Annotated in this window: 49 protein-coding genes (1 of these 49 cut by a window edge); 20 read left to right on the top strand and 29 right to left on the bottom strand. The window is 68.2% G+C overall.

The genetic code is table 11. The features are described from left to right. The 8 genes from I7X12_RS03085 to I7X12_RS03120 form a co-directional block, all read right to left on the bottom strand. On the bottom strand, positions 1-23 hold the 5' portion of the coding sequence (locus I7X12_RS03085) for a M61 family metallopeptidase (RefSeq protein WP_198062418.1). It extends 2,251 nt beyond the left edge of the window; the window shows 23 of its 2,274 coding nt (coding positions 1-23); it begins with the start codon at positions 21-23; its stop codon lies off the left edge, out of view. Between the two features lie 126 nt (positions 24-149). Beyond that, positions 150-2,873 carry a 5'-nucleotidase C-terminal domain-containing protein gene (locus tag I7X12_RS03090; protein WP_198062419.1) on the bottom strand — a complete coding sequence of 908 codons (2,724 nt, stop codon included), beginning with the start codon at positions 2,871-2,873 and terminating at the stop codon, positions 150-152. A gap of 246 nt (positions 2,874-3,119) precedes the next feature. After that, entirely contained in the window at positions 3,120-5,054 is a 1,935-nt protein-coding gene (locus I7X12_RS03095; protein WP_198062420.1) for a carboxypeptidase regulatory-like domain-containing protein, read from the bottom strand. Positions 5,055-5,198: 144 nt separating this feature from the next. Further along, complete coding sequence (locus I7X12_RS03100) at positions 5,199-7,502, bottom strand: pre-peptidase C-terminal domain-containing protein (protein ID WP_198062421.1); 2,304 nt, start codon at positions 7,500-7,502, stop codon at positions 5,199-5,201. Positions 7,503-7,813: 311 nt separating this feature from the next. Beyond that, on the bottom strand, positions 7,814-11,572 hold the full coding sequence (locus I7X12_RS03105; protein WP_198062422.1) for a right-handed parallel beta-helix repeat-containing protein: 3,759 nt from the start codon (positions 11,570-11,572) through the stop codon (positions 7,814-7,816). 507 nt (positions 11,573-12,079) lie between these two features. After that, positions 12,080-12,832, bottom strand: a complete 753-nt coding sequence (locus tag I7X12_RS03110) for a VOC family protein (RefSeq protein ID WP_198062423.1) — start codon at positions 12,830-12,832, stop codon at positions 12,080-12,082. A gap of 49 nt (positions 12,833-12,881) precedes the next feature. Beyond that, a complete protein-coding gene (locus I7X12_RS03115; RefSeq protein ID WP_198062424.1) occupies positions 12,882-13,319 on the bottom strand; it encodes a TIGR04206 family protein in 438 nt (145 codons plus the stop codon). Beyond that, entirely contained in the window at positions 13,316-14,425 is a 1,110-nt protein-coding gene (locus tag I7X12_RS03120; RefSeq protein ID WP_198062425.1) for an OBG GTPase family GTP-binding protein, read from the bottom strand. Before I7X12_RS03120 ends, I7X12_RS03115 begins: the two co-directional genes overlap by 4 nt. A gap of 201 nt (positions 14,426-14,626) precedes the next feature. Between I7X12_RS03120 and I7X12_RS03125 the strand changes: the two genes are divergently transcribed. After that, complete coding sequence (locus I7X12_RS03125; RefSeq protein ID WP_198062426.1) at positions 14,627-14,827, top strand: VNG_1110C family protein; 201 nt, start codon at positions 14,627-14,629, stop codon at positions 14,825-14,827. A gap of 37 nt (positions 14,828-14,864) precedes the next feature. On the opposite strand, the gene I7X12_RS03130 is transcribed toward I7X12_RS03125, so the two are convergent. Both I7X12_RS03130 and I7X12_RS03135 read right to left on the bottom strand, forming a co-directional pair. Next, positions 14,865-15,722 (bottom strand): TrmB family transcriptional regulator, encoded by an 858-nt coding sequence (locus I7X12_RS03130; RefSeq protein ID WP_232343015.1) that lies wholly within the window; start codon positions 15,720-15,722, stop codon positions 14,865-14,867. 119 nt (positions 15,723-15,841) lie between these two features. Beyond that, positions 15,842-16,837: a transcription initiation factor IIB gene (locus I7X12_RS03135; protein ID WP_232343017.1), complete on the bottom strand. Its 996-nt coding sequence runs from the start codon at positions 16,835-16,837 to the stop codon at positions 15,842-15,844. A gap of 292 nt (positions 16,838-17,129) precedes the next feature. Between I7X12_RS03135 and I7X12_RS03140 the strand changes: the two genes are divergently transcribed. The 3 genes from I7X12_RS03140 to I7X12_RS03150 all read left to right on the top strand — a co-directional run bounded on the left by I7X12_RS03140 (position 17,130) and on the right by I7X12_RS03150 (position 19,404). Beyond that, positions 17,130-17,618, top strand: a complete 489-nt coding sequence (locus tag I7X12_RS03140) for a 50S ribosomal protein L11 (protein WP_198062427.1) — start codon at positions 17,130-17,132, stop codon at positions 17,616-17,618. Between the two features lie 162 nt (positions 17,619-17,780). After that, positions 17,781-18,461 carry a deoxyribose-phosphate aldolase gene (gene deoC, locus I7X12_RS03145; protein WP_198062428.1) on the top strand — a complete coding sequence of 227 codons (681 nt, stop codon included), beginning with the start codon at positions 17,781-17,783 and terminating at the stop codon, positions 18,459-18,461. Continuing rightward, positions 18,448-19,404 carry a ribokinase gene (locus tag I7X12_RS03150; RefSeq protein ID WP_198062429.1) on the top strand — a complete coding sequence of 319 codons (957 nt, stop codon included), beginning with the start codon at positions 18,448-18,450 and terminating at the stop codon, positions 19,402-19,404. The genes deoC and I7X12_RS03150 overlap by 14 nt, the downstream gene beginning before the upstream one ends. Before the next feature lie 44 nt (positions 19,405-19,448). Here the strand turns inward: I7X12_RS03150 and rbsD are convergent, their stop codons facing one another. The 4 genes from rbsD to I7X12_RS03170 all read right to left on the bottom strand — a co-directional run bounded on the left by rbsD (position 19,449) and on the right by I7X12_RS03170 (position 23,068). Next, positions 19,449-19,937, bottom strand: a complete 489-nt coding sequence (rbsD, locus tag I7X12_RS03155; protein ID WP_198062430.1) for a D-ribose pyranase — start codon at positions 19,935-19,937, stop codon at positions 19,449-19,451. Between the two features lie 70 nt (positions 19,938-20,007). Further along, a complete protein-coding gene (locus I7X12_RS03160; RefSeq protein WP_198062431.1) occupies positions 20,008-21,093 on the bottom strand; it encodes an ABC transporter permease in 1,086 nt (361 codons plus the stop codon). After that, positions 21,090-21,905, bottom strand: a complete 816-nt coding sequence (locus tag I7X12_RS03165) for an ATP-binding cassette domain-containing protein (RefSeq protein ID WP_198062432.1) — start codon at positions 21,903-21,905, stop codon at positions 21,090-21,092. Before I7X12_RS03165 ends, I7X12_RS03160 begins: the two co-directional genes overlap by 4 nt. 35 nt (positions 21,906-21,940) lie before the next feature. After that, complete coding sequence (locus tag I7X12_RS03170; RefSeq protein WP_198062433.1) at positions 21,941-23,068, bottom strand: sugar ABC transporter substrate-binding protein; 1,128 nt, start codon at positions 23,066-23,068, stop codon at positions 21,941-21,943. A 347-nt stretch (positions 23,069-23,415) separates the two neighbouring features. On the opposite strand from I7X12_RS03170, the gene I7X12_RS03175 reads away from it, so the two are divergent. The 7 genes from I7X12_RS03175 to mvaD all read left to right on the top strand — a co-directional run bounded on the left by I7X12_RS03175 (position 23,416) and on the right by mvaD (position 28,956). Then, entirely contained in the window at positions 23,416-24,300 is an 885-nt protein-coding gene (locus I7X12_RS03175) for a GAF domain-containing protein (RefSeq protein ID WP_198062434.1), read from the top strand. Next, complete coding sequence (locus I7X12_RS03180) at positions 24,297-24,971, top strand: DUF7504 family protein (RefSeq protein ID WP_198062435.1); 675 nt, start codon at positions 24,297-24,299, stop codon at positions 24,969-24,971. The genes I7X12_RS03175 and I7X12_RS03180 overlap by 4 nt, the downstream gene beginning before the upstream one ends. A 107-nt stretch (positions 24,972-25,078) precedes the next feature. Beyond that, positions 25,079-25,717, top strand: a complete 639-nt coding sequence (locus I7X12_RS03185; protein WP_179917977.1) for a 50S ribosomal protein L1 — start codon at positions 25,079-25,081, stop codon at positions 25,715-25,717. A 1-nt stretch (position 25,718) separates the two neighbouring features. Then, complete coding sequence (locus I7X12_RS03190) at positions 25,719-26,765, top strand: 50S ribosomal protein L10 (RefSeq protein WP_198062436.1); 1,047 nt, start codon at positions 25,719-25,721, stop codon at positions 26,763-26,765. A 2-nt stretch (positions 26,766-26,767) separates the two neighbouring features. Then, on the top strand, positions 26,768-27,115 hold the full coding sequence (rpl12p, locus tag I7X12_RS03195; protein WP_198062437.1) for a 50S ribosomal protein P1: 348 nt from the start codon (positions 26,768-26,770) through the stop codon (positions 27,113-27,115). Between the two features lie 210 nt (positions 27,116-27,325). Next, complete coding sequence (locus I7X12_RS03200) at positions 27,326-27,892, top strand: thioredoxin family protein (RefSeq protein ID WP_198062438.1); 567 nt, start codon at positions 27,326-27,328, stop codon at positions 27,890-27,892. 86 nt (positions 27,893-27,978) lie between these two features. Then, positions 27,979-28,956, top strand: a complete 978-nt coding sequence (gene mvaD, locus I7X12_RS03205; RefSeq protein ID WP_198062439.1) for a phosphomevalonate decarboxylase MvaD — start codon at positions 27,979-27,981, stop codon at positions 28,954-28,956. A 15-nt stretch (positions 28,957-28,971) separates the two neighbouring features. On the opposite strand, the gene I7X12_RS03210 is transcribed toward mvaD, so the two are convergent. From I7X12_RS03210 to I7X12_RS03220, 3 genes are all read right to left on the bottom strand, one after another. Then, entirely contained in the window at positions 28,972-29,898 is a 927-nt protein-coding gene (locus I7X12_RS03210; RefSeq protein WP_198062440.1) for a universal stress protein, read from the bottom strand. Positions 29,899-29,977: 79 nt separating this feature from the next. Beyond that, entirely contained in the window at positions 29,978-30,406 is a 429-nt protein-coding gene (locus I7X12_RS03215) for a hypothetical protein (RefSeq protein ID WP_198062441.1), read from the bottom strand. Between the two features lie 72 nt (positions 30,407-30,478). Next, the gene (locus I7X12_RS03220; protein WP_198062442.1) at positions 30,479-31,366 is read right to left on the bottom strand and encodes a universal stress protein; all 888 of its coding nucleotides are present in this window, start codon (positions 31,364-31,366) and stop codon (positions 30,479-30,481) included. 115 nt (positions 31,367-31,481) lie between these two features. On the opposite strand from I7X12_RS03220, the gene I7X12_RS03225 reads away from it, so the two are divergent. Next, positions 31,482-32,687 carry an NAD(P)/FAD-dependent oxidoreductase gene (locus I7X12_RS03225; protein ID WP_198062443.1) on the top strand — a complete coding sequence of 402 codons (1,206 nt, stop codon included), beginning with the start codon at positions 31,482-31,484 and terminating at the stop codon, positions 32,685-32,687. On the opposite strand, the gene I7X12_RS03230 is transcribed toward I7X12_RS03225, so the two are convergent. Both I7X12_RS03230 and I7X12_RS03235 read right to left on the bottom strand, forming a co-directional pair. Further along, on the bottom strand, positions 32,688-33,683 hold the full coding sequence (locus I7X12_RS03230; protein ID WP_198062444.1) for a chemotaxis protein CheW: 996 nt from the start codon (positions 33,681-33,683) through the stop codon (positions 32,688-32,690). After that, the gene (locus tag I7X12_RS03235) at positions 33,680-34,576 is read right to left on the bottom strand and encodes a ParA family protein (protein WP_198062445.1); all 897 of its coding nucleotides are present in this window, start codon (positions 34,574-34,576) and stop codon (positions 33,680-33,682) included. The genes I7X12_RS03230 and I7X12_RS03235 overlap by 4 nt, the downstream gene beginning before the upstream one ends. A gap of 227 nt (positions 34,577-34,803) precedes the next feature. On the opposite strand from I7X12_RS03235, the gene I7X12_RS03240 reads away from it, so the two are divergent. Further along, positions 34,804-35,325 carry a FlaD/FlaE family flagellar protein gene (locus I7X12_RS03240; RefSeq protein WP_198062446.1) on the top strand — a complete coding sequence of 174 codons (522 nt, stop codon included), beginning with the start codon at positions 34,804-34,806 and terminating at the stop codon, positions 35,323-35,325. Between the two features lie 60 nt (positions 35,326-35,385). On the opposite strand, the gene I7X12_RS03245 is transcribed toward I7X12_RS03240, so the two are convergent. Then, positions 35,386-36,168 (bottom strand): TrmB family transcriptional regulator, encoded by a 783-nt coding sequence (locus I7X12_RS03245; protein ID WP_198062447.1) that lies wholly within the window; start codon positions 36,166-36,168, stop codon positions 35,386-35,388. Further along, a complete protein-coding gene (locus I7X12_RS03250; protein ID WP_198062448.1) occupies positions 36,161-39,979 on the bottom strand; it encodes an MMPL family transporter in 3,819 nt (1,272 codons plus the stop codon). The genes I7X12_RS03245 and I7X12_RS03250 overlap by 8 nt, the downstream gene beginning before the upstream one ends. A gap of 290 nt (positions 39,980-40,269) precedes the next feature. Here I7X12_RS03250 and I7X12_RS03255 point away from each other — a divergent pair, with 290 nt between their 5' ends. Beyond that, on the top strand, positions 40,270-41,304 hold the full coding sequence (locus I7X12_RS03255; protein WP_198062449.1) for a hypothetical protein: 1,035 nt from the start codon (positions 40,270-40,272) through the stop codon (positions 41,302-41,304). A gap of 96 nt (positions 41,305-41,400) precedes the next feature. Here the strand turns inward: I7X12_RS03255 and I7X12_RS03260 are convergent, their stop codons facing one another. Then, entirely contained in the window at positions 41,401-41,592 is a 192-nt protein-coding gene (locus I7X12_RS03260; RefSeq protein ID WP_198062450.1) for a hypothetical protein, read from the bottom strand. Between the two features lie 203 nt (positions 41,593-41,795). Here I7X12_RS03260 and I7X12_RS03265 point away from each other — a divergent pair, with 203 nt between their 5' ends. Beyond that, entirely contained in the window at positions 41,796-43,157 is a 1,362-nt protein-coding gene (locus tag I7X12_RS03265) for a hypothetical protein (protein WP_198062451.1), read from the top strand. A gap of 112 nt (positions 43,158-43,269) precedes the next feature. Further along, positions 43,270-43,440 carry a hypothetical protein gene (locus I7X12_RS03270; protein WP_198063950.1) on the top strand — a complete coding sequence of 57 codons (171 nt, stop codon included), beginning with the start codon at positions 43,270-43,272 and terminating at the stop codon, positions 43,438-43,440. A 105-nt stretch (positions 43,441-43,545) separates the two neighbouring features. On the opposite strand, the gene I7X12_RS03275 is transcribed toward I7X12_RS03270, so the two are convergent. Further along, positions 43,546-44,637: a M24 family metallopeptidase gene (locus I7X12_RS03275; protein WP_198062452.1), complete on the bottom strand. Its 1,092-nt coding sequence runs from the start codon at positions 44,635-44,637 to the stop codon at positions 43,546-43,548. Positions 44,638-44,761: 124 nt separating this feature from the next. Next, a complete protein-coding gene (locus tag I7X12_RS03280) occupies positions 44,762-46,228 on the bottom strand; it encodes a methyl-accepting chemotaxis protein (RefSeq protein ID WP_198062453.1) in 1,467 nt (488 codons plus the stop codon). Between the two features lie 173 nt (positions 46,229-46,401). Between I7X12_RS03280 and trpD the strand changes: the two genes are divergently transcribed. Genes trpD through trpG form a run of 4 tightly spaced genes read left to right on the top strand, consistent with a single transcriptional unit; the run spans position 46,402 to position 50,430 of the window. Beyond that, a complete protein-coding gene (gene trpD, locus I7X12_RS03285) occupies positions 46,402-47,427 on the top strand; it encodes an anthranilate phosphoribosyltransferase (protein ID WP_198062454.1) in 1,026 nt (341 codons plus the stop codon). Next, entirely contained in the window at positions 47,424-48,119 is a 696-nt protein-coding gene (locus tag I7X12_RS03290) for a phosphoribosylanthranilate isomerase (protein ID WP_198062455.1), read from the top strand. The genes trpD and I7X12_RS03290 overlap by 4 nt, the downstream gene beginning before the upstream one ends. Then, entirely contained in the window at positions 48,116-49,810 is a 1,695-nt protein-coding gene (gene trpE, locus I7X12_RS03295; RefSeq protein ID WP_198062456.1) for an anthranilate synthase component I, read from the top strand. Before I7X12_RS03290 ends, trpE begins: the two co-directional genes overlap by 4 nt. Continuing rightward, positions 49,807-50,430 carry an anthranilate synthase component II gene (trpG, locus tag I7X12_RS03300; RefSeq protein WP_198062457.1) on the top strand — a complete coding sequence of 208 codons (624 nt, stop codon included), beginning with the start codon at positions 49,807-49,809 and terminating at the stop codon, positions 50,428-50,430. The genes trpE and trpG overlap by 4 nt, the downstream gene beginning before the upstream one ends. 56 nt (positions 50,431-50,486) lie before the next feature. On the opposite strand, the gene I7X12_RS03305 is transcribed toward trpG, so the two are convergent. The 5 genes from I7X12_RS03305 to I7X12_RS03325 form a co-directional block, all read right to left on the bottom strand. Next, positions 50,487-50,852, bottom strand: coding sequence for a DUF5658 family protein (locus I7X12_RS03305; protein WP_198062458.1), 366 nt, complete (start codon positions 50,850-50,852; stop codon positions 50,487-50,489). Between the two features lie 72 nt (positions 50,853-50,924). Beyond that, complete coding sequence (locus I7X12_RS03310) at positions 50,925-51,119, bottom strand: hypothetical protein (RefSeq protein WP_198062459.1); 195 nt, start codon at positions 51,117-51,119, stop codon at positions 50,925-50,927. Between the two features lie 148 nt (positions 51,120-51,267). Then, positions 51,268-52,335 (bottom strand): Gfo/Idh/MocA family protein, encoded by a 1,068-nt coding sequence (locus I7X12_RS03315; protein WP_198062460.1) that lies wholly within the window; start codon positions 52,333-52,335, stop codon positions 51,268-51,270. Between the two features lie 75 nt (positions 52,336-52,410). Then, positions 52,411-53,091, bottom strand: a complete 681-nt coding sequence (locus I7X12_RS03320; RefSeq protein WP_198062461.1) for a rhomboid family intramembrane serine protease — start codon at positions 53,089-53,091, stop codon at positions 52,411-52,413. A gap of 5 nt (positions 53,092-53,096) precedes the next feature. After that, complete coding sequence (locus I7X12_RS03325; RefSeq protein WP_198062462.1) at positions 53,097-57,386, bottom strand: LAGLIDADG family homing endonuclease; 4,290 nt, start codon at positions 57,384-57,386, stop codon at positions 53,097-53,099. Positions 57,387-57,671 lie beyond the last annotated feature (285 nt).

Here is a 57,671-nt window from a genome sequence, read left to right on the forward strand (position 1 = left end):
CAGACAGACCGGAGTGTATCCATGCCCTGGGATCCGGGTCCACCCGTAAGTAAGTTTCCGCTACCGTGGGGATCACGCGGTAACGAGTGGTTACTCCGGTGACGGGTCGGATCCGAGAAGCGGGGGTCGGCCCGCCGCGAGCCGGGTCGTCAGCTCGCCGCGAAGGCGTCTGCGACCGTGGCGAGGTCGGCGATCGAGAGGTCGCCCGCCGCGTACGCGTTGGCGGCGTCCGACAGCTCGGTGATGCTGATCCGACCGTCTCGGTCGTTGTCGTCGAACTCGGCCGCAGCGGTTCCCGGGGAGTAGACTGCCCCGGGCGGAACCGTCGCGTTACTGTCGACTGTCGCTTCGACGTTCAGAACCGAATACTCCTTCGCGCCGCCGGTCACGTCGCGTAGCTGTGCGGTGTACTCGCTGTCGTAGTACTCCCCGTAGACCTGCGCGGTCCCGGAGTCGACCGTCGCCTCCCAGTCGGACCGGTCGAACGTGACCGTCAGCGTCGACCCGTCGTAACTCACGCCGGTCGCGTTGACCCGACCGGCACTGGCGTTTCGCAGATAGAACTCGTCGGTGACGTCGACGGTCGCCGACGGGGCCTGGGCCGTGACGGTGACCGTCCCGTCGGCGGTCGTCACGTCCGACGTGTCGACGATCCGGTCGACCATCCGCATGTTACCCTGGACGACGGGGTCGACCATCTCGCGTTCGACCGTCCCCGTCTCGTCGAGCCACTCGATGACCGCCTGGGCCATCGTGGCGTTGTACTCGTGGGTCCACATCGACTCGCTCATCGGGTAGTCCGAGGCCCCGGTTCCGATGTAGCTGTTCGTCGCGAGTGTGTACGTGGCGTCCCTATCCAGCGGTTCACCGTCCACGTGGACGTCTTCGAGTCGTCCGAAGCCCTCGTCCAGAGCCGTGTCTGGGATGTCGGTCTCGTTGTGGGGGACCCACTCGAACGTCGTGCCGCTGGACTGCAGCCCGATGCTCGGGCCACCGTCGTTCTGGTAGACGAACATCTGACTCTCCAGGATCGCGTACAGCTCCTGGCCGGTCACGTTCATCGTGACCACCTGGTTCCCGAACGACAGCGTCGACCGAATGTGACTGGCCGTGATGTTCGGGCCGTAGGTCGCCGACCCGCGGATGCCGCCCGAGTTCGTCAGCGCCACGTCCGCGTCGGTGTAGTTGCGGACCCCCTCGGCGATGGCGTTCCCCATCGCGGTCTCGTCGGTGTAGGGGTCGACCGCCGTCGAAAGCGGGATCTCCGTCTGCGCGATAACGGCGTCGAGCCCGTATTCGGCGCGGACGCCGTCGATGTACTGCGCCCACGTGCTGTTCCGTGAAAGATCGTCGGTAACGTCGTAGGTCTGGCCACCGACGGGGGTCACCGAGCCGTTCCGGACGGTCAGCTTGAGCTCTGCGACGCCCTGTGCGCCGCCCGGCGGGTGGGTTACGACCGCGCCGCCGACGACCTCGGGTTCGAACGATCCGTCGCGGTCGCCCGTGACGATCGCGTCGACGTACTGCGTGTCGTTCGCGAGGTCGCGAGCGAGTTCGTTGCCGATCGGCGCCAGCGCGACGACCACGTCTACGTTCGCCTCGGTTTTCAAGTAGCTGGCCTCGCGCTGTGCGGCCGCGGTGTAGTTCTCGACCGCGTACCCGTTACGGCTCAGGACGTTGCCGGCCTTGCTGTCGATCGCGCCGTCGGCGACCGAGACGATCCCGATCCGCTGGTCGCCCCGCTGGACGACTGTGTGATTCTCCGTGCCCGGGAGCTCCTGGCTGGCGCTTCGGACGTTCGCGTTGACCCAGGGGAACGCGGAGCCGTTCGACGCCGCCTCGAAGATCGAGAAATCCCCGGTCTCGGCGGACTCGTCGTAGTCCAGTTCGTGGTTCTGCACCGCCTCCGCGGCGGGGTCGATGATGTTGAGCGCGCGGATCGGCGGTTCCCAGCCTGGCGAGACCCGTCCCCGCAACGCGTGGGGGCTGATCTCGTCGCCGTTGCCCACGACTGCGACGGGACCGCCCACGGCCGCGCGACGGTCGTTGACGAGGGAGATGAACCGCCCCATCGTCCCGTCACCGGCCGCTTCCGAGCCGATATCGGTGTACGCCAGCACCGTCACCGTGGTACCGGTAGCCGCCGACTCGACTGCCTTCGGCTGGATCTTGTACGCACCGAACGTGTAGCTCAGCGGGCCGACGATGCTCTCGAACTGCTCGTCCGCACGTGCGGGCACCGTGTCGGTGCCCGTCTGTACGTCGTCGATAGCGAGCGTCCCGCTGCCGTCGTCGACGCTCCATTCGCCGTCGCTGTCGGGCGGTGACGTCGTGGTGGCGTCGGTCACTTCGACGAGGACGCCCTCGTAGGCTTCCCTACTCGCGTTTCCGGTAGCGAGCGTCACCGGTTCGGGAACGGCTGTCGTCCCCGTGACGGTCGCCGATACGGCCCCCGAGGCCTGGACCTCCGTGAGACCGTAGTACTCCGTAATCGGTGCCGTGATCTCGACCCTATCCCCGACCGAGACGGAAACGGATCCGCCCGTGTAGACGTACACTCCGGAGTAGGCGCCGGTCCCGTTCTGGATGTAGTACCCGTCGCCGTCGTCCCGCACTGCCGTCACGACGCCGCTGGTAGTGACGGTTTCGCCAGCGTACGGCGAGACGTCGGTCGACTCGTTCGGTGGTTCCTGTATCTCTCGGATCGATACCTGTGGCGCGTCGGACGACTGATTCGCGAGCGAGTCGCTCGCCGTAGTCGCCACGTCGGCACCGGACTCGTCTGCATCGGGTGCCGTCACGGCCAGTGCGGGTGTGGCTCCGGCCAGCATCGCACTCGCGGTGACGAGTAACACGACCAGTGTTCGTCGCATGCACCCGATCGTTGGATAGGAGTGGTTTAACTCGCGCTAAGAGGTGTGTATTCGGCTATAAAACGGTGGTAATCGATATATATCACGCTGGGAGCGCTCTCCACCGCTGCGGAACACCGGGTCGATTGCTCCGCCCGCCGCCCGGGTATCGGCCCAAGCGTGTGAGCGAACCAGCGACCCGCAGGGGGTCGAGGGACGGGGACTACCCGCTCGACAGTTCGTACGGAGGAGACGCTCTCACTTCGATCAGCTCGCCGCGTAGGCTTCGGCGACGTCACCGAGCCCAGTGATGTCGAGGTCGCCGCTCGCGTACGTTTCCGCGGCGGTTCCGAGTTCCCCGATCCCGATCCGTCCGTCTAGATCCGCGTCGAACTCCGCAGCGGCACTCCCCACGGAATACACCGCGTCCGAGGGGATCCGACTGCTCGACTCGACGGTCAGCGTCGCCGAGGCGTCGGCGTACCCGTCCGCGGAGACGCTCACCGGGTAGTCGCCGGCGCTGGGCGCCTCGACCGACAACGTCGCGACGCCGCTGGCGTTGGTCGTGTCCGACAGCACGAGGTCCGAAATCGAAACCGTCGCGCCCTCGATCGGGTCACCCGTCGCGGCGTCGGTCACGGTCACGGCCACGTCGCTCGACTGGCCCGCCGTGACGTTGTCCGTCGAGAGCGACACGTCGAGGCTCCCGAGCGGCTCGTAGGTTCGATTCGTCTGGAGCCGGTACTCCGTCGTCGTGAACTCGTGGTCACCAGTCACCTCGACGTAGTGGATCCCGCTCGCAGACGCCTGGTACGTCACCGCCTGACTGTTCCCCGCCGAGATGTACGAGTCGGAAGCGACCTCCGACTGGTCCGGACCGTAGACGCGGAGCTGCGAGGTCTGGTCCTGTGGCGTCAGCGCGACGCGGAGTCCTTCGCCCTGGTCGAGTCGAACCTTGAAGAAGTCGGACTCGCCGCCCCAGAGCTTCCCGTCGTTGAACTCCTGGGTCAGCCCGGCGGCCGACTCGAAGTCGCCGTTCGGCGCGAAGTCGTCGTTCTCCGACGGCGCCACTACTTCGGTGTTCAGTCGGTACTCCGTCGTCGTCTGCCGGTAGTCACCACGGACTTCGACGTAGTACGTCCCGGTAGAGGGGAGCGCAGTCGTCAACCGAGCGGTGCCGCCGTCGCCGGCGCCGCCGAGGGTCAGTTGCTGTCTGTTCGGACCGTAGATGTAGTATTCGAGGTCCTGGCTCTCGGGGGTCAACCGCACGTCCAGCACGTCCGTGTCGTTGGCCTGGAGTTCGTAAAAGTCGCTCTCACCGCCCCAGACCTTCGCGTCGGTAAAGCCCTCCGACAGCGACGCCGCCGTGTCGAACTCCCCGTTCGGCTCGAACTCGTCGTTCTCCGACGGCGTCACGACCTCCGTGTTCAGCGTGTAGTTCGTCGTCGTCTGCAAGTCGTTTCCGGACACCTCCACGTAGTACGTTCCGTCGGACGACAGGTCGTCCGTGAGCCGAGCGGTCTCGCCCTCGTAGACGAGCCCATCCCCGACCATCTCCTCGCGGTTCGAGTCGTAGATTCGGACCTCCAGATCTCCGCTCTGGGGCGTCAGCCGCACGTCCAGCACGTCCGTGCCGTTGGCCTGGAGCTGGTAGAAGTCCGTTTCACCGCCCCAGATCTTCGCGTTGGTGAACCCCTCCGACAGCGTCGCCGCCGTATCGAACTCCTCGTTCGGGGCGAAATCGTCGTTCTCCGACGGCGCCACCACGTCGACATCGAGCGTGTAGTCCGTCGTCGTCTCCGAGTGGTCCCCGGACACTTCCAGGTAGTACGTTCCATCGGACGGCAACGCGGTCGTTAGCCGATCGGTCTCACCCTCGTAGACGAGCCCGTCCCGAACCATCTCCTCGCGGTTCGAGTCGTAGATTCGGAACTCCAGGTCTCCGCTCACGGGCGTCAACCGCACGTCCAGCACGTCCGTGTCGGTCAGATCGAGTTTGAAGAAGTCGCTCGACCCCGCCTCGATCTGCGGGCTGTACTCTCCCTCCTCGATCGAGGCCGCCGAATCGAACGAGTCGTTCGGTTCGAACGGATCGTCAGTCGCCACGTTTGATCCCGCGACCGCCGGTGCAACCCACGCCGTCGACGCGCCCCCCAACATCAGGACTGTCAAGAAGAGCGCGCGATACCATTTCGTCGACATCATAGGCGGTGGTGAGCGCCTGTTATTAAATTGTTTTGAATTGGAATGTATGCTGTGGAGAAAGGAAACCGCAAAACGGCCGATGTCGCTCCCGGATCCGAGCGGGAGCGAACTACCGACCGACGAGCCTACACCCGGATCCGATCAGCTCGACGCGTAGGCCTCGGCGACGTCACCGAGTCCGGTAATGCCGAGACCGCCGCTCGCGTACGCTTCCGCGGCGGTCCCGAGTTCGCCGATCCCGATCCGCCCGTCGAGATCCGCGTCGAACTCTGCGGCCGGGCTCCCGGGCGAGTACACCGCGTCCGACGGGATCTCACTGTTCGATTCGACCGTCAGCGTCGCCGAGGCGTCGGCGTACCCGTCCGCGGAGACGCTCACCGGATAGTCACCGGGGCTAGACGCCTCGACCGACAGCGTCGCGACGCCGCTGGCGTCGGTCGTCGCCGATACCTGGAGGTCGGATATCGAGACCGTCGCGCCTTCGACCGCGTCGCCGCTCCTGGCGTCGGTTACGGTCACGGTCAGGTCGGTCGGCTCGCTCGCGTTGATACTCGACGTGGACAGCGACACGTCCGCGCGACTCGGGACCGTCGGTAGCTGCTCGATGGTACCGTTACTGTTCAGGACTAGCCGGTAGCCGGCCGACCGGTTCGAGGGGCTGGTGATCCCGAGGTAGTAGTTTCCGTCGGCCCGGACGGTGTAGCTGAACGAGACCGAGCCGTCGCCGAATCCGGTGTTGTCGTCCCGGGTCAGAACCGACCCGTTAGCGGCGTACAGCGTCGCTTCGAGGTCGCCGCCGGTCTCCTCCAGACTGACGTCGACCTGCTGGCTCGCGTTCAGCGGGACGAAGTAGTAGTCCTGCTCCGCGCCCGCGACGTCGAGGTCGCTGTACCGCCCCCGCGTCAGCAGCGGCGCGCTCGCGAACTCGTCGTTAGGCTCGAACTCGTCGGTTCGATCGACCTTTTGAGCCGACACGGAGTAGGCAGTCGACCGGTCGGTTCGGCTGTCCAGTTCGAAGTAGAACGTTCCGTTCTGGTTGGCGGTGTAGGTGACGCTCACGTCCGGTTCATTGAACGAGCCCGCTTCTCCCCTCGCGCTCCGCAACTCGGTCACCCGATCGGGGCCGAACATCCGAAGGCGGAGTCCCTGACTGGCGCCCTCCGTCGAGAACGTGATCTGTTCGCTGTCGTTCAGCTCCACCGCGTAGTAGTCCAGCTCCGACCCAGCCAGGTCGAGGTCGTCGTACCGACCTTCCGCCAGAGTGGTCGCGTTGTCAAACCCGTCGTTGGGTTCGAACCGGTCGGTCAAGTCCGGCGTCTGAACCGACACGGAGTAGTTCGTCGAGCGGTCGGTCCGGCTGTCCAGTTCGAAGTAGAACGTGCCGTTCTGGTTGGCGGTGTAGGTGACGCTCACGTCCGGTTCATTGAACGAACCCGCTTCCCCCCTCGCGCTCCGCAACTCCGTCACCTGGTCGGGGGCGAACATCCGGAGTCCAAGCCCCTGACTGGCGCCCTCCGTCGAGAACGTGATCTGTTCGCTGTCGTTCAACTGTACCGCGTAGTAGTCCAACTCCGACCCCGCTAGCGACAGGCCGTCGGTCTGGCCCTCGGACAGTGTCGCCGCCGCCCCCAGCTCGTCGTTGGGTTCGAGGGAGTCGGTCAGGTCCGGCGTCTGGACGGACAGCGAATAGTTCGTCGAGCGGTCGGTCCGGCTGTCCAGTTCGAAGTAGAACGTGCCGTTCTGGTTAGCGGTGTAAGTGACGCTCACGTCCGGTTCATTGAACGAGCCCGCTTCTCCCCTCGCGCTCCGCAACTCCGTCACCCTGTCGGGCGCAAACATCCGAACGCGCATACCCTGAGTGGCCCCGTCCGTCGAGAAAGTGACCTGCTCGCTGTCGTTCAGCTCCACCGCGTAGTAGTCCAGCTCCGACCCCGCTAGGACCAGACCGTTAGTCTCTCCGTCGGACAGCTCTGTCGCCGACTCGAACTGGTCGTTGCGCTCGAAGCGGTCGGTCAGGTCCGGCGTCTCGGTCGTCAGCGAAACCGTCGTCGGGGAGTCGCTCACCGTCGAGACTGCAAGATAGAAGGTCCCGTTCTGGTTGGCGGTGTAAGTGACGCTCACGTCCGGTTCATTGAACGACCCCGCGCTCCCGCTCGCGCTCCGCAACTCCGTCGCCCCGTCGGGTGCGAGCAGTCGGAGTTGGACGCCTTGGTCGGCCCCCTCCGTCGAAACCGTCACCTGTTCTTTGTCCGCGAGGTCGATCTCGTAGTAGATCGACTCGTTACCGGGGATGTCGACCCCGTCGATCGTTCCGTCGTCCAGTGGCTGCGCCGACGAGACGTTGTTGTGGTCCGCGAGGGTGGCCGACCCGCTCGCACCACCCACGGCCCCGGCCGCGAGTACTAGCATCCCGATCGTCCCGAGTAACAGAACCCTACCGTTCATGCAATCGATCCCTACGAATCTGTTCTGTTAATTTTTGTGGACCTGCCCAGTTCTTGCGCACACCCGTTGCGACGGGTACACGGAGTTCTTGTGAAAACTAGGTAGTATGACTCTATTGTTTACAATTCCCACAGTCACGTCTCCATCGAGAGCGCCGAATCGTAGTTCGAATCCGCTATCGTCTACGACAGTTTGTGCCAAAGGAGACAGTATCGAACGAACGTGTGAGAAAGATGGGCCGAACGGTCAATGTCGTTTCCGGATCCGAGCGGGAGGGAACTACCACCCGTCGGGCCTACACCTGAATCCGATCAGCTCGCCGCGTAGGCTTCGGCGACGTCACCGAGCCCAGTGATGTCGAGGTCGCCACTCGCGTACGCTTCCGCGGCGGTCCCGAGTTCGCCGATCCCGATCCGCCCGTCGAGGTCCACGTCGAATTCGGCGGCCACGCTCCCGGCCTCGTACACCGCGTCTGACGGAATCCCGCTCGTCTCGTTGGTCTCGACCGTCAGCGTCCCGTTGGTGAAGCTCCCGACGGTCCGCGACCCGTCGTCGATCCGTGCCATGTAACTGTACTCGCCGGGCGAGAGCTCGACGTCCTCGTAGGTGAGATCGACAGCGCGGTACTCACCGGCGTCGAAGTCGGCGCTCCGACTGGCGATGACTTCGTCGGCCTCGATCCGCCCGTCGTCGTCGGTGTCGACCAGCAGCTCGACCGTCGTCCCGGTGACGGGGGCGCTATCGAGGTTCGACCCGTACGCGGTGACGTTCACGTCCCCGCCCTCGGAGACGTTCACCGCCTGCTCCAGTTCGACGTCGAACGGCTTCTGGCCTTCGAGGAACGCCCCGACGACCACCGAGTCGGCGGACGCGCCGACGTCGGTGACGTTGCCGTCGAGCGTCCGGGCACCGATGTCGTGGGCCGCGTCGGCGGTCCGCTCCCAGCCGCTGGCTCCGTGTCGCCAGAGCCCGAGCGTCGTCGCGTCGAGGCCCGCGACGTCGCCCGCCTCGTACCGCAGCGTGAGGTCGAGGAACGCGTTCGCGCCCCCGACCGAGGCCACGTCGACGGTTCGTCCGATGCCGGTCCCGTCGGGGTTGTCGGGTGGCGACGCCGCCGGCGCGACGCTGACGTTGTACCCCTCGAACGAGAGGGTGACGTTCGACGCCGACGGGTCAGAGAGCGCGAGCGACTCCACCGAGGTCCCGACCGAACCGCTGAGAGTGACGCTCCGCGTCGCGCTCGCGGTGTTGTTCACCGCGGTGTTCGCTATCGTGTTGTCGTCGGAGGAGGCGTTGACGTCGATCCCGCGCCAGGCGTTGTCGATCTCCGTTCCGACGATCCGGTTGTCGTCGGCGTCGCGTAGCTGGATGCCGGTCGGGAAGGCTGTGACCCCAGTCGGCGGCGCGTTCGAGATCGCGTTGTCCCGAAGCTCGTTGCTCGACGACCCGGCGAACAGCCGGACGCCGCCGTTCGTACCGCGTTCGATGGTGTTCTCCGCGACGACCGCGTCGTCGACGTCGTTCAGATTGACGCCGTATCGCTCGCTGTCGCGGACGACGTTGTCGGCTACCGTGTGGCCCGACGAGCGCTGGAGGTTGATCCCGTGCCCACCGCTGGCCGCGACGGTGTTGTCACGGATGGTCGCGTTCGCGGCGCGGTTGAGACGGATCCCGTGGCCGTCGTTCCCGCTGACGGTGTTGTTCGCGAACAGGTAGTCGCTGCCGGCCTGGGAGAGGCCGAAGCCGTGGCCCGAGCTCCCGGTCACGGTGTTGTTCCGGAACTCCAGGCCCGACCCGCTCTGTCCGACGCTGATACTGGTGTCGCCCCAGGAGGTCCCGCTGACGACGTTGTCGACGAAGACGTTGTCGTTCGCAGCCCACGCCAGGCGGACGTTCTCCGCGCCGGAGGAGCGGATCTCACTGGCCCGGACGGTGTTGTTCGACGCCGAGGACAGCCGGACGCCCCGCTCCTCGGCGTCGACGACCGCGCTATCGACGACGGTGTTCCAGTCCGCACCGTTCTGGAGGTGTAGCCCGACGTTTTTGGTTCCCTCGATGGACACGTTATCGAGCCGGTTGTCCGCGGCGGTGCGGAGGTGGACCCCGATGTCCCCGCCGGTCACGCTCACGTCCGTGATCGCGCTGTGGTTCACCCGCTCGAGATACAGGGCGTGCCCGGTGGTACCGAAGCCGTCGTGGCGCCACCCGGTCAGTTCGACGTCGGTCACGGTCACGTTGGTCAGCCCGTCGGCCGTCCCGTTGCCGTAGATCCCGATCTTGTCGACGTCGGGGTCGAGCCCCTCGAGCGTGTGGCCCTGCCCGTCCAGCGTGACGTCGCTCGCGGTGATCTCGATACAGGTCCCGTTGCTCGACAGGTCCGAAACGAGGTCGTAGGACCCCGGTCGGTCGATGACCCCACAGCTCGCGAGCTCCGTCGCGGTACCCGACCCGTCGCTCCCGGTCCCGACGACGAGGGTCCCGTTCGTGAAGCTCCGCGTGGTCTGGCCGTCCTTGCCGATCCGGGCCATGTAGCTGTAGTTGCCCGGCGAGAGCTCGACGTTCTCGTAGGTCAGATCGACGGTGCGGTACTCGCCGGCCGCGAAGTCGAGGCTCGCGTTCGTCGCGACGACCTCGCTTTCGGCGAACCGCCCGTCGTCGTCCGCGTCGACCAGCAGTTCGAGGGTCGTGTTCGCGACGGGGTCGTCGGCGTAGTTCTGCGGGTACGCGCTGACCGTCGCGTCGCCGCTCCGGTTGACCTCCTCGACCTGTTCGAGTTCGACCCCGAAGTCGAACGTCGTCGACCCGCCGCAGGGCGAGGCCGTCTCGTTGCTGAGCGTCGTCTGTGCCGCGTCCGTGTAGTACGGCTCCACGACGAGGTTCCCGGCGGCCGCGTCGCCGCTCCCGCCGAATTCCCCGCTCGGCCCGTCGCAGGAACCCCACCAGTTACGGGTCGCCTCGCCCGTCTGGGTCCCGTATTCGGCGTCGACGCCGACGCCGTTGTCGACGAACGCGCTCTCGCGGACCGTCCACGTGCCGCTCGAGAAGGCGGCGTCGATACCCGCGCCGGAACTGTTCCGGACGGTCGAGTCGCTGACCGTCCACGTGGCGCTCGAGCGGGAAACGTCGATGCCCACGTCAGAACTGTTCCGGAACGTCGAGTCGCTGACCGTCCACGCTCCGCTCGTATTGAACGCGCGGATGCCGTTGTCCGCGTTCGAGACCGTCACGTTGTCCGCCTCCCATCCGGAAACGGATTGGGAGGCGTCGATCCCGTCGGACGCCGGCCCCTGGAGAGTCGTGTCACGGACGGTCCACGCGCCGTCGGTGTACCTGGCGGCGATACCGGACGCGTACGCGTCGCGGACCGTCACGCCCTCGACCGTCCACTGACCGGACGCCGACACGGCGTAGATGCGGCTGGTAGCGGTGGTATCGCGAACCGTCCAGTCGCCCTCCGTGCCACGGGCGTCGATAGCATCGTTTTGGTCGTCCCGCAGGACGCTGTCCTCGATCGTCCAGTCGCCGGTCGAGTCATCGGCGTCGACCGCGCCGAACGACGAGTTCTCGATAGTCGTGTCCCGGAGCGTCCAGTCGCCGGTCGACCCGGCGGCGTGGAGCCCCTTGTAGTATCCCGTGATCGTGAACCCCGCGACCTCGGGCGCGGCCTGGCCCGTGATGTCGAACGCGATCGGGTCGTTCGACAACGACGACCCGTCGAGCGTCGTTTCGTTCGGCGCTATTATTGTGACAGTCTTGTCGCCGGTGACCGCTTCGCTGTAGGTCCCAGGTCCTACCTCGATGGTATCGCCGGTGGCCGCGGCGTCGACCGCCGCCTGTATCGTCGTGTAATCGCCGCTACCACCGGCGTCGACGGTGATGGTTTGAGCCGCGGTACCGGCGTCGGCGCTCGCTCCCGCGACCGGCGCGCCGACCGCGACCGCCGCCAGGGTCATCAGGAACGCCAGCGCGACCGCGCGGACCCGGCCCGAACCGTTCACGTTCGACACCGCGGTCACCGGCGCGAGCAACGCACCGACACCCCGATTCTCGCCCGGCACCCGTCGTCTCATCGTTCCTCCCCGGGAACGGCTCCGTCCCAATTGTCCGGTGTCGTACCGGCCCCGGTGCCGGTTCGACGATAGTCTCGACACCGTCGTCCGCGTCGTTGGTCGGCGAACGGTCGCGTAGTTGCCCGTGGTTCCATGGTCCCCCCATCAGAGGTGGCAGGTAAGTAATCAGACGCTACGTACTTCGTGTCGGTAGGCTGTTCCTACGACCGGCGGCCCGACGGTAGCGTACAGCTACCTGTGGCAAACGATACGAGTCCCGACGGACGGTCGGGAGAAAGCGATCTCCGTCGCTTACGACGTGACCACTTCGATCTCGTGGCCGTCCGGGTCCTCCCCGACCACCTTTTCCGCACTGGGTATCTTCGGGCCTCCGGCCCTGCGGGCACCGCGTGGCGGCTACGCCGCCACGTCGTGCGGTCGCGGGCCGGCGGCCCGCGACCCGCTCGCACGAAAAGATGGGGCAAAAAGCGGACGCTCGCTTCGCCCGCGTCCGAACACGAACTTCGCTTACGACGTGACCACTTCGATCTCGTGGCCGTCCGGGTCCTTGGTGAACGCGTAGTTGTTGTCGCAGCTCTCGGGGTCGCGGTAGTCCTCGGCCTCGCGGGTCATCAACTGGTCCCACCCCTCCGACAGGTCGTCGACCCGCACCGCGAGGTGGCCCCAGGCGTCGCCCAGTTCGTAGCTGCGCCCGTCGTAGTTGTACGTCAGCTCGACGGCCATCGCTTCCTCGGCGGCGCCCTCGGGCTTCACGAAGTAGTTCGCGAAGCTGTCGGCCTCCCAGCGGCCGGTGTGCTCGTACTCGAACTTGCGGGTCCACCAGCCGAGGTGGTCGTCGGCGTCCTCGACCCGGACCATCGTGTGGTCGATGCTCCAGCGGGCGCCGTGGTCGCGCTCGACGATCTCGATCTCGTGGCCGTCCGGGTCCTTCACGAAGGCGTAGCCGGGGTTGTCTTCGGGCCGGCGGTAGTCCTCGACGCCCTCGTCCATCAGCTCGTAGTAGGCGTCCTCGACGTCCTCGACGCGGACGGCGATGTGGCCCCAGCCGTCGCCCATCGTGTACGAGCGGCCGTCGTGGTTGTAGGTGAGCTCCAGTAGCGCACCGTCGTCGTGGACGTCTTCCGGACCGAGGAAGACGTTCGTGAAGGTGTCGGCCTCCCAGCGCCCCTTCTCCTCGTAGTCGAGGTGTGTGGTGTACCACTCGAGCGATTCGTCGAGGTCTTCGACGCGCATCATCACGTGGTCGAGCGTTCCGTCCATGCGCGACCGGAGGGCTGCCAGCTAGAAGAGGATACCGAACGCGGAACCGTCAGGGCCGGCTCGTCCACGCCGCGAGCGCGAGGAAGACGGCCCCGAGCGGGTAGGCGATCGTCCCCGCGCGGAACGACGAGAACCCGAGGACGGCGTAGCACACGTCGAACGCCGCCAGCGCGAACAGCCCGGCGGTGACTCGGCGGTCCTCGCGGTCGACCCACGCGAGCGTGGCGCTCGCGACCCCCGCGCCGTACAGTAGCGTCGCCGTCGGCCACGCCAGCAGCTCGGTCGGCAGCCCGCGCGTGTACACGAAGACGTAGTGATAGACGGACGTGGTCGCGAGCGTCTCCGTGTTCGCGAGCGTCACCGAGAAGACCAGCCCGGTGGCGTCCTCGTAGGGGATGACGAGCCACGGGACGAGTCCCGCCGCCAGGACAGCGAGGGCGCGCCGGTAGCGAGAGAGCGACGTGGCGACGGTCCGGCGGACGCTCATCGGGTCGTCAGGATGCGGAGGACGTCTTCGTCGGCGAGCTCGTGGTCCATCCCGACCTGCTGTTCGTCGTGTTTGGCGCTCGGGCCGGAGACGCGGGCGAAGCGGAACCGGTCCTCGAACTCGCCGCCGAGCTTCTCGCAGGCGTCCTCGATGGTGTCGCCCTCCCGGAGCACGAGCGGCTCGTCGTAGTCGACGCCGCGACCGGGTTTGTCCATGTAGATCCGGATGAGGCCCAGTTCCTCCCAGATGGCCTGCTTGAGCGCGTCGAGCCCTTTCTCCTCCTCTGCGCTGATGAAGATCGTCTCGTCGGGGTCGATGTCGTGGTCGCGCAGCTGCTCGTGGACGGTGTCGAGGTAGTCGGGCTCGATGAGGTCGGCCTTGTTGACCGAGACCAGCGAGGGGAGGTACTCGCGGTTGTCCAGCACGCCGTCGAGCAGGCGGTCGATGTCGACGTGTTCGCCGATATTGACGTTGGCGTTGACGTACCCGCGCTCGCGCAGGACGCTCTTGATCGTCTGCTCGTCGAGTTCCAGGTCGACGCTGGCGGTGACGCTGATCCCGTCTTTGTGTTTCTTCCGGATGGAGACGTTGGGGGGCTCGGTGTCCAGCCGGACCTTGTTGTTGTACAGTTCGTCGTAGAGGCGCCGGTACTGGTCGATCTCGAACACCGAGAGGACGAACACGACCAGGTCGGCGGTCCGGACGACCGAGAGGACGGCCTGGCCACCGCCGCGGCCGTCGGCGGCCCCCTCGATGAGCCCGGGCACGTCCAGGATCTGAATGTTGGCGTCGTTGTGTTTGAGCATGCCGGGGTTGACGTCGAGCGTGGTGAACTCGTAGGACCCGACCTCGCTCTCGGCGTTGGTGAGCGCGTTCAGCAGCGTGGACTTGCCGACGCTGGGAAAGCCCACCAGCGCGACGGTGGCGTCGCCGGTCTTCTCGACGGCGTAGCCACCGCCGCCGCCGGCCGAAGACTGGTTCTCCAGCTTCTCTTTCTTGTCCGCGAGCTTGGCCTTCAGTCGGCCGATGTGCTCCTCGGTCGACTTGTTGTAGGGCGTCTCGGCGATCTCCTCTTCGATCTCGCGGATCTCCTCTTCGAGCCCCATTACGATGGAGTCGGCAACCGGTACCGAAAAAGGTGTTCCTCCGCCCCCGGTCGCGACCGCGGTAGTGGACCCTCGGTCGGCCACCGACGTCGGCCCCCCTCGGAGACGGTCACGAGTGGAAATACAATGCGATAATGTCTAGAGAACGTAACGAATTGCGTTTCGACAAACTAATACGACGAGCGCCGATGAGGATCGATCATGTCCGATCCGGCTCGCCTCCGTGACAGTACGGAGATCCTCCTGCCAGCGGACGCCATCGAGGGGCTGCGCGGGGAGCTCGAACGGCGGTTCACGCTCACGATCCGCCGGGAAGACCGTCGGGTCCGGATCATCGGGAGTCCGGTCGAGATAAAGAGCGCCAGCGACTTCCTCGCGCGCAACGGGATCTCCGTCGCTTGAGGTGACGAAAGCGGTGGTCGCGATCGATTCTCCGGCGCTACGCCGACCCGTGAGCCGAGGGTCCAGAGCGGATGGCCTCGGCGAGCAACGGTTGCATCAGGCCGACCAGCGGGGCTCGTTCGTCGTCGGTCCAGACGGCGCTGTGGCGGTCGACCCCTGGTAGATCGGTCTCCAGGTCGGAGCTGACGATCAGCTCGCGGCCGTCGGCCATGAGGATCGAGCTGATCTCGCCGGCGCGGATGGGGTGGGTCTCCCACCAGGTCCAGGTCTCGACGACCGACGCACCGGGGACGGCGTCGGTGACGGCCTCCCGAACCGCCGGGCTCGGCGAGCCGACGGTTATCTCGACGCCGCGGTCGGTAGCGGCCGCGAGCGCGTCGCGGACCTCGTCGGTCAGCAGGCTCTCGACGGCGACGACGACGAGCAGTTCGTCGTCGGCGTCGGCGGCCAGCGCGGCCAGTCGGTCGCTGACGGCCTCGTCGCCCTCGACGACCCAGACGCCGGCCCGCTCGTCGCGGGGTTCGGGCGACTGGAGCCGGGGGAGCAGTCCTTCGAGGCGGTCGAGGCGCTGGCCGTACTCGCGGCGGATGGTCTCGACGGCGTCCCGGGGATCGGGGGCGCGAAAGCGGCGCGGCTGGGCGTCCTGCACGTCGGCGAGCCCGCGGTCGGCCAGCGACTCGACGCTGTCGTAGACGCGTGGGCGGGGGACGTCCGCGACTTCGGCGATCTCGCGGGCGGTGCCGTGGCCGATGCGAACCAGCGCGACGAAACACTTGGCTTCGTAGCTCGTCAGCCCGAACGTTTCCAGCAGCGACGCGGTCTCGGCTACCAGGTCGTCGCCGTCGGGGCCGACGGCCGACTCGTCGTTGGACATGCGGGTTCTCTCAGATGACATTGCGCGGTCGGTGGTATAACGGTGGTCGTTCGCGACGCCGGCCGCGACCGGCTCGGTTCCGGGGTCGGCGGCGGCGCTGGGCGGTGTCGGCTCGGTCGCCTGTCGGCACGGTCGGCACCTCAGGCGACCCGGTCGGCGGCGTCGAGCAGTTCGGTGTAGCGGTCGCGGATGGTCACCGCGGACACGTCGGCGGCGTCGGCGACCTCGTGTTGGGTCACCTCGACGTTGGTGAGCCGACCGGCCGCGTAGATGGCCGCAGCGGCGAGGCCAACCGGGTTCTTCCCCGAGTGGACCGCCTCGCGCTTGCCCGCCTCGAGCAGCTCGACGGCCCGCTGTTTGGTCTCCTCGGGCAGGTCGAGGTCCGAGACCAGCCGCGGGACGTACTGGGCGGGGTCCGTGGGCTCCATCGCGAGTTCGAGCTCGCGTGCGATGTATCTGTACGCGCGTGCGAACTCCTTGCGGTCGACGCGACTGACGGTCTCGAGTTCGTCGAGCGTGCGCGGGACACCGGCCTGGCGAGCGCCGGCGTACAGCGACCCGGTAGCCATCGCCTCGATGGACCGACCGGGGATGAGCTCCTCGTCGAGGGCGCGTCGGTAGATGACGCTGGCCGTCTCGCGGGCGTCTTTGGGGATACCCAGCGCGCTGGCCATGCGGTCGATCTCTCCCAGGGCCTGCTTGAGGTTCCTGTCCTGGGCGCTCTGGGAGCGGAAGCGCTCGTCCCACGTGCGCAGGCGGGACATCTGTTCGCGCTTTTTCGCCGAGAGCGCCTGGCCGTTGGCGTCCTTGTTCTGCCAGTCGATGACCGACGAGAGTCCCTTGTCGTGGAGCATCTCGGTCGTCGGCGACCCGACGCGGCTCTTCTGGGCCTTGTCGCGGGCGTCGAACGACCGCCACTCGGGCCCGCGGTCGACGACGTCTTCTTCCAGCACGACGCCACACTCCTGGCAGACCGTCTCGCCGCGCTTCTCGTCGGTGACCCCCGGCGCGCCACACTCCGGGCACTCGTCGCGCTCGCGTTCGGACTGTCCCTCGGTTTCGGACTCGGACTGCTCGCCCGTGCGTTCGATGGGCTGGACGTGACGGCCCGTGACTCGCTGGTTCGTGCTTGTCATGATGTGTCCGGACCGGCGACGTGTCGCCGCCGACCCGTTGTTCGCATCAGACTCTACGAGCTACTGACGTAAATAGTTACTGTGTAGTTGTTACGAGAGTAGTTACAGCGTGACCAGCGTCGTCGACGGCCGATACCGACCGGCGCCGTCGACGGCCGTCGAGCCGCTCGGACCGGTGGTCGATTCGACGTTGCGGAGCGGTGGTATTGACTGTCGTACCCAACATGTGTCCTCCCCCACCTGTCGTCCGCGAAAAGCAATTCTTAAACCCGCCCCACCGGTTTCGTCGTGTATGGCTGGAACTATCGAAGTGCTCGTCCCGGGCGGGCAGGCCAATCCGGGCCCGCCGCTGGGGCCGGAACTCGGTCCGACGCCCGTGGACGTGCAGGCAGTCGTCCAGGATATCAACGACCAGACCGAAGCGTTCGACGGCACCGAGGTCCCCGTCACCGTCGAGTACGACGACGACGGGAGCTTCGAGATCGAGGTCGGCGTCCCGCCGACGGCCGAACTCATCAAGGACGAGGCCGGCTTCGACACGGGCAGCGGCGAACCCCAGGAGACCTTCGTCGCCGACCTCTCGGTCGACCAGGTCACCCAGATCGCCGAGCAGAAACAGACCGACCTGCTCGCCTACGACACGAAAAACGCCGCGAAGGAAGTCGTCGGCACCTGTACCTCGCTGGGCGTGACCATCGAGGGCAACGACCCCCGCGAGTTCAAACAGCGCATCGACGACGGCGAGTACGACGACCACTTCGCCGACGAAGCGTCCGCGTAGTCGGCTTCGACGGGCCGTCGACCGGTTCGGCGAGTTTTCCGCTGTTCGCGCTCCCGTAGCTTCGCGTGTGTCAACCGGCATCGACCGGCGGGCCCGCCGACCGCACACTGCCGGCCACAGGGTTATACGCGTCACGCTCGACGTTTCGAGCAGTGCTAACTCATGACACAGACACCCGAGCAGGTCGCGGGACGCATCCAGCACACGGAGGTGAGCCCCACGGCCGATCAAGAACGCGTCGAGGAGCTGTGCGGGGAGTGCATCGAGTACGGCTTCGACGGGGCGATGGTACAGGCGTGCTGGGCACCGCTGGTGAGCGACCGGCTCGCGGACACCGACGTGACGGTGTGTAGCGCCGTCGGCTTCCCGATGGGCGGCGACCGCCCGATATCCAAGGCCGCGGCCATCCGCGACGCCGTCGCCGCCGGCGCCGAAGAGGTCGACGTGATGCCCAATATCGGGTTCGTCAAATCCGGGCGATTCGACGAGGTCGGCCGCGAGATGGACCTGCTCGTCGAGGCCAGCGGCGACGCGACGGTCAAGGCGATGCTCGAACTCGGCGCGCTCGACGACGAGGAGGCGACACGGATCGTCGAGTTGGCCGTCGACGCCGGCTTCGACTACGTGAAAAACTCCAGCGGCTGGGGTGAAGGCGGGAGAGCGACCGTCGAGCGGATCGAGTTCCTCCGCGAGCGCACGCCCGACGACGTGAAGGTCAAAGCCAGCGGCGGGATCAAGACCCTCGCGGACGCGAACGAGTTGCTCGACGCCGGCGCGGACCTGCTGGGCGCCTCCAGCGGCGTCGAGATCGTCACCGGGGCCGTCGGCGATGGCGAGTACTGACCCGGTCGTCGCCGTCGTCGGCAGCTACAACGTCGGCCTGACGATGCAGGTGCCGGCGTTCCCGGGGCCCGGCGAGACGGTCGTCGGCCACGAGTTCGCCGAGGGCCCCGGCGGCAAGGGGTCGAATCAGGCCATCGCCGCCGCCAGGCTCGACGCGGAGTCCCGGTTCGTCGGCCGCGTCGGGGCGGACCGCTACGGCGACGACGCGGTCGCGCTCTGGGAGGCGGAGGGCGTCGACGCCCACGCCGTGGGCAAGGACGACTCGACTCACACCGGCGTCGGCTTCGTGATCATCGACGAGGACGGCGAGAACGAGATCACCGTCGCCCCCGGGGCCAACGACCGTCTCTCGGCGGCCGACGTGCGAGCGGAGGCGTCGGCTATCGAGACCGCAGACTGCCTGCTCGTCCAGCTGGAGATCGGCGACGACCCCGTTCGAGCGGCGGTCGAGACGGCCGCCGAGGCCGGGACGACGGTCGTCTGCAACCCCGCGCCCGCCAGGGAACTCCCGGCCGACGTGCTGGAACGGGTCGACTATCTCACGCCGAACGAACACGAGGCCCGGACGCTGGCGGGCGTCGACGGTCGCGGGGGGGACGCGAGCGAAAGCGGTGACGAAGTCACTGGCGAGGCGGTCGCGCGCGAGTTGCTCGACCTCGGCGTCGGGACGGTCGTCCTGACGCGGGGCGGGGCGGGCGCGCTGCTCGTCTCCGACGACGGCGTCGAACGCGTGGACACGCCTTCGGTCGACGTCGTCGACACCACCGGCGCCGGCGACGCGTTCAACGGGGCGCTGGCCGTCGCGCTCGCGGAAGGGCTGGACGACCGGGCGGCCGTGCGGTTCGGCTGTGCGGGCGGCGCGCTCGCGGTGACCGCCTCGGAAGTGATCCCCGGGCTCCCCGAGCGCGGCGCCGTCGACGATCTCGTCGCCGAGTCGTGGTGACGAGGGAACGCGGGACCGAGCGGAGCGACGGGTCGCCGCCGACCTCACGGCGACTGGCCGTACATCTCCTCGTAGCGCTCGCGATACGCCTCGGGCATCGTGACGTGCTCGCCGTCGAACCATGGTTTCGGGTCGGTGCCGCACTGGATCACGACGTTCCCCCAGGGCAGGAACTCCCCCGTCCGGACGATCGCTTTGGCCCGCTTCCCGTACTCGAGGACCTCCTCGTGGGCGACCGTGTCGAGGGCGGCACCGGACCCGTCGTACAGCTCCCGCAGGAACGAATCGAAGTCGGGGTTCATCTCCGGCACGTCCTCGGCGTAGACCACCCGTTCGGGGATCAGTTCCTCGTGGATCGCTTCGAGGACGGTCGACACTTCGGGGATGCCGCGGGTCAGCGCGAGGTCGATCCGCCAGGCGTCCGCCGGGATCGGGAACCCCGCGTCGACGACCAGCAGGTGGTCGGTGTGGCCCACGCTGGCGACGGCGTGGCTCAGCTCGGCGTTGAGGATGCTGTCTGGGTCGCGCTTCATGTCACCACGTAGCACGGCCGGGCGCAAAAAGGGCGGTCACGGTCGGGGAGAGGAACGGAGAGAGAGGCAGTCAGCGGCGGATGAGGATGTCCAGCAGCACGGCGACGATGATGACGACGCCGGTGAGGAACTCCTGGAGTTCGACGGGCATCCCGTTGAGCACGAGCAGGACGGGGATGACGCCGATGACCAGCGAGCCGAGGAACATCCCGAGCAGGGTGCCCTCGCCGCCGAAGAGGTTGGTCCCGCCGATGACGACCGCGGCGATGACGAGCAGTTCGAAGCCGATGCCGGCCGACCCGAACATCGACCCGAAATAGGAGATGGCGACGACGCCGGCGAACGACGCCAGCACCGCCGTCAGCACGAAGTTGACGATCTTGACGCGGTCGGTATCGATGCCGGCCATGTCGGCGGCCGCCTGGTCGTCGCCGGTGGCGTAGACGTGGTAGCCGAATCGGGTCTTCTGGAGCAGGAACCCGAAGACGACCGTCAGGCCGATCGCCCAGAAGATCTGGTTCTGGATCTCCAGGCCGGCGACGGTGATGCTCCCGCCGAAGACGTCGATCAGCGCCAGATCCGGCGTCTGCCTGGACCCCGCGGGCGTGAAGTAGTAGGCGATGCCGCGGAGGACGCTCATCATCCCGATGGTCGTGATCAGCGACGGGACGCCGGCCTTCGTGACGATGACGCCGTTGGTCAGCCCGACCACGCCGCCGACCACCAGCACCGCGGCCAACGCGGCGAGGACGGTGAGGTTGAAGTCGTTCAGCAGCATCGCGAAGGTGATGCCGCCGACGGCGTACATCGACCCGACGGAGAGGTCGAACTCCCCGCCGATGATGAGGTAGGTCATGCCGATGCCGATGATGATGTAGGGCGCGACCGACCGGAACAGCCGGGAGGTGATACCGGACATCGAGCCCCAGTTGAAGAAGACGTCCGGTCGCGTGACCGCGATCAGTCCGAACAGGACCAGAAACCCGAAGAACACGCCGACCTCCCGCCTGGAGAACAGCCGTTCCAGCAGCGAGTCACCGGACCGGCTCACCGCCCGGGCGTCGCCGCTCTCGGCGGTCCCACCGTCGGTGGCGAACGTCGAACCGGCGGATTCGCGGTCACACCCGCCGGACGGCGATTCGTCCGCGTCGCTCATGCGGTGGTCCCCTCCGAGTCGGCGGTCCGCGAGAGGTCGAACTCCTCGAACTCGGACTCGTCTTCGGCGCCCATCATCAGCGCGATGACCTCGTTGCGGGAGACGTCGTCGGCCTCGCGGACGCCCATCAGCCGGCCCTGGGCCAGCACCGACACCCGGTCGGCGACGCCGAGGACGTGGCGGATGTTGTGGCTGATGAGGATTATCGTCAGCCCCTGGTCGCGCAGGTCGTCGATCACCCGGAGGACGTTGCGCGCGCCCTCGATCGACAGCGCGCTCGTCGGCTCGTCCATGATCAGGATGTCGGGGTTCGACTGGAGCGCGCGGGCGATCGCGACCGCCTGCTGCTGGCCGCCCGAGGTGTTCGCGACCTTCGCCTCGGGGTCGACGGGGATCTTCACGCGGTCGAGGTTCGTCTTCGCTTCCGCGACCATCTCCTCCTCGTCGACGAGGTGGAGCAGGCGACCGAGTGCTCCCATCCTGGTCGGCTCGTGGCCGAGGAAGACGTTCGCGGCGACGGTCTGGTTGGGCGCCAGCGCCAGTTCCTGGTAGACGGTCTCGATCCCCTGGGCACGGGCGTCGTTGTAGTCGTCGAACGACACCTGCTCGCCCCCGACGAAGATCTGTCCGCTGGTCGGCTCGTGGACGCCACAGAGCATCTTGATGAGCGTCGACTTGCCGGCGCCGTTGTCGCCGACCAGCGCCATCACCTCGCCCTCCCGAACCTCGAAGTCCACGTCCTCGACGGCGTGGATGTTCCCGAACCGTTTCGTGAGTCCGTCCGTGTAGAGTATCGGTTCCCGTTGGGACATTGCTGAAAATGCCGTGTTCGGCCGGCAGCCGGCGGTCAGGCGCCGTGGTACTCGCGGAGCTGGCCCCAACCGCCAGAGCGGGTCTGGGCGAACTCGATGTTCGACTCGTCGATGACCTCGGCGCCGGTCGGGTAGTCCTTCGGGGGCATCCCCCGGTCCATGTAGGCGAACATCTGCATCGTCGGGAAGTACCCCTGGCTGTAGGGGTCCTGGCCGATCGTGTACTTGAGGTTCCCGTTGTTGATGTGGTCGAGCGTCTCGCCGGTCAGGTCGAAGCCGCCGCCGACGACCGAGTCGGCCATCCCCTGGTTCGCGATGGCGTTGCCGATGAACCAGGTGAACGCGTCGGCGCCCATGATGCCGTCCAGGTCCGGATTCGCGGTGAGGTGGTTCTCGATCCGGGAGACCCCCTCGTTGGAGTCGCCGGTGTAGTTGAGCCGGTCGGTCACCTCGATGTCGGAGTTCTGCTGGACGGCCATCTCCATCCCCTGCGCCCGGGCCGACAGCGCGCTGTGGCCGGGGTCCGAGAGGCCGGGCGTCACCGTCGACGCGTCGTCGGGGAGCTTGTCGAGCATCGATAGCCCGCAGACGTAGCCCGCGGCGACCTGGTCCTGACCGGTGTAGGCCAGCGCTCGGCCGTACTTGTTTCGCATCTGTTCGCGGTCGAGCGCGAGCGTGTTGTAGGTCACCACCGGGATCTCGTTCTCCAGCGCCCGGTTGATCACGTCGTCGTAGGCCGCCGGGTCGGCGATCGTCGTCGCGATGACGTCCGGCCCGGAGTCGACGACGGAGTTGAGGATGTTGACCTGCTCTTGCACGCTGAACCCGCTCGACGGACCGGTGAACGTCGCCTCCCACCCGATCTGGCTGGCCGCGTCGTGCAGACCACCGATCGTCGGGTCGAAAAAGGAGGTGCTCGCGTCGTGGGTGACCATCGTGATCTGGCGCGACCCGGGCTCCGACGAGAAATCGAGCGTCGTCGGCGGCGGGTTCAGCTGTACGAGTTGATACTCGGGGGCGCCGCCGGCCCCCTCACCGTCACCACCGCCAGCGGTCCCGGTACTACCGCCACCACCCGACGTGTCCGTGGAATCGTCTCCCTGGGTACACCCGGCGAGCCCGCCGAGTCCCCCGACCGCCGCGACCGCACCGAGCTGCTTCATGACCTGGCGACGCGATACACCCTGGCCCACTCGAACCTCGGTTCTGTCCGTGGTATCACGGGACATGAAACACGGTACCAAGCTCCATCATTTAATCCTATTTATAGGTATGTTTTCGGGAACCGACTACCAGGTTGCCACTTCGACCCGTTTCGGTCACTAGTTCGAGGTCACGTGATTCGCAGGTCGACGGTGACGGAGTCGGAGCGAGCCGGGTCGAACCGGCCGCCGTCCACCCACGTCGCGCCCCAGGTATCACAGACGATATTTGGCCTAACGAGTAAGGTATCACCGCGAATACCACGGCGAAGCGAGTCGACGTATCCCTCTCGGAGGGGAGATACTCAATGTCAGGAATGCGCGTTCTCTGTGCGGACCCGGGCGAATCGGCCGGGCCGGCCACAGCGCTCGACGGAATCGGCATCCCGACGGTCGCGAGCGGGACGGTCGACGATGCGAAGGCACAGCTAACGGAGACCGACGTGGACTGTCTCGTCACCGAGTACGAGTTCCCGGACGGGTCGGGGCTCGAACTGGTCGACCACGTCCGCGAGACGGCACCGGACACCCCGTGTATCGTCTTCACGGAGACGCCGCCCACGGAGATCGACACGAGTCGATTCGAAGGGCTCATCGTGGAGTACATGCGCAAAGGGATGCCCGACGCGGGCGACCGCCTCGGCGCGACGGTCCAGGACCTGATCCAGTACAGCGGTCAGGTCGGCTACCTGCTCCCGGACAACGAGCGGGAGCGACTGGAGGCGCTGGACCGCTACGACCTCGACGCGATGGACGTGGGCGAGTGGGCCGACCGTATCTCGACGCTGGTCGCCAACCACTTCGACGTGCCCGTCGCGTTCGTCGGCCTCGTCGAGGAGAACGAGGAGAACTTCCTCGGCTGTCACGGCGGGGACTTCGACACGATCGACCGCCAAGACACCATCTGCACGCACACGGTCCTCGAGGAGGAGACGATGGTCGTCGAGGACATCACCGAGGACCACCGCTTCAAGAACAACGACACGTTGCTCTCGCTGGGCATCCGCAGCTACGCCGGCGCGAACATGGTCGACTCGACCGGGCACACGCTCGGGTCGCTCTGTCTCGTCGACTACGAACCCCGGGAGTACACCGACGAGCAGCTTGCCGACCTGCGGCGGTTCGCCGACGAGGCGGTCGAACAACTGGAACTTCGGCGGGAGATACTCGCGGCGCGTGAGGAGAGCCAATGAGCCTGAGAGCCACACAGCAGTACGACTTCGGTGACGTCCCGATCGACGCCGTCGACGGCGGCACGAGCATCCTCGTCTCCGGTCCGCGCGGCGACGGACTGGCGGATCTGTTCCACAGCCTCGTCGCCGCGACCGACGACGAGGAGGGCGTGGTCGGCATCAGCGCCGACGACGGGAGCCGCTCGTTCGAACGCGCCCACCGGAGCGCCGCCGGACTCGGCCGCGGGACCGACGTCGGCGTCGTCGACTGCTCGGGCGACTCGGGGATCGGGACTGGCGACGACGCCGCCGTCGCCGACCCGGGCGATCTGACCGCCGTCAACATGCAGTTCTCCGCGCTCTGTGACGAGCGCCGCTACGACGGGACAGAGCGCCTTCGGACGGGTCTGTTCTCGGTGTCGCCGCTCTGTGCCGCTTGCGACGACATGCGCGACGTGTACCGCTTCGTGCAGAACATCACCTCGCGCACGCGACGCAACGACGGGCTGTTCGTCTGCGCCATCGACCCGGAGGCAGACACGGGTCAGTTCGGTGACGGACGCAACATCACGGCGGGCCTGGAGCGAGCCTTCGCCGGCCACGTCCGACTGCGCCGCGAAGGCGCGTCGACCGAGGTCAAAGTCGACGGCCTCGGCCCCGGTGCCGACGAGTGGCAACGAGTGACGCTCTAGAGCGCGTTCGACGGCTTTAAGTGTCGCATCGGCGTTCGCCGAAACGAGACAGGCTTCGCCTGTTTCACTGACCCGTAGGAGCCGCTGGCGTACTACGGAGGTGAACAATGGCAGATCAGGAAATAGAGAACGCAGTTTCTCGCGCACTCGAGGACAGTCCGGCCCGGAACTTCCGGGAGACGGTCGACCTCGCGATCAACTTGCGCGACATCGATCTAGACGATCCGTCGAACCGCGTCGACCAGGACGTGGTCCTCCCGTCCGGGACCGGACAGGAGACCCAGATCGTCGTGTTCGCGGAGGGCGAGACCGCCCTGCGCGCCGAGGACGTTGCGGAGGAAGTCCTCAGTAGCGACGATCTCGCCGACCTGGGAGACAACGACAACGAGGCCAAGGACCTGGCCGACGAGACCGACTTCTTCCTCGCCGAAGAGTCGCTCATGCAGGACATCGGTCGCTACCTCGGGACCGTGCTCGGTCCCCGAGGGAAGATGCCCGACCCCATCGCGCCGGACGACGACGTGGTGGAGATGGTCGAGCGACTGAAAAACTCCGTCACCATCCGGAGCGGCGACCGACGCACCTTCCACACCCGCGTCGGTGCCGAGGACATGTCCGCCGAGGACATCGGCGACAACATCGACGTGATCCTCCGCCGCCTGCACGCAGACCTCGAGAAGGGTCCGCTCAACATCGACACCATCTACGTGAAGACGACGATGGGTCCGGCAGTGGAGGTCGCCTGATATGAGCGCCGAACGCAAGACCGAGACCATCCCGCAGTGGAAGCAGGAAGAGGTCGCCGACGTCGTCGAGATGATCGAATCGTACGACAGCGTCGGCATCGTCGACATCACCGGCATTCCCTCCCGACAGCTCCAGGACATGCGCCGGGACCTGTACGGGACGGCCGAACTGCGCGTCTCGCGCAACACGCTCATCGAGCGTGCGCTCGCGGAGGTCGACGCCGGTCTCGAAGACCTGACCGACTACGTGTCGGGCCAGGTCGGCCTCATCGGCACCAACGACAACCCCTTCGGCCTCTACCAGCAACTGGAGGCCTCGAAGACGCCGGCGCCGATCAACGCCGGCGAGGTCGCCCCCAACGACATCGTCATCCCGGAGGGCGACACGGGTATCGACCCCGGGCCGTTCGTCGGCGACCTCCAGCAGGTCGGCGCCGACGCCCGCATCCAGGAAGGGTCGATCCAGGTCCTCTCGGACTCGACGGTTCTCGAGACGGGTGAAGAGGTCTCGAACGACCTCGCCAACGTCCTGAACGAACTGGGCATCGAACCCAAGGAAGTCGGGCTGGACCTGCGCGCCGTCTACGCGGACGGCGTGCTGTTCGAGCCCGAGGAACTCGAACTGGACGTCGAGGAGTACCAGGCGGACATCGAGGCGGCGGCCGCACGGGGTCGCAACCTCTCTGTCAACGCCGTGTTCCCGACGGACCGGACCGCCGCGACGCTGCTGCAGAAAGCACGTGGCGACGCCAAGAGCCTCGCCCTGCAGGGCGCCATCGAGAGTCCCGGGGTCATGGACGACCTCGTCTCGAAGGCCGACGGACAGGTGCGAGCGCTGGCGGCGCAGGTCGACGACCCCGAAGCCCTCCCCGAGGAGCTCCAGGACGTCGACGAGCCCGCCGCAGCCGAATCGACAGACGACCAGACCGACACCGACGACGGCGCCGACGAGTCCGACGACGACGCCGAAGCCGAGGCCGACGAGGCCGCGGACGAGGACGACGATGACGACGAGGACGTCGGCGACGCCATGGGAGCCATGTTTTAACAATGGAATACGTTTACGCAGCACTCATCCTGAACGAGACGGACGCAGAGATCAACGAAGCCAACCTGACCGACGTGCTCGAGGCCGCGGGCGTCGACGTGGAGGAGTCCCGCGTCAAGGCGCTCGTCGCGGCGCTCGAAGACGTCGACATCGACGACGCCGTCGAGCAGGCCGCCGCAGTCCCCGCCGCGACCGGTGGGGCCGCAGGCGGCGCCGCAGCCGACGAGTCCGCCGACGAGGGCGGCGACGACGACGAGGCCGAGGAAGCCGACGCCGACGAGGGCGGCGACGACGACGACGACGAGGACGACGAGGCCAGCGGCGAGGGCCTCGGCGAGCTGTTCGGCTAACGTCCGGCCACACCTTCCTTCGATTTATTCCGCCGGCGAGCGTCGGCTATCGCGTGCTTCGGGGCCGAGACCGCTCGGGGTCGGCGTCGACCGACGATCGCGACGGGACAGTCGACCGCGAGCGACCACGCAACTCGTGGCGCGAACTGAGTGCCGTCGGTTGCTCTCACCCAAAGCGACTTTCTCCGGGGGCCCCTACCGTCGACCGTCATGGTCGCACTCGACTCCGAGGCGGACGCGTTAGACCGCGGCGACGCCGCACCGGCCTTCGAACTGCCCGGCGTCGACGGCGAGACCCACACGCTGGACGACTTCGCGGACAACGACGCCTTGCTCGTCGTGTTCACGTGTAACCACTGCCCGTACGCCCAGGCGAAGTTCGACGAGTTGAACGCGCTGGCCGCGGAGTACGACGACGCCGCCGTCGTCGGTATCAACCCCAACGACGCCGAGGCGTATCCGGAGGACTCCTTCGAGACGATGGTCGAGTACGTCGAGCGCGGGGCGGTGCAGTACGACGCCTACCTGCGCGACGAGAGCCAGGACGTCGCCGCGAAATACGGCGCCACCTGTACGCCGGACCCGTTCCTGTTCGCCCGCGAAGACGGCGCGTTCCGCCTGGCGTACCACGGACGCCTCGACGACGCGACGAACCCCGACGACGACCCGACCGAACGAGAGATGAAGCGGATCATCGACCGCGTGCTCGCCGGCGAGGACATCGACGACGAGTTCCTGCCCAGCCGGGGCTGCTCGATCAAGTGGCGCGAGGAGTGACGGGCAGCCGGCGGAGACGCGGCGGCCGCCGACGCGACCCGCCAGCGAGACGCAACTGCAAAGTACGGACCCGCGGATCCCCGGGTATGAAGGCGACCGCGAAGGCCCACCCGATCCAGGGGCTGGTCAAGTACCACGGGATGCGCGACGAACAGCTGCGACACCCGTACCACGACTCCATCAGCCTCTGTACCGCCCCGAGCCACACGAAGACGACCGTCGAGTTCGACCCCGACCTCGAGGACGACGAGTACGTCGTCGACGGTGAGCCCGTCGAGGGGAAAGGCGCCGACCGCATCCGCACCGTCGTCGACGAGGTCCGCGACCGCGCCGGCATCGACCACCGCGTCCGCTTTCGCTCGGAGAACTCGTTCCCGACGAACATCGGCTTCGGCTCCTCGGCCTCCGGGTTCGCCGCGGCGGCGATGGCCCTCTCGGAAGCCGCGGGGCTGGACCTCTCGCGACCGGAAGTCTCGGCGATCGCTCGCCGTGGCTCGGCCTCGGCCGCCCGCGCGGTCACGGGCGCCTACTCGCACCTGCGGACGGGTACCGACGACGAGGACTGCCGCTCCGAGCGCATCGACGTCGCCGACGAACTGGAGGACGACGTCCGGATCGTCGCCGGGATGGTCCCGAGCTACAAGGAGACCGACTCCGCCCACGCCGAGGCCGCAGAGAGCCACATGTTCGAGGGGCGGATGGCCCACATCCACGGCCAGATCGCGAAGATGCGCGGCGAACTCCGCGACGGCGACTTCGACGCCGCCTTCGAACGGGCCGAGCACGACTCGCTGTCGCTCGCGGCGACGACGATGACCGGCCCCTCCGGCTGGGTGTACTGGCAACCGCGCACCATCGAGATCTTCAACGCCGTCCGCGAGTTGCGCGAGGAGGGCGTGCCCGTCTACTTCTCGGTCGACACCGGCGCCAGCACCTACGTCAACACCACCGCCGAGCACGTCGACCGCGTCGAGGAGACCGTCTCCGACTGCGGCGTCGACACCCGCGTCTGGGAGGTCGGCGGTCCCGCCGAGATCCTGGGCGAAGACGAAGCGCTGTTCTGAACGGCGGGGCCGGGCTCACTCCGCCTCCTCGCCCTCGGGCCGTACGGACAGCATGGGCACGGAGACGTTACGCATCAGCCGTTCGGTGGTACTCCCCAGCAGCACCCGGTCGAGGCCGGTGTGGCCGTGGGTACCCATCGCCACGAAGTCGATGCCCGCCTCGTCGACGTACTCGACCAGCATCGACCCGGGCGACCCCTCCCCGACCTCGGTGACCGCGTCGAGCCCCTCGGCGCGGGCGCGCTCGGCGACGCGTTCGGTCGCTTGTTCGCCGCTCTCGACCATGGGTTCGAGCAGCCCACCGGTATCGGCGCCCGCCGCCCCGCCGGCGCCCCCGAGAGTGGCGTTCGCCCCAGGGGCGAGCGCGCTCACGTCGACGATGTAAACGGCGTGGACCGTCGCGTCGAAGGCACCGGCGACGGCGAGCCCGTGCTCGATCGCGACCTCGGCCGCGTCGCTCCCGTCGGTGGGTACCAGCACGTCGTCGTAGGCGGTGGGCGCCTCGCGGTCGGCCCGGTCGTCTTCGCCCCTGACCGTGACGACCGGAACCGGCGACCCGCGGACGACCCGTGCGCTCGTGCTGCCCGTGAGCACGCGGTCGACGACCGACCGTCCGGGGGTGCCGAGCACGACCAGGTCGTGGTCGCCGGCTCGGTCGAGGATCGCCTCGCCGGGGTCACCCTCGACGACGAGGGTGTCGACGGCGACGCCGCTGGCGCGGTCGGCGACCGACTCGACCGCTCGCTCGGTCTCGGTCTCCAGACTGGCGAGCGATCCCTCGTCGACGCCGCCGGCGTCGAACGGTCCCGCCGCTTCCTCCGCGTCGACGACGCCGAGGGCCGTCACTGACGCGTCGAACGCCGCGGCCAGCGCGAGCGCGTGGTCGGCGGCGAGGGCGGCCGTCGGACTCCCGTCGGTAGGCACGAGGATGGACTCGTACATACGCAGGGTTGGACCGCCGAGGGTTTCAACGACATGTCGGCGATCGCGTGTACCGGGCGGGGGCGGGAGCGCGGCGCGCTCAGAGCGTATCGTGGCCCCCGAGACTTGCCGTCAGCTGCTGGTGGGTCTCGAGGCCGCTGTCGAACCGCTGGAGGATCTGTGACTGATGGTCGGGACAGGCGGTGATGACGACCATCCCGCCGTCGACGGAGACCATGGGGCGGCTCGTGTCGTAGCGGGCGTTCCGACAGGCGGGGCAGGCGACCCCGCCGGCCGGGTAGTGGTCGAGCACGCGTGCGGCGCCCTCGGTGGTCAGCCCGCAGATCGTCGAGAACCGCTCGAGGTGCCGTTCGCAGCTCCGGACCGGGATCGTGAGGTGATCGAGCAACAGGAACGAGACGGTCCGGTCGCTCTCGTCGTCGATCACCGACTGGCAGGCCTCGCAGTCGACGACGGACCGGTCGCCGTCTCCCTCGGGCTCCGACCACGGGAACTCCTCGTCCGGCATCTACCCGGTCTGTGGGCTCCGGACGGGTAAGTGGTCGGTTGGCGGCAGCGCGCGGGCGGGGCGCCCGCGACCTCACCCGGCGTCGTCGGGGTGGACGGCCAGCACTGGGACCGGCGACCTGGTGAGGACCCGCTCGGTCGTGCTCCCGAGGAGGACCCGGTCGAGCCCGGTCCGGCCGTGGGTGCCCATCGCCACGATGTCGACCCCTTCCTCGTCGACGTAGTCGAGCAGGTCCGCGGAGGGGAATCCGTGCACCACGGTGGCCGTCGCGTCGAGGCCCTCGTCACGAGCGCGCTCGGCGACGGCTTCGACGGTCTCCTCACCCGCCTCCGTCTGCCGTTCGAGTCGCTGGGTCGGCGGCTCGACGCCGGACCCGGTCGTCATCCCACCCAGGTCGACGACGGTGACCGCGTGGACGGTCGCGTCGAACGCGTCGGCGACGGCGATCCCGTGGGCGACCGCGGCCTCGGCGGCGTCGCTGCCGTCGGTCGGTACCAGCACGTCGTCGTAGTCGGTGACGAGACCGGCGTCGGTCTCGCGGGCGGTCAGGACCGGCCGCGTCGTGTGCCTGACGACGTAGCGCGCGACGCTCCCGAAGACGAGCCGCGAGAGCCCGCGCCGCCCGTGGGTGCCCATCGCGACCGCGTCGAACTCCCCCTCGTCCGCGTACTCGACGATCGCCTTCGCGGGGTCGCCGTCGACGACGGCCGTCTTCACCGGCACGCGGTCGTCGGCCAGCGCAACCGTCTCTTCGACCACCGATTCGGACTCGCTCCGGACGCGCTCGCGGAACTCCCGGGAGACGCCGCCGGCGTCGAACGGCCCGGCGGCGGCTGCGATGTCGGCGACGCCGAGGACCGTCACGGACGCGCCGAACGCTTCGGCCAGCGAGACGGCGTGGCGGGCCGCTCGTTCGGCGTGTGCGCTCCCGTCGGTGGGCACCAGGATCGTCTCGTACATGGTCGGACGTTCGCCCGCTCGGTATTTCAAACCGGACGACCGTGCTCGGTCGGCGGAGACGGACCGAACGCCCGTCCGTCAGTGGGCTTTTTTCGGTTCGGCTCGCAGTTCCGCCATGCGCGTCGCCGTCTTCGGCGCCGGATACGCCGGCCTGACACTCGCCCGCGAGCTCGAATCGTCGCTCCCCGAGAGCGTGGACCTCGTCGTCGTCGACGAGGACGCCAGCCACCTCGTCCAGCACGAACTCCACCGCGTCGTCCGCCACCCCGGACTGGCCGAGGAGATCGTCGTCGATCTGGACGACGTGCTCGACCGGGCGACCGTCCGCGAGGCGACGGTCATCGACCTCGACACCGCGGCCGGCGTCGCCACGCTCGAGGAGGACGGCACTACCGAGGCACTGTCCTACGACGCCGGCGCCGTCTGCCTCGGCGCCGAGACGAACTACTACGACCTCGACGGCGTCGCCGAGCGCGCCACGCCGCTCAAGCGCCTGACCGACGCCGAGGCCGTCCGTGCGGAGTTCCTCGACGCCGTCGACGCGGGGACCGTCGACGACCCGGCCCGCGTCGTCGTCGGCGGTGCGGGGCTGTCGGGCGTCCAGGTCGCGGGCGAACTCGCCGCGCTCGCCCGCGAGGAGGGGGCGCGCGACGCCGTCGAGGTCGTCCTGCTCGAACAGGAGGACAGCGTCGCGCCGAACTTCCCCGAGAACTTCCAGCGCGCCGTCCGCGAGGAACTCGACGCCCGCGACGTCCGCGTCGAGACCGGCCGCGCCGTCGCGAACGCGGACGACGAGACCATCGCGTTCGCCGACGAGTCGACCCAGGACTACGACCAGTTCGTCTGGACGGGCGGCATCCGCGGCCCGGACGCCCTCCGCGGCGAGCGCCCGGTCGTCCGCGGAAACCTGCGCTACGAGGACGGCACCTTCGTCGTCGGCGACGCCGGGCGGATCGTCGACACCGACGGCCAGGCCGTCCCCGCCAGCGCCCAGGCGGCCATCCGCGAGGCCGGCGTCGCCGCCGACAACATCGTCCGGCTCGTCGACCACGAGCGCTCGGGCGAGGGCGGCTTCGAACCGCGGCTCGACGGCTACCGCTTCGACTCGCTGGGCTGGCTCGTCAGCGTCGGCGACGGCGCCGTCGCGCAGGTCGGCCCGAAAGTGTTGCGCGGTCGGTCGGCGAAGGCGCTGAAGACCACCGTCGGCGCCGGCTACCTCTCCAGCGTCGGCGCCGTCGAGAACGCGGCCGACCTCGTCCGTGAGGAAGTCGGGTGGCCGGATGAAGACGTAGAAGAACTGGCGATGGACGACGACCGCTGACTACCCGGCCACTTCGTCCAGGTCGAGTTCGGGCGTCGTCCAGATGACGAACTCGCCGTCGCGGTCGACGACGCCGTTGATGTGGTCCTGGTCGACGGGCGAGTCGTTGACTTCCTCCTCGGTGATGGGCGTCACCTGGTTCACGTCGTCGACGACCCAGCCGACGGCGCCCTGGTCGTCGAACGCGTCGGGGTCGAAGACGACGATGAGGTCCTTGCTTCCCGCCTCGGAGATATCGAGCAGGACCTTCGGGTCGAGGATGGTCGTGATCTGCCCGCGCAGATCGACGACACCCTCGACGCAATCGGGCGTGTTCGGCACGCGCGTGACGGTCTCGCGCTTGACGATCTCCTCGACGTACTCGATGTCGAGGCAGTACTGCTCGTCACCGAGGGTGAACTCCAGCACGCGAGTCTCCTCGCCGGTCTCCTGCTCCGCAGCCCTGCCGGCCGCACCGATACCCATCTCGGAACTCCCGGCGCCGTCCGCCGGTTCGCCGTCGCCAGCGGTCGACTCGGTGGAACTCAGTCCCGCCTGGCGAGCCATCTCTTCGACGTCGACGTCCACGTCCCCCACGTCGGCACCGGGGATGTGGATAGTGCCGTCGCCGTCGTCGGTGTCGGCACCACCGCCACCGCCGACCGCGTCCTCGTCGACGTCCAGGTCCGCCACTGCCTCCGCTGCCGCCTCGGAGACGGCGTCGTCGACGCTCTCGGCCGTCTCGGTCGGCTCGGCGGACTGGTCGTCCGAGTCGCCCGCCGCCACGGCTTCGGCGGATCCGTCGTCGGCTGCGGGGCCGCCGTCGTCGTCCGTCCCGGCCGTCTCCGTCGTCTCGACCGAGCCGGCAGACTCGTCGACGGTCGGCTCATCGACCGAATCGGGGGAGTCGTCGTCCGCGTCGACCCGGTCGTCGTCCTGTACCTCGTCGTCCGGCCGGGATCCCTCGCGCATCTCGCGGATGCGCCGCGCCCGGTCCATGCGTTCGTCGTCTGTCATGCTGGTACCTCCGCGTAGTCGAACTGCCGGTCGAGATCCGCCGCGATCGAGAGGAACACGTCGGCCATGTCGACCGACGGGTCGTAGGCGAAGATGGACTGTCCAGCCGAGAACGCTCGCTGGAGCGCCACTCGCTTGCGGACCTCCCAGACCGGGTCGTCGGCGAACACCGCCTCGAACCACTCCAGCATCGTCTCGTCCTCGCCGGTGGTCTCGACGCGGTTCGCCACGACACCGAGCGTCTCGACGGTGATTCCCGTCTGGGCCTCCAGCGCGCTCATCTGGTCGATGAGTAGCTCGATGGCCCGTTCGGAGGTCGCCTCGGTCAGCGCCGGGACGAGGATGTTCCGGGTCGCGTAGATGCCGGTGTCGGTGAGCTTGCCGTAGAACGGCGGGGAGTCGACGACGACGTAGTCGTAGTCGTCTTCGACGGCCCCGAGCGCGTCGTCGAGCGTGTCCAGGGCGTGCCCACCGGCGACGGTGTCGGGGGCGACGTTGACCGCCAGCGCCGACAGCGCCGCGGGATCGACGTCGACCTCGCCCTCGGTCGCGCGGGCCACGAGATCGGCGATGGTCAGCTCGCGCTCGGCCTGGAGCATGTCGATGTTGCTCGGGACCACGTCCATCTCGGGGTGCTCGATCACCAGGTCGGCCATCCGGTCGCGCTGGTCGCCGTCGGTCAGCACGTCGAACAGCGTCGGCGGTGCCGCGTCGTACTCCTCGAGCAGCCCCAGGCCCTCGGTCGCGTTACCCTGCGGGTCCAGGTCGACGAACAGCACGTCGCGACCGCGCTCGGAGAGCGCCCCCGCGACGTTGATCGCGACCGTCGTCTTGCCGGTCCCGCCCTTCGCGTTGGTCACGCAGATGCGCGCCGGTCCGGTACGTCTCGCCACGTTGTTCCCGAGTCGACGCTACCACCTCAAAAAGGTACGCGCCGGGCTATCAAACGTTGAAATCGGCGGACGGGAGCCGACCGTACGCGGGTCGGCGACCGACGACGGTTCGCGGTTCGACCGCCCGTGACGGCGTGTGAGCGACCGGAACCTCACCGAGACGCCGTCAGACGGGCGTCTGACCGTGTGCAAGATTTATCACGACGGGGCGGAATAACACGGTATCTATGACGATCAACCCCCGGGACTACGACCTGAACGAGTTGCGCGAGATGGCGCGCAAACGCGACGACCTCGACGACCCGCGGTCGAGCGACGGCCGGTCCGAGGACCCGCGGCCGGACGACCCGAGCGAGGCGGAGTGGGGCCCCCTCGACGACGTGGGCGAGGCGAGCATGTCCGCCGGTGACTCGTTCCGTGCGGGGCTCTACCGGGAACTTCTGCCACTGGTCGGCGGTTCCGACGACCTGGAGAAGCCGTATCTGCGCTCCGTCCCCGACACCTACGCCGCGGAGTTCGTCGTCTTCGAGTGGCTGGAGTTCCTGCTGATGCACGCCGGGTACAAGGGCGCCGCCGACGCCCTGCAGTACTACGAGTCGATCGACTGGATCACCGAGGACGTGGCCGGCCAGCTCAACGACTACCTGCTCGGGATCGACGAGACCGGCTCGAACGAGGGCAACGACCTCGACGTGGACGACCACATGCTCAGCCTCGTCTACGTCGCGAAACTCACCGGGATGCAGTGACGAGTCGCGAGAAGCGAACCGCACGGGTCGAAACGGAGCCGGTCGCGGGGGTGACCGGCGCTACAGTTCGGCGTCGATGTCGTCGACGACGTGACTGCGCAACAGCTCCAGCAGCACCGTCGCGATACCGGTGTCCGAGCTCCAGATGGCGGTCTCCTTGCGGACACCGGGCAGTTCCTCGCCGCCGAGAACGCTGAGCAGGATCGTGTGTCCGTCGACGGCGAGCAGCCGTCCGGCGGCGTCGTCCGTCGGATCGTCGGGGAACGGCGCGAGCGCCACCGCCGAATCGGCGAACGCGTCGGTGAGTGCGGGGTCGTCGGCGGCCGCGCTACAGACCCACACGTCGACCGACTCGGCCCGCTCGCGCAGGGCCGCCGCGACTTCCTCGTCGAGCAGGTCCGGCCCCCCGGCGTAGAGGACGCTCTCCTCGGCGTCGGCGACGATCTGACGGACCCGCGAGGAGACGTTGTTCCGGCCGTGAACCGTCCAGACGCCCTCCTGGTGTTCGTCTTTGTGGTCGGCACCCTCCCGGGCGCGTTCGAGGTACTCGAAGGCGCGGTCCTGCTCGCGTTCGAAGCGCTCGGCGAGCGTCTCGCGGGCCTCCTCCAGCGGGACCGCGCGGTACTGGATCGGGTTCGACTGCTGGACCTCGACGAGGCCGCGCTCTTCGAGGTTCTCGGCGGCGCCGTACACCTGCGAGCGGGGCACGTCGGTCATCCGGTCGACGTCGCGGGCGGTGCCGGTCCCCAGCCGTTCGAGGGCGACGAACACCCCCGCCTCGTACTTCGAGAGCCCGAGGCGCTGGAGGGCCTCGACCGCCTCGGCCTCGCCGTCGTCAGTCATCGTCCCCCTCCGTCCGCCGCTCGTCCGCGCGGGAGTCGCCCCGCGAGTCGCTCGCGTCCGCGCCGTTCGCGGCCGAGCCGTCCGTCGGCCCGTCGCTGGCGTGTTCGTCGAGCCACGCGTGCGTGACGCGCTCGAACGCCTCGGGCGAGAGCCGGCCGACCGCGAGGTGGCGGCCCGCGTCCGCGACGTCGCGGGCGTCGACGGGGCCGTCGGCGAGGATAGCCCCCGCCACGTCCGTCGTGACCGGTGCGGCGTCCGGACCGGCGACGGGGACGACGTGGTCGGGCAGGAGCAACTCGCCGTCGAACGCCACGGTCTCGCCGTCGACCAGTCCTTCCGGAACCGCGAGCGTGTACTCGAGTTCCGCGGGCTGGCTCCCCTCGTCGTCGAGTTCCCAGACGGCGTACACCCGCCCGTCGGCGGCGACCCGCTCGATGGGGTCGGGCGAGACGCGATCGATCGTGACCGACCCGACCGACGGCGCCTCGCGGAGGACGACCCGGCCCGTGGCCGACTGGAGCGTGACCGTCACGCGCGCCGTCCCGCCGGGATAGACGCGGGTCGGCTCGACGGACCGAGTGGCGTACGGTACCGCGTCGCCGTTGGTCCGGGCGCTGGCCGTCGGCGTCGCGGCGGTCGTCGCCGCACCCGACGGTCGGGCCGAATCGACGCCTGCAGCGACACCGTCGCCGGTGTCGGTCGGTCCGTCCGTCGCCGTCGGAGACTGGCCGTTGGCGCCGCCGGGGATCGGGTCGGCGGCCGACGCGTCGCCGTCGGGGCCTTCGTCGGTGTCCCCGGCCTCGAAGGCGCCGGCGGGCCCGAGGTGGCGGCTCCACACCGCCAGCAGGCTCGGGAGGACGAACACGCTCGCGAGGAACGCGTAGACGATCGTGAGTCCGGTGATGAAGCCGAACTGCTGGAGCGGCGGCAGGATGGCAAAGACGAGGACGCCGAAGCCGCCGACGGTCGTCGCCGCCGACCCGAGCAGCGCACCGCCGGTCCCCGTCACCGCGGTGTGCATCGCCTCGCTGCCCGACCCCTGTCGGTCCAGTTCGAGGCTGAACCGCTCGCTGAGGTGGATGCTGTAGGCCACCCCGAGCCCGATGGTCAGGCTCGTGATCATCCCCGTCAACACGTTGAACGGGATATCGAGCAGGTACATCGTCCCGAGGATCCACGAGACGTTGAAGACGACGGGAAGCAAGGTGACGAGACCGAGCGTCGCCGACCCCTCCGCTACCCGATAGACCACCATCAGGAAGACGAACGAGACCACGAGCGTGATGATCAGGCTCTCGACGACCGTGGTGAGCAGGTCCGACTGGACGATCTCGTTGACGATCGGCCGGCCCGTGGCGACGACGGTCACGTCGCCGCCGGAGACGGCCGACTCGACGTCGTCCATCTGGGTGGTGACCGCCGACCCCGAGGCGCCGCCCCGCAGCGACGCGGTGAGCAGCAGGGCCTCGTAGTCGCCGTCTTCGCGCTGGATATACTGGCGGGCCTGGTCGGGCGCCGTCTCGTAGAGCGCGTCGAAGACGCCCGTCACGTCGCGGTCGGGCAGGCCGTCGCCGTCGGTGTCGCTCGCTGCGAGCGTCGCGTTGAACGTCTCGTTGGTCGCCGCGACCGACCGCATGACGGTGAGCGGACTCCGAACGTCCGCCTCGCCGTTCGAGAGCGTGACCGTCACGTCCTTCTCGGCGGCGAGTTCGCCGGTCCTGTTCACCCGTTCGAGCGCGTCCCCGGTCGCCACGTCGCCCTCGAAGAGGAACTCCGCCGTGGCGTCCTCCCGGAGGAAGTTGTCGTTGACGTACTCGAAGGTCGCCCGCATCGAGTACTCGCCGGGCTGCATCTCCTCGGGCAGGTTGTCCATCCAGTCGGGCGGTTCCTCGGCGATGAAGTCCGTCTGCGCGAAGGAGGTGTCGACGCTGGTCGCGCCGTAGGCCCCGCCGGCGCTGATCAGCAGCGTGAGGACGATGACCGCCCACGGCGCCCGGTCGGCGGCGGTCGCGCCCACTTCGAGCAGGCGCCCGAACGCGCCGCCGCCGGTACCGAACGCCCGCTTGCGGCGGTCGAAGCCCCGGCTTTCGAGGAACGCGTCGGCCTCGACCTTGATCGCCGGGATCAGCGCGCCGAAGACGACCAGCGCGCCGACGATACCGATAGCGCTGACGACCCCGAACTCGCGGATCGGACCGACGGGGCTGGTGAGGTTCGAGAGGAAGCCGATGACCGTGGTCGCGGTCACCAGCACCAGCGCCGTCCCGACCCCGGCCAGCGCAGTCCGCATCGAGCCGGCGACCGCCGCGGGACCCTCGCTGTCTCCGCCCTCACCGTGCGACTCGCGCGCCTCACGGTGGCGCATGAACACGTGTATCGCGTAGTCGATCGAGAGCCCGATGAGCAGGACGGGGATGGCGACGAACAGCTGGTTGAACGCCACGCCCATCCAGCCCATGTAGCCGAAGGTCAGGAGGAGCGTGAGCGCCAACCCGAAGACGCCGAGCAGGATGTCTAGCAGGTCCCGATAGGCGATGGTCAGCACCACGAGGACGAACAGGACCGCGAACGGCCCGACGACGGTGAGGCTGTCCTGCATCGACCGGTTGGTCTCGTCGGCGATGATGCCCGCGCCGAAGACCATCGCGTCGCCGCTCAGCCGGTCGTGGGCGATCGACTGGATCTCCGTCTGGGAGTCCTGGATGCGTGCGCTCGCCGACCCCTGGGCGACCGCCGATTCGGTCGTCTGCGTGACGACGACCATCGTCGCGTTGGCGCTCGTCGAACCCGGCTCGTAGCTCGTCGGCATCAGCGCGAACGCACCCGCGCCGCTGCCCTCGCTCAGCACCCCTTCGACGCTCGCCTCGACCGCCGAGGCGTTCATCGACTCGATCCGCTCGATCTGCTCGGAAAGCGGCGGCGTCGAGCCGTTCTCGACGGCGGTTCGGAGCGCGGTCCGGTCGGCCTGTAGCGCCGTGGCTCGCTCGCCCAGCGCGCGTGCGTCCGGCGCGAGGACGCCCTCGATCCCGGCGTACACCTCGCCGAACTGCGCCTGGATCTCGCCGGACCGCTGACGGTAGGTCGACTCGTCGATCTCCCCCTGTCCGTAGGAGGCGTTGAGCGAGGCCAGCTGTGACTGGAGCGTCCGCGCCTGTGCGGTCAGGTTCGCGAACGTCTCGGTCTGGTTGGCCGACAGTCCCGCCGTGGCGTCGGTCCGGACGGCGGTCAGGTTGCGCTCGATAGCGGCCGACCGCTGCTCGTAGGTCGCGTCGTCGACCTCGCCGCGCTCGTAGGTGCGGTTGAGCGCGACGTAGTCCTGTTGCAGTCCTCGCGTCCGGTTCAGGGCGTCGCTCAGCCGATCGCCCGTCGCGTTGAGCCGCTGGCGGTCGGCCTGCAACGCCCGACCGCGCTCGGTGAGGGTCGCCGCCTGTTCCTCCCGGATCGCAGCGGTCGCGACGACGTTGGCGACCCCGGCGGGCGCCTGCGACGCCGAGAGCGTCCGGTTTATCGAGTCGTCCTCCACGAGCGCCCGCTCGAAGCGCAACTGTTCGAGCAGGGACTCCCTGGTCAGGACGTTGTCCTCGCGGACGATCACCTGAACGGTCGTCGTGTTCGCGCCCGACCCGAAGTTCGAGTCGACGTACTCGAGCTTCTCGGCCTCGTCGGAACTCGTCTCGAACTGCGACAGCGACGCCGAGTCCTCGACCTGCGCCGCACCGGCGCCGACCGCGCCGATCACCACGAGCAGGGCCACAATAACCAGCCGTCGGTGTTCGACGACCGCGTCGGCCACGTCGTCCATCCCGACCATCAGCGGTGCCTCCGCCGGTCTCCAGATCTGTGTGCGCTCATGACGACAACTCTGTTGTTAGAATCCTACTAACGATTCGGCTTAAGACTACCGAAGCGACCACGAGCGAGTGGGCCGGTAGGCGGACGGCCCTCGCCCCGGTGGCCCGGACCGACCGGCGGGCAGACGGCCCGAGGACTCCTGGCACCTAATTTCCGGACCGGCCGTCCCTAATTTCCGAGGGGAGCCACGTTCACAGAAACGATAATGTACGGGGTAGCTTTATCCGGGGTGACGGTAAAGCCGGGGATATGAGCGACGACGAGCCGGTGCCCATCGGCGTGAAGCTCGGCAGCACTCGCACGGTGATCGCCTACCCCGACGACGACGGCGAGATCGAGACGATCCGGACGTTGACCTGTCTCGCCACGTACGAGGACGCTCTGACGGGCGAAGAGCGCGTCCTCTACGGCGAGGAGGCGGCCACCGAGTACCCAGACGAGGTCCAGTTCATGCTTCGGTCGGGCCTGCCGGAGGACGAGGACCGGGCGGAACTGACGAAGACCTTCTTCGAGGAGGTCATCGACGCCAACGGCGTGCCCGAAAACTCCGGCGTCGTCTACGCCATCCCGACCATCGACAACCCCGAGGGCCTGGCGAATCTCGAAGGCGTGATCGAGGACTCCTCGATCGGCTCGGCTCTGGTCGAAAGTTACCCCGAGTCGCTGTGTGGCGCGATCCCCGCTCGCGGCGACGACCTCGAAGCGATCGAGGAGATCTTCGTCGCCGTCAACATGGGGTCGACGAACCTCGAAGCCTCCGGCTATCGCCGCGGCGAGCAACTGGCGCCGTTCACGACCGGCGCCGTCACCGGCAACGAGGTCGACCGGACGATCGCCAACTACGTCGAGGAAGAGACCCAGGGCCGGGTCAACATCGACACCCAGACCGCCCGGGAGTACAAGGAGGAACACGCCGACTTCGAGGAGTTCGAGCCCTTCACCGACATCATCCAGCAGCCCGGCGGCGGCTCTCACGAGTTCACCATCGAGCGGTCGGTCATGGACGCCTGCAACGAGTACCTCGACGACGCCGTCGAGGAGTTCTGTAACACCTTCCTGCCGGAACTGGCCAACGACTACATGAAGGTCTACCAGCTGGCGCTGGACAACCGCATCGTCCTGACCGGCGGCATGGCTTGCATCCCCGGCATCGTCGAGGAGTTCGAGAAGCGGGTCGGCGAGGAGCTCGACCGCGAGGTCGAGGCCGTCGCCGCCGACCACCCGGACATCTCGCCCTCGCTGGGCGCCCAGCGCATCGCCGGGCGACTCGTCGACAACGTCTGATACGGATTACTACGAGACAGTCCGGGATCGACCGCACGACGGCGTGCGCTCGACCCGGTACTCGCTTGCAGTAATCCGTATGCGGAAGCGGCGGGCCTACGCGCCGGCCCAGCATTCGACCCAGGAGACGAACCCGCGGGTCGCCGCGTCGAGCTCGCCCTCGCCCGTCCGCCGGTCGCAGTGGGTCGCGCCGTCCGCGCCCGTCCCGTCGTCCGCGGCCGTCCGCTCGCCCGTACCCGTTCCGTCGCCCGCGAGCTCCGCGGGCAACCGTATCGTGAATCGTGCCATCCACGGCTCTCTTTCGAAAGATCACACGTAAAACTCAGTCAGACGCGCGTCTGCCGACAGCCGGACTCCCGGTCGTTCGGCCGACTACCCCCGCGGTGGCCGGGTCGGACGAGTGACCGAGTGGCGACGGCCCGACACGTATCCGCTGACCTATCAACGACCGAACCTAGCCACTCATTAGCTCCCGGTCTGTATCCGATACTATGGCCCCAATTATCAGTGAAGATAACATCGAGGGCGTCGACGAGGCGACCCTCGGGGGGACGGGGCGAGGGGGGATCCTGTCGGACGGCTACCTGCGCGAGGCGCCGTTAGCGTCGTACCTGGACGAGGGGGAACGGCCCGTGATGGTGCGATCGAACGGGAAGAAGGGGGTTCTCCGCAGCGAGGTCGGCGTCGACGAGACCGAGCGGATCGCGCCGGGCGAGGGGTACCGGGCGTTCGCGCTGGCGACGGACGCGCGGCTGCGCTTCGTCGTCGGTGCTACCGACGACGGTGACCGGGCGGTCGACGTGTCGCTGGCGGACGTGGAGGTCGTCGAGCACAGCGACGGCCTCCTCGCCGGCGAGTTCGTCGTCACGACGGCGGCGGACGTGGAGTGGTACTTCCCGAGCCGGTCGGGACTGGAACCGATGGTCGAGTACCTCGACGCGGCGTCGCTGTCGTGGATCGCGATCGAGGAGCGGCTTGACGACGCGCGGGCCGCTATCGCGGAGGCCCATCGGCTGACCCGGGCGCGGTGGTACGACGACGCGCTGTCGGCCGTGCGGGACGCCATGGCCGAGACCGACGCCGCGCGCCGGAGCGAGCGTGAACTCTGCGCCGGCGGGGTCTCCGTAGCGACCGAGCGGATCGAACGCGCGGAAGCACGGATCGACGAAGTGCAGCGCTCCGTGCTGGAGGGGCGAGCGGCCCGCGCGATCGACCGCGCCGAAACGCGGTGGCGCGAGGGCGAGTACGCGAACGCCCACGACGCCTACGGGCGAGCACACGACGACTACGAGGAAGCACTGACGACGGTCTCCGTGAGCGGGTCGACCGACGGGGGGGTCGCCGAGCGACTCCGGAGGAAACTCGATAGAGTGGAACGCAACGTCGCGGCGCTCGAACGGGCGCCGGTGGACTCGGCCGAAGAGGCCCGCGAGCGGGCCCGGGAGACCGACGACCTCCGCGAGCGGGGCGACCGCCTCGACTTCGCGCTGGACCGCTACCGGACCGCCCTCGAACTCGACTGGGGTCGGTCGACCCGCCGGTTCGAGGGGGATCGGGCGGCGATCCGCGACGCGGTCGACGCGGTCGCGCGGGACCTCGTCGAGACGCGCCGCCGATACGCCACCTGGCGCGTCCGCACGGGCGACGATCACCGCGAGGAGGGCCGGACAGCGCGGGCGGAGTCCTGTTACCGCGACGCCTACGACGCCCTCGGCGAAACCGTCGCGCCGGCCCGAGAGCTGGTCCCCGACGCCCTCGACGCGCTGACCGCACACCGCGACGCCGTCGCGGACCGGCTGCGTCGGCTCGACACGACCGACGACCAGACGCCGATCCCCAGCGGATCACACTGAAGACCGCGTTTTCTGCCCGTCTAGGGGCGATTCCGCCCGAAAGCTACCACGATCGCCGTCGAGCCGCGGGAACGTAACTATTTATAGTGTGCCCCACCATATTAGGAATATAATGCCCGAGTGCCCGAACTGCGGCGAGCGCATGAGCCACAACGACGAGACGACGAAGCTGACAGAGTACGTCTGCGCTCGCTGTCACCGGACGGAGATCGTGCGAAAGGACGCGTATCGCGTGACGGCCGAGGGGCCGGCTGCGGCCGCTGCGGTCGCCGACGACGACTGATCGGGACGCGCCTCGTTTTGGCCGTTGGCGACGCTCGCGAGCGGTGCGTGGCGGCTCGAAACCGCGCCGTTGGGCGACCGTCGGTGGTGAGAACTCGCGCGGCGTTCAGCGGTGGAGGACCGCGTGGCGTTCCATCTCGGGGCCGTCGCCGACGGGTTCGACAGTCTCGGTCGGCCAGTCGCCAGTGGCGGTCAGCAGTTCGATCCCCTCGTCGGTGACGAGGTGGGTGTCCTCGCTTTTGGCGCCCTGGACCGTCGGGTTGTAGGCGTAGGTCATCGGGAGGTGGACCGAAGCCTCGGAGTCGGGCGTCCCGAACCACTCGCGGCCGGCGTAGGCGGCGGCGCCGCCCTGGTGGTGGTTGCGCCACTCGCCCTCGTAGCCGACCTCGGCGTAGGCCTCGGCGATGCCGTCGAACATCTCGCCCGCGGTACCGTCCTCGCGACCGACTCGCTGGGTGGCGGCGAGCGCGCTCGCTTCGACGCGCATAGCGGCCTCGGTGCGCTCGTCGAGCCACTCGGGCGCGTCGAAGGCGATCGAGCGGGTGATGCTCGCGTGGAGCCCGTCGCGGACGGCCGTGACCGAAACGAGCGCGTAGTCGCCGAGTTCGGCGTCGCGGGTCGTGTAGTGGCGGTACTTCCGGGTTCGCTCGCCGCTCCCGACGAGGACGACCGGGGAGTCGATACCGCGGGCGAACAGCCGGTCGCGCAGGCGGCCGCCGACCGCGCGCTCCTCGTCGTCGGCGCTGGCCTCCCGGACGACGCGCTCGACGACCTCGGCGGTGTCCGCACCGAGCGACCGGAACCGCTCGATATCGGCGTCGGTCAGCGGCTGGCGCAGATCCGTCGGGTCGACGGCCTCGAACCCGGCCACGTCGAAGTCGGCGGCCGCCGGCGTCGGGCTGTACCGTTCGACGGCGTCGGCGAGACCCGCCTCGTACCACTGGACGGTCTCGACGGTCGCGTCTTCGGGAAGCTCCTCGTCGACGAGCCGCTCGGCTTCGATGTTGTCGGTGACGACGGTGAGGCCGTCGCCGTCGTAGCCGGCGGCGGCGACCCCCACGTCCGCGGCGCGGTCGACGACGTTGTTGCCGCCGGTCAGCCACGCGAACGAGGGCGGACGGGCGAACCAGACCGCTGCCAGGTCTTCGTCGGCGAGATAGGCGTCGAGTCGCTCGCGGACCGCGTCGGTGTGGGACATGGTCGGTACTGCTCGACAGTGGGAGTTAAAGGCGTCGCGACCGGAGCGATCGCGCGCGACTGCGGCGAAAAGCCGTGCGACGGCGGCGACCGAGACCGACCCTGGTCGATCGGGGAGATCGCCTCTACTCGGTCTCGTAGCGCTCGAACAGCGCCGAGAGCTGCTCGGCGCGCATCGTGAGCATCTTGGCGTTGACGTACATCTCCGAGAGCGCGAGGTTCTGTTCCTCGGCGATGGCGGCGACCTGTTCGGCCTCCTCGACGTTCTCTTTGCTGGTCTCGGCGGCCTCGTCGGCGATGGCGGCGACCTCCTCCGAAGAGGCGGCCTGGTCGTCGGTGGCGTTGGATATCTCGGTGACGCCCGAAGCGGTCTGCTGGACGTGTTCGAGGATCGATTCGAGGGCGTCCAGCCCCTCGCCGACCGTGCTCTTGCCCTCGTCGATGGTCGACTGCATGTCGGTGATCTCGTCGACGGTCTCGTCGGTCTGGTCCTGAATCTCCCCGATGAGGCCCTCGATCTCGTTGGTGGCTTCCTTGGTCTCCTCGGCGAGGCTCTTGACCTCGTCGGCGACGACGCCGAAGCCGTTGTTGTTCGCCCCCGCCGAGGCGTGGGCCGCTTCGATCGAGGCGTTCAGCGCGAGGATATTGGTCTGCTCGGCGATGTCGTCGATGAGGTCGACGATCTGGCCCACCTCGTTCATCCGCTCGTCGAGTTCGGTGACCGTCTCGACCACGTCCTCGATCTGGTCTTGCGCCTCGTCCATAGTGTCCCGCGCCGAGCGACCGGCCTCGATCCCTTCGACCGTCGATCGCTCGGTCTGGTCGGCCATCTCCTTGACCTCGTCGGAGGAGGCGGCGATCTCCTCGATGGTCGCGGACATGTCGGACATCTCGTCGGAGATCCCGCTGATCTGCTGGTGTTGCTCGTAGAACACGTCGGCGATCTCCTGGACGCGCTGGGCGACCGTCTCGCTGGAGTCGGTCACCGCCTGGGTCGCCGTGGTCACCTGCTCGGAGGAGCCGACGACCTCGTCGCTGAAGCCGGCAGCGGCGTCGAAGGTCTGCTCGAAGGCCCCGGCCATCTCGTTGAACTCCGCCGCGAGTTCCGCGAGCGCCTCCGAGTCGTCGTCGGCGTCGAGGCGCTGAGTCAGGTCGCCGTCACCGAAGGCGTCCAGCGCCGTCCCGACGGTCCGGACGCTGCCCTCGTAGTCGGCGAGTGCGGCGTCGTCGGCGGCCTGGACGCCACCGTCCGGCGCCGCCACGACCGGCGCGGCGGACCGGGAGTCCGGTCCGGCCCGAAGGTCCGCGAGGTCGGATCTCGCGTCGTCCAACCGCGAACGGAGGTCGTCACGCTCGCGTTCGGTCTCCGCCAGCGCGGTCCGCAGCTCCTGGCGTTCGCCCACCCGGTCGTCGAGCGTCTCACCGATGTCGCGATAGGCGTACACGAGTCCCGCTGCCGCCGCGAGAAATCCCAGTCCGCCGAGCACCGGCCACAGGCCCGGCACGGCCAGGAGAACCACCACCTGATAGCACGCGTGGGCGAACTGTCCGCCCAGCGTGAACCCGATCCGTCGCTTGAGGGTCGGTCGCATATCCCTACGGTATATCGAACACTCATATAGTCCCTTCTCCCGCGATACAATATTTGAGAACGAGGTCGCGCGCGGGACGACCCGTCGACCGGTCGTCCCGCCGCCACCCGACATGCTTAAGTTGATGTACGGATTCGTACATCGTAGAACGAAACAGTCCATCGGTGACACACATGGAAGGATACATCGAATCCGTCACGGACGGGGAAGACCTGACGCTCGCGGAGGCCCGAGAGGCGGCGACGGCCGTCTTCGAGGGCGCGACAGAGGCACAGATCGGAGCGCTGCTGGCGGGGCTGCGCGCGAAGGGCGAGACCGAGGCGGAGATCGCCGGCTTCGCCCAGGGGATGCGCGAGGCCGCCCGAACCATCGACCCCGACCGGGCACCGTTGGTCGACACCTGCGGTACGGGGGGCGACGACTACGACACGATCAACGTCTCGACGACGAGCGCCATCGTCGCCGCGGGCGCCGGCGTCCCGATCGCCAAGCACGGCAACTACTCCGTCTCCTCGTCGTCGGGGAGCTCGGACGTGCTGGAGGAGGTCGGCCTCGACATGGACACCGCGCCCGAGGCCGTCGAGGCGACCATCGAGGAAGCCGGCATCGGCTACATGCACGCCCCCGCGTTCCACCCGGCGATGAAGGCCGTCATCGGTCCGCGCCGCGAGGTGGGCATGCGGACCATCTTCAACGTGCTCGGCCCGCTCACGAATCCCGCCGGCGCCGACGCCCAGGTCATGGGCGTCTACGACTCCGATCTCGTCGGTCTGATCGGTCGCGCTGTCGCCGAGATGCCCGTCGACCACGCCCTTATCGTCCACGGGTCGGGCATGGACGAGATCACGGTCCACGACGAGACCGCCGTCGCCGAGGTCGAGGGCGGTGCAGTCACCGAGTACACGATCACGCCCGAGGAGATCGGGCTGGCGACCCACGACATCGACGCCGTCGCCGGCGGCACGCCCGCCGAGAACGCCGAGGACCTGCTGGGGATCGTCGAGGGCGACGTGCGCGGCGCCAAACGCGACATCATCCTCGCGAACGCCGGTGCGGCCGTCTACGTCGCCGGCATGGCAGACTCGCTCGAAGCGGGCGTCGAGGCGGCCGCCGACGGTATCGATTCCGGCGACGCCGCGGCGAAACTGGACGACCTGCGGGAAGTCAGCACGCGCGTCGCCGCCGACGGGGGCCGATGAGCGACGCGACCGGACCCGACACGAGGCGGTCGGCGACTCGCGTCAAGGTCTGTGGCGTCACTCGCGAGGCGGACCGCGAGGCCGTCGTCGCCGCGGGTGCCGACGCCGTCGGTGTCATCAGCGGCGTGCCCGTCGACACGCCCCGCGAAGTCGACGCCGGTACCGCCGGGGACCTCCTGGCAGGGGTCCCGCCGCTCGTGACCGGCGTGCTCGTGACGATGCCCGACACCGTAGAGCAAGCGGTCGACCTCGCGACGGCCGCCGAGCCCGACGCAGTCCAGGTTCACGGTGGCCTCTCGCCGGGCGAGCTGGGCGCGCTCGGCCGCCGGCTGCACGGGGACCTCGTCGTCGCCGTCGACGCCGACGCCGACGACCTGCGCGCGTACGCCGGGCCCGCCGACGCCCTGCTGGTCGACTCGGTCGACGCCGACGGCGGCGGCGGTACCGGTCAGACCCACGACTGGGAGCGCACCCGCGAGGTCGTCGCGGATCTCGACGTGCCCGTGATCCTGGCCGGTGGACTCACCCCGGACAACGTCGCCGCGGCGGTCGAGACCGTTCGGCCGTTCGGCGTCGACGTGGCGACCGGCGTCGAGCGCGTCGAGGATGGGGAACGCGTCGGCGGCGAGAAGGACTCGGAGACGGTCCGCTCGTTCGTCGCCGCGGCGACCCGGAGGGAGGTGGTCGCGTGAGCGACTCCGCTCCCGACCCCGCCACCGGTCTCGATCTCGAACCGACGAAGGACGAATTCGTGGAGCTGGCCGACGCCGACGAGCCCGTCGTCGTCCGCGCCGCGGCCGAACTGGACACCGACCTGGGGCCGCTGGACGCCTACGCCGCGCTGTCCGGTCGGACGACCGACATCGAGGGCGCCGACTACACCTTCCTGCTAGAGAGCGCCGAGAAGGTCGCCTCCAGCGACCCCGACGGCGCGTTCGCGCCGACGACCGAGGATCGCCACGCCCGCTACTCCTTCGTCGGCTACGACCCGAAGGGCGTCGTCACCGTCGACGCCGACGGGGCGACCGTCGAGACGTTCGACGACCGCTACGACACCTTCTTCGACGCCGACGGCGGTGACACCCTCGACAGCGTCCGCGGCGCGATGCCCGACGTCGAACGCCGGGGGTTCCCCGACATGGACCGGGAGCACTTCGAGGGCGGCCTCGTCGGCTTCCTCGGCTACGACGCCGTCTACGACTGCTGGCTCGACGAGGTCGGCCTGGAGCATCCCGACTCCCGGTACCCCGACGCCCAGTTCGTCCTCACCACGGCCACGCTCGTCTTCGACGAGGTCGAGGACACCGTCTCGCTCGTCTGCACGCCGCTGCTCGAACCCGGCGACGACGCCGCGGCCCGCTACGAGGAACTGGAGCGAGACGTCGAGCGGGTCGCCGACCTGCTGGCGGGCGCCGCCGACCTGGAGACGGGCGGGTTCGTCCGCGAGAGCGAGACCGCGGGCCCCCAAGACGAGTACGAGGAGGCCGTCGAAGAGGCGAAAGAACACGTCCTGGCAGGGGACATCTACCAGGGCGTCATCTCCCGAACGCGGGAGCTGTACGGCGACGTGGACCCGCTGGGGCTGTACGAGTCGCTACGGTCGGTCAACCCCTCGCCGTACATGTACGTCCTCGACTACGACGGGCTCTCTATCGTGGGCGCCAGCCCGGAGACGCTCGTCGCGGTACGGGGCGACCGCGTCCTCTCGAATCCCATCGCCGGCACCTGTTCCCGGGGGACCAGCCCCGTCGAGGACCGACGGCTCGCGGGCGAGATGCTCGCCGACGGGAAAGAACGAGCCGAACACACGATGCTCGTCGACCTCGCCCGCAACGACGTGCGCCGCGTCGCCGACCCCGGTTCGGTGCGAGTCGAGGAGTTCATGAGCGTCCTCAAGTACAGCCACGTCCAGCACATCGAGTCGACGGTGACGGGCACCCTGGCCGACGACGCCGACGCCTTCGACGCGGCCCGCGCTTCCTTCCCCGCCGGGACGCTCTCGGGCGCGCCGAAGATCCGCGCGATGGAGATCATCGACGAGCTGGAACGCACCCCCAGAGGCCCCTACGGCGGCGGCGTCGGCTACTTCACCTGGACCGGCGACGCCGAGTTGGCCATCGTGATCCGAACCGCGACCGTCGAGGATCTGGACAGCCCCTACGGCGTCGACGTTCCCGAGAGTGCGGCCGACAGCGCCGACCGGGTCACCGTCCAGGCCGGCGCCGGCATCGTCGCCGACAGCGACCCGGCCAGCGAGTACGAGGAGACCGAGCAGAAGATGCGGGGCGTCCTCGACGCGCTAGAGGCCATCGAGGACTCGGAGGCCGAGCCGACGGGTAGCACCGACGGAGAAGCCGTCGAGCCCGAGGAGGTGTCCCGATGAGCGCCGGACAGCGCGAACGGGCCGACAAGCGGCGGGTGCTGTTCGTCGACAACTTCGATTCGTTCACCTACAACCTCGTCGAGTACGTCAGCGAGCACGCCGACACCGAAGTCGTCCGCAACACCGCTTCGCTGGACGACGTGCGCGCGGCCGACCCCGACGCCATCGTGATCAGCCCCGGGCCCGGCCACCCGGAGAACGAGCGCGACATCGGGGTCACGAACGACGTGCTGACCGAGATCAGCCCGGACGTGCCGACGCTGGGCGTCTGTCTCGGGCTCGAAGCCGCGGTCTACGCCTACGGCGGGACGGTCGGTCGCGCGCCCGAACCGATCCACGGCAAGGCGTTCCCCATCAGCCACGACGGCGAGGGCGTCTTCGCCGACCTCGACCAGGGGATCCGCGGCGGCCGCTACCACTCGCTGGTCGCCACCGAGGTCCCCGACTGCTTCGAGGTGACCGCGACCACCGAGGCCGAGACCGGCGACGGCGACACCGTCGACCTGGTGATGGGAGTTCGCCACCGCGAACACCCTATCGAGGCCGTCCAGTTCCACCCCGAGTCGGTGCTGACCGCGGTCGGACACGACGTAATCGCTAACTTCCTCGACGGCGTCTAACCGGTCTGACGCGCGGGTCGGCGCTGGCGCGCACCCAGACACTCAGGACCCGTCGCTCACGCAGCGAGGACGGCGACCGCGTTGTTCACCACGACCAGCGACGTGACGGTAGCGAACAGTCCGAGGAAGACCGAGGCGTTGCGGTCAGAGAGCAGCGACCACCCGGCGACGAGCCAGCACATCGCGGCGAACTTCACCGCCCAGAGTCCCGCAGGACCGAACGACGCGACCATCGTTCGGACGACGGGGTTACCCTCCGGCAGACCGCCGGCCAGTCCGACCATCGTCAAGACGATATCGGCCGTCGTGGTCGCGAGGATCACGACCCACAGCGCGGCGTGGGTTCGGGTCAGCCGTCGCTCGCGGCGGCGGACGAACAGCCGCTCCTGCTCGCGGCCGTCGGGGACGGACGACTGCGTCACGACCGGAGCTTGGAGCGAGCGGGCAAAAATCCACGGACGAGACCCGGCCTCGTCCGGTTCGAGCGAGCGCAGCTACAGGACGGAGAAGCCGAGGATACTGAGGATGTACAGCGTCCCGACGACGATGATGCCGATGATCACCAGGCGCCAGGCCATCGACAGCAGGAACCGCCCGATCAGGATGATCGCCGCGAGCAGGATGAGGACGCCGAGGATCCCGACGGGTTGCGTGAGAACGTCCAACTGGAGTGCCACTGCGCTGAGCATACCGGATACAGGCCGGCCCGTGACCATAAGCTTCCGGGCATCCGACACGGATCCGACCGACGAGTCCCGCTCGACGGTCGATCTCGGCCGACGGTTCGACGACGACTGGTCGTCGGGGTCAGCCGTCGCCGACGCCCCGGGCCCGCGGTCAGTCCTCGCCGGCGGGTTCGGGCGACAGTTCGCCCGAGTCGACCATCGCTTCGAGTGGGTTGTCCTCGACCCGGAGCGGCAGATCCACCCGGCCGCGCCGTCGCGAGGACTCCCAGGCCCCGAAGATCACTTCGGTCACCGATAGCGCTCGTCGGGCGGAAAACTCCGGTTCGACGCCGTCGCGCAGGCACTCGACGACGTGGTCGATGGCCGGCGAGACCGCCGCCGCGTCCTCGACACCCGAGACCAGCGTCTCCCACCCCTCGCCGTCCCGGCGGACCCGCGCCTGTGCCTCGCTCCAGGGCGTCACCTCGATGACGCCGTCGGTGCCGCGCAGGCGGTGGTGGACCCCGACGCCGTCCTCGCCGAAGCCCGTCGTCGCGATGCCCTGGACGCCGCTCTCGTAGGCCCACTGGACCAGCCCCTGGTTCTCGTTGTGGGCACCGTACTTGACGTACTCCTCGCGGTAGTCGACCTGGCCGATGACCCACTCGACCGGTGCTTCGCCGGCGTACATGTGCGCCAGGTCGATGTGGTGGGTGCCGTTGTCCAGCAGCGTGCTCGTCCCGACCTCGACTCGCCGGAGGTCGCCGATAGCACCCTCGTCGAGCGCGCGCTTGGGTTCACGCCACACCGGCGAGAAGCGGCGCTGGTGGTTGAAGGTGAGTTGCACGTCACGACGACTCGCCTCCTGAGCCAGCAGGCGCGCGTCGCCCCACATCGTCGCCATCGGCTTCTCACAGTGGACCGCCTCGGGGACGCCGCTTTCGATGCAGTCGAGGACGATCTCGGCGTGGGTCGGGACGGGTGTCGAGACCGAGACGATGTCGGGCGTGGCCGATTCGAGCATCGCTTCGTACTCCTCGAAGATCCCGTCCTCGCCGATGTCGAACTCGTCGGCGAAGGCGGCGACGTTCTCGCGGACGATGTCGGCGGCGGCGACGATCCGGCAGTCGTCGCGGTCGCGATACCCCTCGGCGTGGCGGTAGGCCATCGCCGCGCTCTCGCCCCACACCGGGTTGTCCGGCTCCGGCCCGGTCCCGACGAACGCGATGTCGTAGGTCATACCCACGCCTCAGAGCGACGAGGCAAAAGTCCACGCCTCCCGGAAGCTCGGACCGGCTCGGCGCGTTCGGAGCGCCTACGACCGGTACCGCGCGTCGGCCGAGAACAGTACCGCGCCGGTCGGTCGGACGAGTCCGACGCCGAGCCCGATCGCCACGCCCGCCACGTGGCCGACGACGCCGACCTCCGCGGTCCCGGCCGCGAGCGCCAGGAGGCCGAAGACCGCCTGTCCGGCGATCACGCTCCCGAAGAAGACCCACAGCCAGGTCACCTCGCCGTGCCAGCCGCCGGTCGCGAGTCGGTACCGGACGCTGTCGACGACGACCAGCGCCGTCATCGCGAGGACGACCCCGCTGGCGCCGAGCGTCCCCGCGACCCGACCCGAGACACCGAGCGACACGTACCAGGCCACTTGCGCGCCGGTCGTCGCCAGCCCGGACACCGCCGCGAGCGCGAGAAACTGCCGTCGACCCAGCCGACGCTCGACCACGCCGCCGAACAGCAACAGTTGCACGACGCTGGAGACGAGGTGGCGGGGATCGGTCGGCAGGTGCGCGAGCGGCGCGAGCAGCCAGCCCGGAGATGGTTCGGTGGTCGCGATGAACAGCGCGACGAACGTCCGGTAGCCCAGGCGGTCCCAGACGTACCACTCCGCGGCGAACACGAGAACGAAGAGACCGCAGAGAAAGAGCGTTGCCGGCACGCTCCGGAGCCAGTCGAGCCCCCGCGACAGCGGTGACGCGGAGGCCTCGTCCATCTACCTCAGCACTCCGACCAGCCGCAGGACTCGCAGGTCTTGCAGCCTTCGGAGTAGTACAGCGACAGCGACGAGCACTCCGGACACTCCGGACTCTCGCCGGCGTCGATCAGTTCCTGCTGGTCGCCCTCGGCGGCCTGTCCCGCCTCGGGACCGGGCTCGCCCGCGTCACTGCCGGGCGCGGCGCCCATCGACACGGAGGCCCCACCGTCCGTCTCCGGTTCGGCGGTCCCGACGTCTTGGTTCGGATTGCTACCTTCCCGTTCCTCTTCGGCGGTCTCCTCCAGCGTCGCCTGCTGGGGGTAACCCTTGTCGATCTCGTCGTCGAGGTAGCGACGCAGGGCCGTGCCGATGGCGTCCGGGATGGACTGGATCTGCTCGCCCTTGTCCCAGGCGACCTTCGGCGACCGGATACCCTGCAGCTCGTCGGCGATCTCGTGGGGGTCGACGCCCGCGCGCAGCGCCGTCGAGATGGTCTTGGCCAGCGCCTCGGTGAACGAAGCGGTGAACCCGCCGGAGTTGCCGATGTTGGCGAACAGCTCGAAGGGGCGCTCGGCCTCGGGGTCCTCGTTGATGTTGACGTACAGCTTCCCGTAGCCGGTGTCGATGCGCTGGGTGACGCCGTGGAGCACGTCCGGCCGCGAGCGCTTCTGTGCGTAGTCCGGGCGCTCGCCGTCGGCCGCGGAGAGGATGCCCGAGACTTCCTGGTCGATGGACGCCTGGACGGCGTCCTCCTCGAGGAAGGCGTCGAAGCCGCCGAAGACCTCCTCGATCTGGGCGACGACCTCCTCGGCGTCCATGTCGGCGAACTCCGCGTTCTGGGCGCGCGTCGTGAGCACCTGCTTGCTTCGGGTGCCGTCGCGGTAGTAGGTGACGCCCTTGCCGCCGTGGTCGTAGATGTACTCGAAGACCTCCGCGGCGTCCTCGACGGTGGAGTCGTTCGGGGCGTTGACCGTCTTCGAGATGGCCGAGTCGACGCCCTCCTGGCAGGCGACCTGGATGCCCGCGTGCTGCTTGGCCGAAAGGTCGCCGGTAGTGACGAACAGCTCGCCGACCGCGTCGGGGACCGTCGAGAGGCCGGTCACGCCGTCGAACTCGTTTTCGGCCATCTGGGCCTGGGCCTCCTCCTTGACGGCGTCGACGTCGATGTCGTTCTCCTCGAGGACGCGCAGGAAGTAGTCGTCGAACTCGACGAGCATCTCGTCGCCCTGCACGTCGTCGGAGACGTTCTTGTAGTAGGCGACGTTGTAGATGGGCTCGCAGCCGCCGGTGGTGTTACCGACCATCGAGGTCGTGCCCGTCGGCGCGATGGTCGTCGTGTTGTGGTTGCGCAGTGCGAAGCCGTCGGCCCACTCGTCGGCGTCGAGGCCGGTCTGCTTCTCGAACCACTCGCGGTACTCCGTCGGCTCGGCGTACTTGGAGTTGTCCCACTCCTCGAAGGTACCCCGCTCGGTCGCGAGTTCGTGGCTGGCCGCCTTCGAGCCGTGGTTGATGTGGCGCATCAGCTGGCGGGCGACCTCGTTGGACACGTCGTCGCCGTAGCGCATTCCCAGCTGGATGTACAGCTGCGCCAGGCCCATGACGCCGAGGCCGATCTTGCGCATCTCCCGGACGGTCTCCTCGATCTTCGGGACCGGGAAGTCGGACATCGTGACCACGTTCTCGAGGAATCGGGTCCCCATCTCGATGCGGTGGTCGAACGCCTCGAAGTCGATGGCCTCCTCGAGGAACGCGTCGACCGCCTCCTCCAGCGAGTCGTACTCGTCGGCGTGTGCCTCCGACCAGACGCGCCAGTCCGGCGCGTCCGTCGCCGCGAGCGTCGAGAGGTTGATGTGCCCGAGGTTACAGGCCTCGTACTCTTCGAGGGGCTGCTCGCCACAGTTGTGAACCACGAGGCCGTTCGCGACGAACGAGTGCGTGTCCGGTTCGGTCAGGTCGTAGACCGCCTCGTGCCCGTCGGCCTCGACGGACTCCACCGTGGCCTCGAACTTCGGGCTGTAGGGGCCGCGACTGTACTCGTCGAGGCGGTCGGCGAGTTCCTCGTTCTTGCGTTCCAGGAGGAAGCCGATCTCCTCTTCGAACGCGACCGCATGGGAGCTGGAGACGACGAGCTCGTGGAATCCCCGTGTCTCGTACTCCGCCGTGTCACCCGTACCGTCGGGCAGTTCGGTCACGCCGGACTCTTTCCGGTCCTCGTAGATCCTGCTTCCGATGCCGAAATTGAGGAGGAGCTGCTGGACTTCTCGGAGGAAGTCGCCGTCCACACTTGCGAGCCGAACCGAGATCCCCTTCTCGACGTTCCCCTGAACGCATCCGTCCGCGGTAAAGAGCGCTCGAAGGAAGCCACGAGCCATCTCCTCGCTGCCTCGCATGACTGCGTCCGGTACCTGGAGTTTCTCGTCGGCGAGCCCGGTCTCCTCGGCGAGTTCGTAGAGCCGAGTCGAACGGATCCGCTGTTCGACCGCCTGTGTGCCGCGATAGTCGTCGCTGCGTGCGATATCGTTGACGCCGACCTCGTAGTCGGCGTTCCCGTGGGGTTCCCTGACGACTTCGTTCACGTCGTCCGCGAACTGTTCGGAGACTTCGGCGTCGTCGTCGTAGAAGTTCAAAACAGCACGCCCTTCGCCGTCCTTGAGGTGTCCGTCGCCCGCGAGCCACCCGAGCACTCGGCCCTCGGCACCGGTGCCGTGCTGCCCGAACTGGCCTTTCCGGTTCTGGATGTGGACCGTATCACCGGCGTCGAGGTTCCGTGCTTCCACCCAACCGTCGTCGGTCATCACGCGGTGATCAGCCGTCAGGCGAAGCTCGTATCCTTCCTCCGTCGTCAGCTCGAAAACGTCTTTTTCGCCGGTTTTGTAGACGCTGCTGGCTTCTTTGACGCGGTCGTCACTCAGCCGACCGTCGACGACCACATCTCGAGCGACACCCTGTTCGTACAGCTCTTCGGCCTCGACGAGGCCGTTCTCCGTGCTAATGAGTGTCTCTCCGGTGACACAGGGGTTGGTCGCGAGGATGCGGTGGTCGGGGTGTTCCTCGACGTCGAAGGAGTGTTCCTTGTTGATCCGTTCGAGGTAGACGACGCCCGGCTCGCCGTTCTCGTGGGCGCCGTCGACGATGCGCTCCCAGACCTTCCGGGCGGGTACCGAGAGCACTTCGCCGACCTCGACGTGGTCGCCGAGGTCGAACATCTCGTACAGCTCCTCCGTCTCCGCGGTCGCGACGTGCGGTTCGTCGGTCCGCGGGTTGGTGAAGGTGAACTCCTCGTCGGCCTTGACCGCGTCCATGAAGTCGTCGGTGATCCCGACGGAGATGTTGAAGTTAGAGAGATGGCCCTCGACGGCGTTGCGGAGGTGTTTGGGCACCTTGCCGTCGTCGTCGATGAGCTCTCGGGCCTCCTCCAGCGCGTCGGCGAAGGAGTTGTGCGTGAAGTCGTCCGGGTCGTTCAAGCGCAGCGTGTGCGCCAGCGAGACGTCCTTGTTCTTGGCGTGGATGAACTGGATGACGTCCGGATGGGAGACGCGCATGACACCCATCTGCGCGCCCCGGCGGGCACCGCCCTGGGCGATGGTCTCGCACATCTGGTCGAACGTGCGCATGAATGTGATCGGACCGGAGGCGATACCGCCGGTCGAGCCGACCGCGTCCCCGTACGGTCGCAGGCGCCAGAAAGCGTAGCCCATACCGCCGCCGGACTGGAAGACTTCGGCGGCCTCCTTGGCGGTCTGGTGGATGTTCGTGATGTCGTCGTCGGGGGAGTCGACGAAACAGGCAGACAGCTGCTGAAGCTCGTCGCCGGCGTTCATCAGCGTCGGCGAGTTCGGCATAAAAGACAGATCCTCCATCAGCGTCTGGAACTCCTCGGCGGTCTCCTCGACGTGGCTCCGAACCTCCTCGGGCAGTTCCGGGACGACCGTCTCGTAGGCGAACTTGTTGACGTTGTGCTGGTTCAGGGTCGTCTCGGCATCGTCGTCGGCCGCGGTCCCCGTCCCGAAGACCTCCTCGGCGAGCTCGTCGCGGCGCGGGTGGTCGGGCTTGAGCTGGTCAGGCGTGACCGTGACCTCGACGTCCTGCTCGTCGGCCTCGTAGACGGCCTCTGCGAGCGCGATGTTCCGCGCGACGCGGACGAACAGGTCCTCCTGCTGTTCGACGAGTTCGCCGTCGGCGTCCTTGCGCAGATAGCGCGCGGGCAGAATGTTGTGATACGCGTTCCCCGTGAGACGCTCCTCCAGCGTCTCCCCCTCGGTGCGCTTGATCGGCAGGTCGATATCGTCGACCGCGAGATCGCCGCTACTCATGTGTCCTAGTCCTCCCACGACCGATACCGAAACCGGATCGAGAGCGTGTCCGCTGTGGCCTCGTACCTATCATCTGTGACGGAATTTCTGTTTGTTTGGGTCCCAAATAACGCTTTGGTTTGCGGGTATTCGTCGCTCCACTCGAGTGTTCGAATTCTGAGTATTCGCACTGCTACTGACGTCGCTGAGTCCGTTCCCGTGCGTTCCGTGTCATACGGTGATTCCTACTTAAACGTAGGTGAACCGTGGTGAAAGTAGTTCCGAATTTCGCAAAATCGATAGATA

This window comes from Halosimplex litoreum (assembly GCF_016065055.1).
GTDB lineage: Archaea > Halobacteriota > Halobacteria > Halobacteriales > Haloarculaceae > Halosimplex > Halosimplex litoreum.

Bases quoted from the DNA above. Each gene is read 5' to 3' on its own strand.
- I7X12_RS03280 (WP_198062453.1), bottom strand. From the start codon at position 46,228: ATGCGACCGACCCTCAAGCGACGGATCGGGTTCACGCTGGGCGGACAG.
- I7X12_RS03290 (WP_198062455.1), top strand. From the start codon at position 47,424: ATGAGCGACGCGACCGGACCCGACACGAGGCGGTCGGCGACTCGCGTC.
- I7X12_RS03240 (WP_198062446.1), top strand. From the start codon at position 34,804: ATGACGATCAACCCCCGGGACTACGACCTGAACGAGTTGCGCGAGATG.
- I7X12_RS03140 (WP_198062427.1), top strand. From the start codon at position 17,130: ATGGCTGGAACTATCGAAGTGCTCGTCCCGGGCGGGCAGGCCAATCCG.
- I7X12_RS03245 (WP_198062447.1), bottom strand. From the start codon at position 36,168: ATGACTGACGACGGCGAGGCCGAGGCGGTCGAGGCCCTCCAGCGCCTC.
- trpG (WP_198062457.1), top strand. From the start codon at position 49,807: ATGAGCGCCGGACAGCGCGAACGGGCCGACAAGCGGCGGGTGCTGTTC.
- I7X12_RS03230 (WP_198062444.1), bottom strand. From the start codon at position 33,683: ATGACAGACGACGAACGCATGGACCGGGCGCGGCGCATCCGCGAGATG.
- I7X12_RS03275 (WP_198062452.1), bottom strand. From the start codon at position 44,637: ATGTCCCACACCGACGCGGTCCGCGAGCGACTCGACGCCTATCTCGCC.
- I7X12_RS03250 (WP_198062448.1), bottom strand. From the start codon at position 39,979: ATGGTCGGGATGGACGACGTGGCCGACGCGGTCGTCGAACACCGACGG.
- I7X12_RS03150 (WP_198062429.1), top strand. From the start codon at position 18,448: ATGGCGAGTACTGACCCGGTCGTCGCCGTCGTCGGCAGCTACAACGTC.
- I7X12_RS03160 (WP_198062431.1), bottom strand. From the start codon at position 21,093: ATGAGCGACGCGGACGAATCGCCGTCCGGCGGGTGTGACCGCGAATCC.
- I7X12_RS03260 (WP_198062450.1), bottom strand. From the start codon at position 41,592: ATGGCACGATTCACGATACGGTTGCCCGCGGAGCTCGCGGGCGACGGA.
- I7X12_RS03220 (WP_198062442.1), bottom strand. From the start codon at position 31,366: ATGTACGAGACGATCCTGGTGCCCACCGACGGGAGCGCACACGCCGAA.
- I7X12_RS03100 (WP_198062421.1), bottom strand. From the start codon at position 7,502: ATGAACGGTAGGGTTCTGTTACTCGGGACGATCGGGATGCTAGTACTC.
- I7X12_RS03175 (WP_198062434.1), top strand. From the start codon at position 23,416: ATGTCAGGAATGCGCGTTCTCTGTGCGGACCCGGGCGAATCGGCCGGG.
- rpl12p (WP_198062437.1), top strand. From the start codon at position 26,768: ATGGAATACGTTTACGCAGCACTCATCCTGAACGAGACGGACGCAGAG.
- I7X12_RS03215 (WP_198062441.1), bottom strand. From the start codon at position 30,406: ATGCCGGACGAGGAGTTCCCGTGGTCGGAGCCCGAGGGAGACGGCGAC.
- I7X12_RS03165 (WP_198062432.1), bottom strand. From the start codon at position 21,905: ATGTCCCAACGGGAACCGATACTCTACACGGACGGACTCACGAAACGG.
- I7X12_RS03125 (WP_198062426.1), top strand. From the start codon at position 14,627: ATGTCCGATCCGGCTCGCCTCCGTGACAGTACGGAGATCCTCCTGCCA.
- I7X12_RS03090 (WP_198062419.1), bottom strand. From the start codon at position 2,873: ATGCGACGAACACTGGTCGTGTTACTCGTCACCGCGAGTGCGATGCTG.
- I7X12_RS03320 (WP_198062461.1), bottom strand. From the start codon at position 53,091: ATGGACGAGGCCTCCGCGTCACCGCTGTCGCGGGGGCTCGACTGGCTC.
- I7X12_RS03270 (WP_198063950.1), top strand. From the start codon at position 43,270: ATGCCCGAGTGCCCGAACTGCGGCGAGCGCATGAGCCACAACGACGAG.
- I7X12_RS03120 (WP_198062425.1), bottom strand. From the start codon at position 14,425: ATGGGGCTCGAAGAGGAGATCCGCGAGATCGAAGAGGAGATCGCCGAG.
- I7X12_RS03170 (WP_198062433.1), bottom strand. From the start codon at position 23,068: ATGAAGCAGCTCGGTGCGGTCGCGGCGGTCGGGGGACTCGGCGGGCTC.
- trpD (WP_198062454.1), top strand. From the start codon at position 46,402: ATGGAAGGATACATCGAATCCGTCACGGACGGGGAAGACCTGACGCTC.
- I7X12_RS03180 (WP_198062435.1), top strand. From the start codon at position 24,297: ATGAGCCTGAGAGCCACACAGCAGTACGACTTCGGTGACGTCCCGATC.
- I7X12_RS03095 (WP_198062420.1), bottom strand. From the start codon at position 5,054: ATGTCGACGAAATGGTATCGCGCGCTCTTCTTGACAGTCCTGATGTTG.
- I7X12_RS03190 (WP_198062436.1), top strand. From the start codon at position 25,719: ATGAGCGCCGAACGCAAGACCGAGACCATCCCGCAGTGGAAGCAGGAA.
- I7X12_RS03315 (WP_198062460.1), bottom strand. From the start codon at position 52,335: ATGACCTACGACATCGCGTTCGTCGGGACCGGGCCGGAGCCGGACAAC.
- I7X12_RS03105 (WP_198062422.1), bottom strand. From the start codon at position 11,572: ATGAGACGACGGGTGCCGGGCGAGAATCGGGGTGTCGGTGCGTTGCTC.
- I7X12_RS03265 (WP_198062451.1), top strand. From the start codon at position 41,796: ATGGCCCCAATTATCAGTGAAGATAACATCGAGGGCGTCGACGAGGCG.
- deoC (WP_198062428.1), top strand. From the start codon at position 17,781: ATGACACAGACACCCGAGCAGGTCGCGGGACGCATCCAGCACACGGAG.
- I7X12_RS03185 (WP_179917977.1), top strand. From the start codon at position 25,079: ATGGCAGATCAGGAAATAGAGAACGCAGTTTCTCGCGCACTCGAGGAC.
- I7X12_RS03225 (WP_198062443.1), top strand. From the start codon at position 31,482: ATGCGCGTCGCCGTCTTCGGCGCCGGATACGCCGGCCTGACACTCGCC.
- I7X12_RS03200 (WP_198062438.1), top strand. From the start codon at position 27,326: ATGGTCGCACTCGACTCCGAGGCGGACGCGTTAGACCGCGGCGACGCC.
- I7X12_RS03310 (WP_198062459.1), bottom strand. From the start codon at position 51,119: ATGCTCAGCGCAGTGGCACTCCAGTTGGACGTTCTCACGCAACCCGTC.
- I7X12_RS03130 (WP_232343015.1), bottom strand. From the start codon at position 15,722: ATGTCATCTGAGAGAACCCGCATGTCCAACGACGAGTCGGCCGTCGGC.
- I7X12_RS03210 (WP_198062440.1), bottom strand. From the start codon at position 29,898: ATGTACGAGTCCATCCTCGTGCCTACCGACGGGAGTCCGACGGCCGCC.
- I7X12_RS03110 (WP_198062423.1), bottom strand. From the start codon at position 12,832: ATGGACGGAACGCTCGACCACGTGATGATGCGCGTCGAAGACCTCGAC.
- I7X12_RS03255 (WP_198062449.1), top strand. From the start codon at position 40,270: ATGAGCGACGACGAGCCGGTGCCCATCGGCGTGAAGCTCGGCAGCACT.
- mvaD (WP_198062439.1), top strand. From the start codon at position 27,979: ATGAAGGCGACCGCGAAGGCCCACCCGATCCAGGGGCTGGTCAAGTAC.
- rbsD (WP_198062430.1), bottom strand. From the start codon at position 19,937: ATGAAGCGCGACCCAGACAGCATCCTCAACGCCGAGCTGAGCCACGCC.
- I7X12_RS03135 (WP_232343017.1), bottom strand. From the start codon at position 16,837: ATGACAAGCACGAACCAGCGAGTCACGGGCCGTCACGTCCAGCCCATC.
- I7X12_RS03325 (WP_198062462.1), bottom strand. From the start codon at position 57,386: ATGAGTAGCGGCGATCTCGCGGTCGACGATATCGACCTGCCGATCAAG.
- I7X12_RS03115 (WP_198062424.1), bottom strand. From the start codon at position 13,319: ATGAGCGTCCGCCGGACCGTCGCCACGTCGCTCTCTCGCTACCGGCGC.